Origin of the sequence: Serratia oryzae (assembly GCF_001976145.1) — a bacterium.
In the GTDB taxonomy this organism is placed as follows: Bacteria; Pseudomonadota; Gammaproteobacteria; order Enterobacterales; family Enterobacteriaceae; genus Chania; species Chania oryzae.
This window is the reverse complement of the sequence record NZ_MOXD01000001.1, coordinates 169,613-226,044: the sequence shown is the minus strand read 5'-3', so window position 1 is coordinate 226,044 and position 56,432 is coordinate 169,613. Positions and strand designations below refer to the sequence as shown.

Genomic DNA, 56,432 nt, shown 5'->3' with positions numbered 1-56,432 from the left:
CCGCTCACCGAGGTGATCCGTCTGATGCGTATCAGCACCGACGATGTGCTCGGCCAGAACTACATCAAGGCCGCCGCCACCCGTGGTCTGTCGCGCTTTACCATTATCCGCCGCCACGTCCTGCACAATGCGTTACCGCCGATCATTCCCAAACTCGGTTTACAGTTTTCCACCATGCTCACGCTGGCGATGATCACTGAAGTGGTATTCAGTTGGCCAGGGCTGGGCCGCTGGCTGATCAATGCCATCCGTCAGCAGGATTATGCCGCGATCTCCGCTGGCGTAATGGTCGTCAGTTCGCTGGTGATTACCGTCAACGTACTGGCCGATATTCTGGGTGCTGCCACCAACCCACTGAAGCATAAGGAATGGTATGCCCTTCGATAACGTCTACGGCGAAAAGAAAATGCCAAGCCCGCTGCGTTACACCTGGCGGATTTTTTACGGTGACACACTGGCGATGATTGGCTTTTACGGCGTGATTGCCCTGCTGTTGCTTTCCCTTTTCGGTAGCCTGCTGGCCCCTTACGCGTTGGATCAGCAGTTCCTCGGTTATCAGCTGTTGCCACCGTCCTGGTCACGCTACGGCAACGTGTCGTTCTTCCTCGGCACAGACGATCTGGGCCGCGATATTCTGAGCCGCCTGTTGACCGGCACCGCCGCTACCTTCGGTTCTGCACTGATCGTCACCATTGCCGCCGCCTTTTTTGGCGTGATACTCGGGGTATTTGCCGGGGTGACTCGTGGCCTGATCTCGGCGGTGCTGAACCATGTGCTCGACACCCTGCTTTCCATTCCTTCGCTGCTGCTGGCGATCATCGTAGTGGCCTTTCTTGGGCCGAAGCTGGAACACGCCATGCTGGCCGTGTGGCTGGCACTGCTGCCGCGCATGGTGCGCACCATCTACAGCGCCGTGCATGACGAACTGGAAAAAGAGTATGTGGTTGCCGCCCGCTTAGACGGTGCCTCGACGCCACAGATCCTGTGGTATGCGGTAGTGCCGAACATTGCGGCGGTGCTGGTGACCGAGTTTACCCGCGCACTGTCGATGGCGATTCTTGATATCGCCGCGCTGGGCTTTCTCGATCTTGGTGCCCAGCTTCCTTCTCCTGAATGGGGGGCGATGCTCGGTGATTCGCTGGAACTGGTGTATGTCGCGCCCTGGGCGGTGATGCTCCCCGGCGGTGCCATTCTGGTCAGCGTACTGTTGGTTAACCTGTTGGGCGATGGCATGCGCCGCGCGATTAATGCGGGAGTGGAATAATGCCGTTACTCGATATCCGCAATCTGACGATTGAATTTATGACCGCCGAAGGGCCGGTCAAGGCGGTCGATCGCGTCAGCATGACGCTGACCGAAGGCGAAGTGCGCGGCCTGGTGGGCGAGTCCGGATCGGGGAAAAGCCTGATCGCCAAAGCGATTTGCGGCGTCACCAAAGACAACTGGCGCGTTACGGCCGATCGTTTCCGCTTCGACGACATCGATCTGCTGCAACTGACGCCGCGCGAACGGCGGAAGCTAGTGGGGCATAACGTTTCGATGATCTTTCAGGAACCCCAGTCCTGTCTGGATCCGTCCGAAAGCATTGGCCGCCAGTTGGTACAGGCAATTCCCGGCTGGACCTACAAAGGCCGCTGGTGGCAAAGGTTCAACTGGCGCAAACGCCGCGCCATCGAACTGCTGCACCGCGTCGGCATTAAGGATCACGACGACATCATGGGCAGTTACCCCTACGAATTAACCGAGGGGGAATGCCAGAAAGTGATGATCGCCATTGCGCTGGCCAACCAGCCACGGCTGCTGATCGCCGATGAACCTACCAACGCCATGGAACCCACCACCCAGGCGCAGATTTTCCGCCTGCTGGCGCGCCTCAACCAGAACAACAACACCACTATCCTGCTGATCAGCCACGATTTGCAGATGATGAGCAAATGGGCAGATCGGATAAACGTGCTGTACTGCGGGCAAACGGTGGAAAGCGCCCAGTGCGAGGAGCTACTCGCCGCCCCACACCACCCTTACACCCAGGCGCTGATCCGTTCCATGCCGGATTTTGGCCGTTCGTTGCCGCATAAAAGCCGCCTGAACACGCTGCCGGGGGCGATCCCATCCTTGGAGCACCTGCCGATCGGCTGTCGTTTGGGGCCACGCTGCCCCTACGCGCAGAAGACCTGCATTGAAACCCCGCGCCTGCGCGCGGTGAAAACCCGTCTGTTTGCCTGCCACTTCCCGCTGAACATGGAGGAGCAATAACATGGAAACGCTGTTGGAAGTGCGCAATCTGGCGAAAACATACCGCTATCGCACCGGGCTGTTCCGCCGCCAGAATGTAGAGGCGGTAAAATCCGTCAGCTTTACCCTGCGTGAACGCCAGACGCTGGCGATCATCGGCGAAAACGGCTCCGGTAAATCCACCCTGGCGAAAATGCTTTCCGGCATGATCGAGCCCTCTTCCGGCGAAGTGTTGATTGATGACCATCCGCTGGAGTATGGCGATTATCGCTACCGTAGCCAGCGCATTCGCATGATTTTCCAAGATCCCAGCACCTCGCTCAATCCACGTCAGCGCATCGGCCAGTTGCTGGATGCGCCGTTGCGGCTGAATACCGATCTGGAGGCCGCAGAGCGCGAAGCGCGTATCAACCAGACTTTACGCCAGGTGGGCATGCTACCGGACCACGCCTATTATTATCCGCACATGCTCGCTTCGGGCCAGAAGCAGCGCGTTGCCCTGGCGCGCGCGCTGATCCTGCAACCTCAGGTGATTATCGCCGACGAAGCGCTAGCATCGCTGGATATGTCGATGCGTTCACAAATCATTAATCTAATGCTCGAATTGCAAGAAAAACACGGAATATCATATATTTATGTTACCCAGCATTTGGGCATGATGAAACATATCAGCGATCAGGTGATGGTGATGCATGAGGGTGAAATCGTTGAACGTGGCAGCACGGCCGAGGTGCTGGCAGCCCCGCTGCACGAGCTCACCAAACGCCTGATCGCCAGCCATTTTGGTGAAGCACTGACTGCCGATGCCTGGCGGCGTGATGGCGGCAAGTTCTAATTCCGAACAACTAAACCTAAAGGATAGCGCCATATGGGTTTTTTAACCGGCAAACGTATTCTGATCACTGGCGTTGCCAGCAAACTTTCCATTGCTTTTGGTATCGCGCAGGCTATGCAACGCGAAGGGGCCGAACTGGCCTTCACCTATCAAAATGAAAAACTCCAACCGCGCGTAGCGGAATTCGCGGCGGCATTGGGTTCCAACCTCGTTCTGGAATGCGACGTGGCGCAGGATGCAAGCATCAGCGCCATGTTTGCCCAACTGGGGCAACACTGGCCCACGTTTGATGGTTTCGTCCACTCGATCGGTTACGCCCCGGCAGATCAATTGGATGGCGATTACGTCAACGCCGTGACGCGTGAAGGCTTTGCCATCGCGCATGACATCAGTTCCTACAGCTTTGTCGCCATGGCCAAGGCGTGCCGTCCTATGCTCAACGCCGGTTCGGCGTTGCTGACGTTGTCTTACCTCGGGGCAGAGCGCGCGATTCCCAACTACAACGTGATGGGCCTGGCAAAAGCCTCGTTGGAGGCCAACGTGCGCTATATGGCCAACGCCATGGGGCCTGAAGGGGTACGCGTTAACGGCATCTCCGCCGGGCCGATCCGCACGCTGGCGGCATCCGGCATCAAGGATTTCCGCAAGATGCTGGCCCATTGCGAGGCCGTAACGCCGATTCGCCGTACCGTCACCACCGAGGACGTGGGGAACACCGCCGCCTTCCTGTGCTCCAACCTGGCGGCCGGTATTTCCGGTGAGATCGTCCACGTTGACGGCGGTTTCAGCATTGCTGCGATGAACGAATTAGAGCTGAAATAACGCGCCAGCCAATGCAACAGGGCTGAATTACTTCGGCCCTGTTTTATCTGCCCTCTGCGTTTTCCAGTACAGATTAAAAGTGACATTGTCACCCAAAACCTACTGCAATAACCACTCCTGTGCCACATCAAAGAAATGCTGTGCCAGCGGGGGCGCACGGCCAAAGTGGCGCTCACGCTCTAGATTACACAGGTAAATCAGCTGCTTAATATCCATGTATCAACCTAGGCGATAAATTCCGCGGTGAAAATATCATTTTGATGTCGCATGTCTGACAAGCTTAGCGATCGCCATTGCGCATAACGCTCCTCAATGCTCGTGGGCTGAGGCCAAAATGCTGGGTAAAGCGCGCGGCAAACCGTGATGCGCAGGCATAGCCACTGCGATAGGCGATCTCCCCGACACTGCGTTTGCTGCTTTGCAATTCATAAAGAGCCTTGTTCATGCGAACGTCCTCCAGGATGGTGCGGAAATGTTGCCCTTCAGCCGCCAGGTGTCGCCGCAGGGTTGAACTGCCCATGTGCAACCGGCTGGCAACCTCATCAACCTGCCAGTGGTGGGAAGGTTCCAGTAAAATGAGTTGCTGTATACGAGCCACCAGAGGATCCTGGCGATCTCCCAGCAGCGTTTCCGCATAACCAGCAAGCTGCAGAGCCAATAATACCCCGTTCAACTGGTGTTCCTGCAGTTGCACGGGGGCACGATCTTTTATGCTACCAAGTAACCCGCCCCACATCCGCTTGGTGTGCTCATCAAACGGAACGCAAAGCTTCGCCTGACCGGCAGACCGAGCATCGGGATTACGGGTTTTGAAGGTGCTCAGGAGCTCTTGGGGAATATAAACAATATCGGAAATATATTCCCCACGCGACGGCGTATTGGCAATGTGGATTTCTACCCCGGCAGGAAACAGAATCAGCGAGTCAACCGCAGCCACTTCAACAAGTTCTCCCCACTGCAGCGTTTTACGTCCCTGGCGCACGTGACAGATCGCAGGCGAAAACAGCCTGACACGATGTAATTCATGAGCACCGCGAGCCACCAAGACCTGCAGGGCCAGCTTTTGTTCAGTGTAATTCAGTTGCTGCATTCTCAACGCCCGTAAATCGCTTCCAATCGTGTGGTGGCCAATGCATTAGCCTTCAGCATAAAACCCACCATTGCGCCACTGCTGGTATTGTCGATCGGTAAATGTGCCGTTTTTAACGCCCAGACGGTAAATTGGTAGCGATGCGCTGGCGTCCCTTCCGGTGGACAAGCCCCACCAAACCCGGCATAGCCAAAATCATTACGCCCTTGCACCGCTCCCGGTGGCAGATTTTGATTATCCACATTACCCGCACCGGCAGGTAGAGCCCGCACATACGCAGGAATATTCACCACCGTCCAGTGCCACCAGCCACTTCCCGTGGGCGCATCGGGATCAAAAGCGGTCACGGCAAAACTCTTCGTCCCCGGTGGGACGTGAGCCCAAGCCAACTGTGGCGAAACGTTCCCCCCCTGGCAGCCAAACCCCTGGAAAACCTGTGCGCTAGCCAGCGGTTTACCCGCCTCCATATCGCTACTGCTCACGCTGAATCCCTCTGCCTCAGCCCCTAACGCGATCGCCATCAGCCCTAAACCCAATATCATCTGCTTCATGTTATCTCTCCTGTAATCCGTCAGGACAGCGTAACGAATCGTGCCGGGCAACATTATGCAGAAACGCTCTGTTTGTATGCCATAACGACCATGAGTACAAGGAGAGGAATTGCCAGCGATAAATACCCTCTATGCCATCATTACGCCATTCGATTAGACACCCCACCTGCCTGCCTCTAAACTTGTGACATAAACGCCCAAAGCACTTAAAAAATTGCTTACTTATTTGCAACAATAATCACCTGCGAAGTAAAAAATGAAATTCAAACCGTCAATCAAGCCTTATCGCGGCGCGGCAGGTGGCTGGGGCTCATTAGAAGCCACCACCCGCTATGTGTTCGACAGCAAACAACCGCTGAAAAACCTGCGCAACCTGCTGCGCGTTAATAAAGCGCGCGGTTTCGACTGCCCTGGCTGTGCCTGGGGCGATGACAACCACAGCACCTTCAGTTTCTGCGAAAACGGAGCCAAAGCCGTCAGTTGGGAAGCTACGCGTAATGCGGTTGAACCAGCCTTTTTCGCCGCGCACAGCGTTAGCAAGCTACTGCAGCAAAGCGACTATTTTCTAGAATATCAGGGGCGTCTCACTCATCCGATGCGCTATGACGCGGTCAGCGATCGTTATCACCCTATCAGTTGGCCGGCAGCTTTTGCGCTGATTGCCCAGCACATCCATCAAATGGACAACCCTAGCCAGATCGAGCTTTATACCTCTGGACGCACCAGCAACGAGGCGTCTTATGTTTATCAGCTGTTTGGTCGCATGCTGGGCACCAGCAACTTCCCCGACTGTTCCAACATGTGTCACGAAGCCAGCGGCATTGGCCTCAAACAAAGCATCGGCGTGGGTAAAGGCACCATCCGCATGCAGGACTTTGAGCAAGCCGATGCTATTTTTGTGTTTGGCCAGAATCCGGGTACCAACCACCCACGCATGTTGCACAGCCTGAAGCAGGCCGTCAGTCGTGGCGCACGCATTGTCAGTTTCAACACGCTACGCGAACGAGGATTGGAGCGTTTTACCGACCCGCAAAACCCACTGCAGATGCTGACGCCAACATCCTCCCCCATCAGTTCGGCCTATTTCCAGCCCAATCTCGGCGGCGATCTGGCTGCAGTACGCGGCATCGTGAAAGCGCTGCTGGAAACCCATCGTCAGCGGCTGGCGGAGGGGCAAGCCGGGCTGTTCGACCGGGTGTTTATTGAACAGCACTGCATCGGTGTTGAAGAATATCTGGCACAGGTGGATGCCAGCGCTTGGTCGCACATTACGCAGCAATCAGGCCTGAGCGAAAGCCAGCTACGCCAGGCGGCAGCAATCTATCAGAGCGCCAAACGCGTGATCTGCACATGGGCGATGGGGATCACCCAACATAAACATTCGGTAGCGACGGTGCGTGAAATCACCAATCTGCAACTGCTGTTTGGCCAGTTGGGTAAACCGGGGGCAGGATTGTGCCCGGTGCGCGGCCACAGCAATGTGCAAGGTAATCGCACTATGGGTATTGATGAAAAAGCACCCAAAGCGCTGCTCGATAGCCTGGCGCAGCGTTTCGGTTTCACGCCGTGCCGCGAGGCTGGGCATAACACGGTGGAAGCGCTCGAAGCCATGCTGCGCGGTGAGGTTAAAGTGCTGCTGGCTCTCGGCGGTAACCTGGCGGCAGCCGCGCCGGATACCAAGCGCACCGCACAGGCCCTGCGCAACTGCGAACTGACGGTGCACATCAGCACCAAGCTGAACCGCAGCCACCTGATCACCGGGAAAGAGGCGTTGATCTTGCCCGCTCTGGGGCGCACCGAGCTGGATCTGCAGGCCAGCGGGCCGCAGTTCATTACGGTGGAAGATTCATTCAGCATGGTGCATGCCTCGGAAGGCATCGGCAAGCCGCTATCCGAAAATCAACGTTCGGAAACCGCCATTGTCTGCGGCATTGCCGATGCGGTGCTGGGTAGCGAAACGCTGGACTGGCTGGCGCTGGCCGATGACTATTCGCTGATCCGCGATCATATTCAGGCCACCCTGCCCGGCTTTGACAACTTCAACCAGCGCTGCGAACAACCCGGCGGTTTTTATCTGGGCAATGCCGCCGCGGAACTGCGTTTCGCAACGCCAAGCGGCAAGGCACAGTTCAGCGCCGCAGCGCTGCCAGAAACGCTGCGTGCCCATCCAACTGCAGAACTGGCCCCCTTTACGCTGCAGACCCTGCGTTCACACGATCAGTACAACACCACTATTTATGGGCTGGATGACCGCTATCGGGGGGTCTATGGCCAGCGGGAAGTACTGTTTATCCATCCGCAAGATTTGGCAGAGCTTGGTCTACAGGAAGGTGAATTGGTGGAAATTGAAACCCTATGGCATGACGGCGTGGTGCGCAAAGTCAGCGGCTTCAAGCTGGTCAGCTACGCGATACCACGTGGTAACCTGGCCGCTTACTATCCCGAGACCAATCCATTAGTGCCTCTAACCAGTTTTGGTGATGGCACCGGTACGCCCACCTCCAAATCCATTCCGGTAACGATCCGCCGCTGCGCCAGCGCGCCTGCGTGGCGCATCGCCTGATATTGCTGGCAAACCTTGGCTGAAAACCAAGGTTTGCCAATGAATTATTCTTGACCGTTCCGCAACGTTCCCCCGGATGAACACAGTAAAAACGTGACGTTAGGCTTGCCCAGAGCAGGTGATTCGCGTAAAACTGTCTGCCGCAAATCTTGCCACTCACAACCCATTCACTGGACGATATGTTTCAAGATAACCCGCTGCTGGCGCAGCTTAAACAGCAACTTCACTCTCAAACCCCGCGTGTTGAAGGCGTAGTAAAAGGGACTGAGAAAGGTTTTGGCTTTTTAGAGGTCGACGGTCAGAAAAGTTACTTTATTCCACCGCCGTACATGAAAAAAGTCATGCATGGGGATCGTATCGTCGCCACTCTGCACACCGAAAAAGATCGCGAAATCGCCGAGCCAGAAACCCTGGTTGAGCCGTTTCTGTCGCGTTTTGTCGGCCGAGTGCAGAAAAAAGACGATCGCCTGTCCATCGTGCCCGATCATCCTATGCTGAAAGACGCAATTCAGTGCCGTCCAGTGCGTGAAGTAACCCGTGACTTCCAGCCCGGCGACTGGGCAGTGGCGGAAATGCGCCGCCATCCGCTGAAAGGCGATCGCGGTTTTTACGCCGATCTGACGCAGTTCATCACCGACGGCGAAGACCATTTCGCCCCTTGGTGGGTAACGCTGGCGCGCCATAATCTGGAAAAAGAAGCACCAGAGATGATCGCCATCAGCGAAGCGGATACCACCCTGCCGCGTGAAGATCTCACCGCGCTGGATTTTGTCACTATCGACAGCGCCAGCACCGAAGATATGGACGATGCGCTGTACGTGCAGGATAACGGCGACGGCACGCTGCAGTTGACCATCGCCATTGCCGATCCTACCGCTTACGTCGAGCAAGGCAGCAACCTGGATGACATCGCCCGCAAACGTGCGTTCACCAACTACCTGCCGGGCTTCAATATTCCGATGTTGCCGCGCGATCTGTCCGACAACCTGTGTTCGCTGCGCCCCAACGAGCGCCGGCCGGTGTTGGCTTGCCGTGTGACGATCGCCGCCGACGGCGCATTGGGGAACGATATTCGCTTCTTCGCCGCGGAGATCGAATCCAAGGCCAAACTGGTTTATGACGAAGTCTCGGACTGGCTGGACGGCATTGCAGGTTGGCAGCCGCCAAACGAGGTGATCGCGCAGCAGATCACCTTGCTCAAAAAGGTGTGCGATGCCCGTAGTACCTGGCGCCACCAGCACGCGCTGGTGTTTAAAGATCGCCCAGACTATCGTTTTGTGCTCGGTGAAAAAGGTGACGTGCTGGACATCGTTACCGAACAGCGCCGCACGGCCAACCGTATCGTTGAAGAGTGTATGATTGCCGCCAACGTCTGTGCCGCCCTGGTGCTGCGCGATCGCCTCGGCTTTGGCATCTACAACGTTCATAACGGTTTTGATCCGGCACTGGTTGAACAGGCGGTTAACGTGCTGCAGACCAACGCGGTGGAAGCCGAAGCGGCCAAACTGCTGACGCTGGACGGGTTCTGCGAACTGCGCCGGCATCTTGATGCACAGCCGACGCAGTTCCTTGATAGCCGCATTCGCCGTTTCCAGACGTTTGCAGAGATCAGCACCGCTCCTGGCCCGCACTTTGGCCTGGGGCTGGAAGCCTATGCCACCTGGACGTCGCCAATCCGCAAATACGGTGACATGGTCAACCATCGCCTGCTGAAAGCCATTATCAGCGAGCAAGCGGCCAGCAAACCTTCAGATGAAGTGACCACACAGTTGGCTGAACGCCGCCGTCTGAACCGCATGGCCGAACGCGACGTTGGCGACTGGCTGTATGCGCGCTTCCTGAAAGACAAAGCGGGCAGCGATGAACGCTTCACGGCAGAGATCATCGACGTGACGCGCGGCGGCCTGCGCGTGCGCCTGTTGGAGAACGGCGCGGTCGCCTTTATTCCAGCACCGTTCATTCATGCAGTGCGTGATGAACTGGTATGCAGCCAGGAAACCGGCATGGTGCAGGTGAAAGGCGAAATGGTTTATCGCCAGAGCGATACCCTGCAGGTCAACATCGCCGAAGTACGCATGGAAACCCGCAGCGTGATTGCCAAACCCGTTGCATAACTGAACCACAAAACCTCAGGGCGATACCGCGGTATCGCCCTTTTTTATGCTATCACGCTCGCCACTTCCCCTGTCACATCACCTTGTTTTTTCAATAAACGCCCGCTGAGTTCACAGTTTTCATCTGACTGACTTCTCTTCACGCTTAAAATCCCTATTTTTAACCTGCCACTCACTTTTACTTACGAAACATTACTTTTGTCTACTTCTACACAACAAGGAGTTGTGGAACATGAAAAACGTCAAGTCCGGCATTATCTGGCTTGCGGTGGCGTTACTTGGCGCCTTCGCTTTTGCCATGCTGGCACTCAGCCGTGGGGAGCACGTCAACGCTGTCTGGCTGGTGATCGCCGCCGTTGCCTGTTACAGCATTGCTTATCGCTTCTACAGCCTGTTTATTGCCAAAAACGTCTTTGAACTGGACGATCGTCGGCTGACTCCGGCGGAACGTCATAACGATGGCCTGGACTATGTCCCCACCAACAAGTGGGTTCTGTTCGGCCACCACTTTGCTGCCATTGCCGGTGCCGGCCCGCTGGTTGGGCCGATCCTGGCGGCGCAGATGGGCTTTCTGCCGGGCACCATCTGGATCCTGGTCGGCGTGATGATGGCCGGTGCGGTGCAGGATTTCCTGATCCTGTTTATCTCCACCCGCCGCGATGGGCGCTCGCTCGGCGAAATGGCCAAACAGGAACTGGGGGCCTTTGCCGGGGTGGTCACCATGCTCGGCGCGCTCGGGGTGATGATTATCATCCTGTCGGCGCTGGCTCTGGTGGTAGTGAAAGCGCTGGCGGACAGCCCGTGGGGCCTGTTCACCATTGCTGCCACCATCCCTATCGCGCTGTTTATGGGTGTTTACATGCGTTTTATCCGCCCCGGCAAAATTGCCGAGGTGTCGTTGATCGGCTTTGTGCTGATGATGGCGGCCATTATCTATGGCGGTAACGTGGCGCAGCATCCTTATTGGGGGCCGTTCTTTACCCTGCACGGCACCACCCTGACCTGGGTGCTGGTGATTTATGGCTTTATCGCTTCAGTGTTGCCAGTGTGGCTGTTGCTGGCACCGCGTGATTATCTGTCTACTTTCCTCAAGATCGGTGTGATCGTCGGGTTGGCAGTGGGCATCGTGTTCGCCATGCCAGAAATGAAAATGCCCGCGGTGTCGCGCTTTATCGACGGCAGCGGCCCGGTCTTTGCCGGCTCACTGTTCCCGTTCCTGTTTATCACCATTGCCTGCGGCGCCATTTCCGGCTTCCACGCCCTGGTTTCCAGCGGTACCACACCGAAACTGGTGGAACGTGAAAGCCATATCCGCTTTATCGGCTATGGCGCAATGCTGATGGAATCCTTTGTGGCGATCATGGCGCTTATTTGTGCCTCGGTGATCGACCCGGGCGTTTACTTTGCTATGAACTCCCCGGCGGCGCTGATCGGCACCACGGTGGAAAATGCGTCACAGGTGATCAACGGTTGGGGCTTTATGATCACCCCTGAGGCGCTGACGCAAATCGCCAAGGACGTGGGTGAAAACTCCGTGCTGTCGCGGGCTGGTGGTGCACCGACCTTCGCCGTTGGCATGGCGCATATCATCACCGAAGTGTTCAACAGCCGCACCATGATGGCTTTCTGGTATCACTTCGCCATTCTGTTTGAGGCGTTGTTTATTCTGACCGCCGTCGATGCCGGTACCCGCGCCTGCCGCTTTATGGTGCAGGATCTGGTAGGCATCGCCGTTCCACGCCTGGCTAACAACCGCTCCTGGTTCGGTAACCTGGCGGGAACCACCGTCGCGGTATCCGGCTGGGGTTTCTTCGTCTATCAAGGGGTGGTTGATCCGTTGGGCGGTATCAACACCCTATGGCCGCTGTTCGGTATCGGTAACCAGATGCTGGCTTCGATGGCGCTGATCCTCGGCACCGTGGTGCTGTTCAAAATGAAGAAGCAGCGTTACGCCTGGGTGACCATTCTGCCTACCATCTGGCTGTTTATTACCTCAATGACCGCCGGCTGGCAGAAGATCTTCCACGAAAAACCGAGCATTGGCTTCCTGGCGCAGGCGAAAAAATTCTCTGCCGGGATTGAACAAGGCACGCTGATCGCGCCGGCAAAATCGCTGAAAGACATGGAAACCATCGTGTTCAGCAACCAGATTAACGCCGCGTTGTGCGCCTTCTTCATGCTGGTTGCGGTCACCATGCTGATCTCTGCTTTCTTTGTGATCCGCCGTGCGATGAACTCAAACACGCCGACGGTGCGCGAAAGCACTATCGTTCTGCGTGAAGAGACCGGGCGTATCTGAACACGCTAGAAGAGTAAATCAAGGGCGGCTTAGTGCCGCCCATCAACCATCAGCTCAGCAAAGTGGTACCAAACGCGCCCTGCCAGTCCTGTTCAAACTTCTCTACCGCCGCCTGTACAGCCGGGGTGCCAATAAACTGTTCGGCCACGTCTACCGGTAGGGTGATCGACTGGCAGCCCGCCAGCAGGCACTCCAACGCCTGACGCGGCGTTTTGAAGCTGGCTGCCAGCACCTTGGCATGAGGAGCATGCAGATTAAGCAACTGCTGCAGTTCATGAACCATTGCAATGCCATCACCGCCCTGCGCATCCAGGCGGTTAACGTAAGGTGCGACATATTCCGCCCCCGCCAACGCCCCCAGCAATCCTTGGCCTGCACCGTAAACCGCCGTACCCAGCGTGGGGATCGACATCGCTTTAAGTTTTTTGATCGCCGCTAAACCTTCTGCCGTAACCGGGATCTTCACCACCAGCCCCGGCACCCGCTGATTCAGCAGCACGGCTTCCGCTACCATGCGCTCCGCATCGCTGGCCATCACCTGCGCAAACAGTTTGCCAGTACCGCCGAGCGCATCGCGCAAAGCGGGCAATACTTCCCAAATCGGCTTCCGCTCTTTGGCCACAATGCTCGGGTTGGTGGTCACACCGTGCAGCGGCAGCACCCGCGCCAGACGTTTCACGGCAGTGACATCGGCAGTATCAAGATAAAGTTCCATATCGGTCTCCTGATTATTTTATAAACAAATTCAGACTCTCATCATAATAAGGCAAAAAGGCCCTCGATATTTGATTAAAATCAATACAGGCTTCATTCGAAAGATATTAAATTTACGTAAGAAGATAATCTAACTTCACAGGTGAAAAATGCTTTTCAATCTGCAGCGCTATTCCACACATGATGGCCCAGGCATCCGCAGCGTGGTGTTCCTTAAAGGATGCTCTCTGGGTTGCCGCTGGTGCCAGAACCCGGAAAGCCGTTCACGCCAGCAGGAATTGCTGTTCGATGAACGCCTGTGCCTGGCTGGCTGTACCCTGTGCAGCGAACGTTGCCCGCACGCCATTACGCGCACGCCAGAAACGCTGATGATTCAGCGTACGCAGCTCACCGCCGCTGATTTTGAGGCACTGAACGGTTGTTGCCCCACCGGCGCGCTGAGCATTTGCGGCAATGCGCTCGATCTCGACGCCGTAATGGCCGAAGTGCTGCGCGATAAGCCCTTCTATCTGCGCACCGGCGGTGGCCTGACGCTTTCCGGCGGTGAACCTTTTATGCAACCGGAGATCGCCGCAGCCCTGCTCAAGCGTGGACGCGAGGCCGGTATTCATACGGCGGTAGAATCCTGCCTGCACACGCCGTGGTCATATATTGCGCCGTCACTGCCCTGGCTTGATCTGATGCTGGCCGACCTCAAGCATGTTGACGAGGTGCGCTTCAAACAATGGACCGACGGTTCCGCCAAACGGGTGATGGACAACTTCCGCCGCTTGGCGGCGGCAGGCACCGCGATCACCGTAAGGGTGCCGTTGATCCCCGAGTTCAACGCCGATCGCGCCTCGATCCGTGCCATTACCGACTTTGCCGCCGACGAGGTTGGCGTGAAAGAAATTCATTTTCTACCGTACCACACGCTGGGCATCAATAAATACCACCTGCTCGATGTGCCTTATCACGCTTCCCGTACCCCATTGGACGATCCTGAACTGCTGGCTTATGCCGAAGATTACGCCAGCGCGAAAGGCTTGACCGCCATTTTACGAGGATAACATTATGACAACGCTGGATCTGACTACCCTGACCGAACGCACCCAGGCGCATAAGAACGCGCTGATCCATATCGTTAAACCCCCGGTCTGCACCGAGCGCGCACAGCATTACACCGAAACCTACCGGCAGCATCAGGATAAACCGCTGCCGGTGCGGCGTGCACTGGCGCTGGCTAACCACTTGGCAAACCGCACTATCTGGATCAAAAACGACGAGTTGATCATCGGCAACCAGGCCAGCGAACTGCGCGCTGCGCCGATCTTCCCGGAATACACCGTCAGTTGGATCGAAAGCGAAATTGACGAATTAGCCGATCGCCCTGGCGCGGGCTTTTCCGTCAGTGAAGAGAACAAAGCGATACTGCATAAGCTGTGCCCATGGTGGCGCGGGCAAACCGTGCAGGATCGCTGCTACGGCATGTTCACCGATGAGCAGAAAGCGCTACTGGCAACCGGGATCATCAAAGCAGAAGGTAATATGACTTCTGGCGATGCCCACTTGGCGGTCAACTTCCCGCTGCTATTGGAGAAAGGCCTGGATGGCCTGCGTGACAAGGTCACCGAACGCCGTGGCCGCCTGCAGTTGACCGACTGGGACGATCTGCACAAAGAGCAGTTCCTGAAGGCTATCGATATCTCTCTGGCGGCGTTAAGTGAGCATATTCTGCGCTTCGCCCTGTTGGCCCGCGAGATGGCGCAGGAAGAGAACCGTATCTGGCGCCGCGAAGAGTTGCTGACCATGGCCGCCAACTGTGAACTGATCGCCCACCAGCCACCGCAGACCTTCTGGCAGGCGCTGCAACTGTGCTATTTCATTCAACTGATGCTGCAGATTGAATCCAACGGCCACTCGGTTTCTTTTGGTCGCCTCGATCAGTACCTCTACCCTTGGTATCGTCGCGATGTCGAACTGGAGCAAAACCTGCCGCGTGAACAAGCCATTGAGATGCTGCACAGCTGCTGGCTGAAGCTGCTGGAAGTGAACAAGATCCGTTCCGGTTCGCACTCCAAAGCCTCGGCCGGCAGCCCGCTGTATCAGAACGTGACTATCGGTGGCCAGAAACTGGTGAACGGCCAACCCGTAGATGCGGTCAACCCGCTGTCTTACACCATTCTGGAATCCTGCGGCCGCCTGCGTTCCACCCAGCCCAACCTCAGCGTGCGTTACCACGCCGGGATCAGCAATGACTTCCTCGATGCCTGCGTGCAGGTGATCCGCTGTGGGTTTGGTATGCCTGCGTTCAACAACGATGAGATCGTTATCCCCGAATTTATCAAGCTGGGGGTCGAGCCGCAGGATGCCTACGATTACGCCGCTATCGGCTGTATCGAAACCGCCGTGGGTGGTAAGTGGGGCTATCGCTGCACCGGCATGAGCTTTATCAACTTTGCCCGCGTGATGCTGGCGGCGTTGGAGCAAGGGCGCGATGCCACTTCCGGCAAAATCTTCCTGCCACAGGAACATGCGCTTTCACAGGGCAATTTCCGCCAGTTTGATCAGGTGCTGGAAGCCTGGGATACGCAAATCCGCTACTACACCCGCAAGTCGATCGAGATTGAATGCGTGGTGGATACCGTGCTGGAAGAGAATGCCCACGATATCGTCTGCTCCGCGTTGGTGGATGACTGCATTGAGCGCGGCAAGAGCATCAAACAAGGCGGCGCGAAATATGACTGGGTTTCCGGTTTGCAGGTGGGGATTGCTAACCTCGGCAACAGCCTGGCGGCAGTGCGCAAGCTGGTGTTCGAGCAAGGGATCATCGGCCAGCAGCAGCTGGCACAGGCGTTGGCCAACGACTTCGCCGGGTTGGACGGTGAACAATTGCGCCAACGGCTGATCAACGCCGCACCGAAATACGGTAACGACGTGGATGACGTTGACCAGTTGCTGGTGCGCGCTTATCAGACCTATATCGACGAATTGAAGCAGTATCACAACACGCGCTTCGGCCGTGGCCCGATTGGCGGCACTTACTATGCTGGCACATCCTCCATTTCTGCCAACGTGCCGTTTGGTGCGGCCACCATGGCGACGCCAGACGGCCGTAAAGCTCATACGCCATTGGCGGAGGGGGCCAGCCCGGCTTCAGGCACCGACCATTTGGGGCCAACGGCGGTGTTCAACTCGCTGTCCAAACTGCCGACCGCTTCGATTCTTGGCGGTGTGCTGCTCAACCAGAAGCTGAATCCGTCGACGCTGGAAAACCCGCGCGACCGCGAGAAACTGATGCTGATGCTGCGTACCTTTTTCGAGACCTATCACGGTTGGCACGTGCAGTACAATATTGTCTCGCGGGAAACGCTGCTGGCCGCGAAGCAACATCCTGACCAATATCGTGATTTAGTGGTGCGGGTGGCTGGATATTCTGCCTTCTTTACCGCATTATCCCCAGACGCACAGGATGATATTATCGCGCGCACCGAACATACTCTTTAATCAGTGAACTTGGCGGCTGCCCCTTGGCAGCCGCACATCAGGCCTCTATGAATTCAAGACAACAAACCATATTGCAGTTAGTTAACGATCGGCGGCGTATCAGCGTCAATGAGCTGGCGCGCGCCGCTGGCGTTTCTGAGGTGACGATCCGCCAAGATCTCAATCTGTTGGAAAAGCGCAGCTATCTGAAACGCGTGCATGGCTCGGCGGTGGCGTTAGAGAGTGATGACGTCGATGCCCGTATGATGTCCAATTTCCGCCTTAAGCAGAAGCTGGCGCAATATGCCGCTTCGCTGGTCAACGACGGCGAAACCATCTTTATCGAAAGCGGCAGCACCAACGCCCTGCTGGCCCGCTATCTTGCCGAACGCAAGCGCATCACGCTGATTACCGTCAGCCATTACATCTCCCATTTGCTGAAAGAGACCGAGTGCGAGGTGATCGTGCTAGGGGGTATGTATCAGAAAAAAAGCGAAACCGTGGTCGGCCCGCTGACGCGGATGTGCATCCAACAGGTGCATTTCAGTAAGGCATTTATCGGGGTTGATGGCTACCACGCCGAAACCGGCTTTACCGGCCGCGATATGATGCGCGCCGACGTGGTTAATGCCGTGCTGGCCAAAGGGGTGGAAAACATTGTGCTGACCGACTCGTCAAAATTCGGCCAGATACAACCTAACCCATTGGACCCTATGAGCCAGATTGGCCGGGTGATCACCGATTCGCGCCTGGATCCCGACTATCAGCAGGCGCTCAAACGCCAGGGTATGCGGTTGGATTTGGTAAACGAGTAAACGGGGCCTGCTGGCCCCCAGACTACTGGCCGTAATAGGCGTGTTTGCCGTGCTTGCGCAGGTAGTGTTTATCCAACAGCGTCTGCTGCATGTTGGCTAGGGCCGGTGCCAGCTGGCGCGAAAAAATCCCCATGTAGGCCACTTCCTCCAGCACCACGGCATTATGCACCGCGCTGTCGGCATCTTTGCCCCAGGCAAATGGGCCGTGGGAATGCACCAATACCGCCGGAATCGCTGCCGCATCCAAACCGCGCTCAGCGAAGGTCTCAACGATTACTCGCCCGGTTTCCCACTCGTAGCGGCCATTGATTTCCGCCTCATGCATCAAACGCGTGCAGGGAATGTCACCATAGAAATAATCTGCGTGTGTCGTTCCCCAGGCGGGAATATCCAGCCCGGCCTGCGCCCAGATGGTGGCATGGCGCGAATGGGTATGCACAATCCCGCCCGCGGCGGCAAAATTCAGATAGAGCACCCGGTGGGTATCGCTATCCGACGAGGGTTTCTTGTTGCCCTCTACTACCTTGCCGCTTTCCAACTCCACCACCACCATATCGTCGCGGGTCATGGCGTCATACTCAACGCCGGAGGGTTTGATCACCATCAGCCCCTGCTGCCGATCTACCGCACTGACGTTGCCCCAGGTAAAGGTCACCAGATGGTGGCGTGGTAGCGCCAAATTGGCTTCCAGCACCTGCTGTTTAAGTTCGTTAAGCATCGGTTTGTCCTTGTTGCTTGGCTTGCCGTTATTGTCGGCAGGCAAGCAACGGGCCGGTATGGCATAAATCGCTAAAGACCACGTAGGGTTCTGCTGGATGAGCGAGGATGTGCTGAATAACGGCCGGTACGCGGTAATATTTTCAGCTCGGTTGATAAATCAGAATAATTACCCAATACCGCCGCCCAAATTAAGACTCTTTACCTATCCCGCCAAAATAAGATATTTATACTCTCTGGCAACAATAAAACCGTTCACCGCATTAAGTTATGTGGTTTTTTACGGTTATCGCCACTTTTTATCCCAACACGATCGGGGAGTAAGTAGTCAAACCCATTTGGTGATTAATGCTTATACTAGAAGAGCGTTACGCCAGTAAGGTACTTCCGTCATCCCTTTCGACCTGCGTTTGTTAGTGCATCAGCAAGACAAGGTTTTTGGGGAATAGCCCATGCTAAGGAGAAGTTACTATGAATATTAATCAACGTGTTGCCACAGTCGCTCTGGCAATTACCCTGGCGATTTCCTTGAGTTCCTGTGCAGATATGTCCAAACGCGACCGTAATACGGCAATTGGTGCCGGTGTCGGTGCCGTAGGTGGGGCCGTGCTGACCGATGGCAGTGCGTTAGGTACCGTCGGTGGGGCTGCTGTCGGGGGGCTGATTGGTCGCCAAGTAGGCAAATAAGTTACGGTTCTTCATCACGTTACTGCTATGAGCCAGCGCTCTGGCGGCCGCTATTTTTACCCTGCCGCAGAAGCTCTTCTGCGGCAGGGTCTTCTGCTTAGCCCCCGGCCAGTTTCACCTTCATGCCCTTGGCTTCCAGCAGTTGCTTCAGCAGATCGCGCTTATCCCCCTGGATCTCAATCACGCCATCTTTCACCGCGCCGCCGCAGCCACATTTCTTTTTGAGTTCTGCCGCCAGTTTGTCCAGCGCAGTATCATCCAGATCGATCCCGCTGATCAGACAGACGCCTTTGCCTTTGCGCCCGCTGGTCTGGCGTTGGATACGCACAATTCCATCTCCTTTGGCACGCTGTGGTTTGACCTCTTCCTGTTTGATACGCCCGCTGTCGGTGGAATATACCAGGCGGCTGTTATCATCGTTCATATTCTGCTCCTTAAGCCAATGACGCACGGATCGCGCGGAGCGTCGCGGCCGGATCCGCCGATTGCGTAATCGGGCGGCCGATCACCATATAATCCACTCCAACGGCCTGTGCCTGCTGCGGCGTCATCACGCGGCGTTGATCGCCTGCCGCGCTGCCTTCTGGGCGAATCCCCGGCGTGACCAATTGAAACTGGCTGCCACAGGCGGCCTTCAGGCGCTGTGCTTCCTGCGCGGAACAGACTACGCCATCCAAGCCACAATCGCAGGTCAGGCGTGCTAAACGCTCGGCCTGCTCCGCCGGGCTGATATCAATACCGATAGCCTGCAGATCGCTGGCTTCCATGCTGGTCAGCACGGTAACCGCAATCAGCAAAGGCGCGTCCGCGCCATAAGGCTGCAATGCCTCTTTAGCTGCCGTCATCATCCGTGCGCCACCGCTGGCATGCACATTGACCATCCACACGCCCAGCTCAGCCGCCGCAGCCACCGCATGCGCCGTGGTGTTAGGAATATCGTGGAATTTTAAATCGAGGAAAACGTCGAACCCGCGCTGGTGCAGATCGCGCACAATCTCTGGCCCGAACAGGGTGAACATTTCTTTGCCCACTTTTAACCGGCAATCTTGCGGATCAATGCGATCGGCAAACGCCAGCGCGGCGTTTCTGTCGGCATAATCCAGCGCAACGATAATTGGAGATGATTTTAAGTCATTGTTATTGATATTATTTTCAGACTTCATTTCTTCTACCTTCTGTAAAATGGACATGAATTGTTAACCCACCGGCCAAAACTGACCGCCGCATTCTACATGCCAGACACTTGAAATCCCAGCCGCAACGCCGTTTACCTTCAGTAAGGTTGCCGCAGGATGCGGTCATTCTCTGTCAACCAAGGTTTCCCCCCTTAGCGCAGGGTGAGTAAATCGTCGTAAAGATGCGTAAATTGTTAATCAAATATTTTGATTAACTAACTCAGCATTATCAGATTTTAAAGCGCGGTGGTTGGTATATTATTCAATACATCGAAAGCAAAATGCTTTCAGGCCTAAAAAAATAAACTGGAGTCACCCATGAAAAACATCAAATATTTTGCAATTTCAGCCGCCATCGCACTGACCTCTTTCACCACCTTTGCCGCTGAGTCAATCGATCAGCAACAGGCCCTGCGCATGACGGAAATCGGTGTGGTTTCTGCCGGGCAGGCCAGCACGCTAAGCAGCCTGGAAGCCAAACTGGCAGCCCAAGCAGAGGCTCAAGGTGCCAGTGGTTATCGCATCATCGCTGCCACCGGTAATAATCTGCTGCACGGCACCGCGATTATCTATAAATAAGCATTAATCGCAGGGCTCGAATTCTCGGGCCCTGGTTGTTTTCCCCCCTTCCGCTAGCCCCTCAGCGTTACAAATAAAATAAATTTTCATTACAGACTGGACACATCCGCGCTGCTGACTTAGCTTGAAAGAATCTTCCCGTATAAAAGGCAGAAAAATGAGCGAGATATCGACACTTACGATAAAAATCCCTCTTGAACTTAAAGAGAAGATCAGAGCCAGCGCCCTGGAGAACGAACTTTCTCTGAGTGCAGAAGTTTGCAAGCGGCTAGAAAGCAGCTTTCAACCACCGGCCAAAACCAGTAAAAAGCATGCGGCAGTGCATCATGACGAGATTGATAGCCAAAGTACTGAAGAGGAAATTGAACAACCTCTCAGCCAGAAAGAGCTGAAGAAACTGCGTCAGCTATTGAAGGACGGCGTGAAAAGCAGCAAGAAGAAGTGATGAATTGAAAAGAAAACGGGATGATTGTTCGTCCCGTTTTTTATTGCCCGTCCAACCCACGGATCGGTTTTACCGAAGACCAGGCGCGGCATGAAGGACAGTGCCAATACATGGAATGTGCAGTAAAACCGCATTTGTGGCAGCGATAACGCGGTTTGGTGCGGATCTGCTCCCCCACCATATCGCGCAACAGCAGCAAGCTCTCTTTGGCCCGCCCATCTTCAGCATCCGCCAAATGGTAATCCATCAAGCGATAAAATACGCGCATGGTGGGATGGCGCTGCAACTGGCGGTTAATATACACCTGCACCACGTCGCGCCCTTCCTGCTGCTCAATGACCTCCGCCAGCATCAGTTCTGCCGCCGCACCGGTGTTTTCAGCGACACAGCGCTTGAGAAAATCGGCCCAGTCATTCTGCTGCTGCGGTAAATGCGGGTAGCACTCATGCAGCATCGGCAGCGCTTCGCTGATCAGCTCTTTATCCTGATCCAGCACGCGCTTCAAGACGTCCACCGCTTTGGGGTAATCCTCTTGCGCCATAAAGATGCGCCCCACCATGATCGAGACGCGAGCACACTGTTTGTCTGCCGCCGCCGCACGCTTTAGTAGCCCCATCGCCTTATCCAGATCGTCACTGCCCATCGCCTGCAGCGCCAGTTCGCAATAGAAATGGGCGATCTCAATGCGTTGTGCTTCTTTGCCCAGCTTGACCAGCTTTTCTGCCACATCAATGGCCTTCTGCCACTCACTGGTTGCCTGGTAGATCACCAGCAATTGCTGCAATGCGAAAATACGGAAATCGTCTTCGTTGACCAACTGGTTGAACATGTCCTCTGCTCGGTCATACAACCCGGCGGCCATATAGTCGCGCCCCAATTGTTGCACCGCCAGAAGACGCTGTTCGAAAGTGAGGGAAGCGCTTTCCATCAGCGCCTGATGGATGCGGATAGCGCGATCGACTTCACCACGCGAACGGAATAGGTTCCCCAGCGTCAGATGGGCTTCAACGGTGTTGCTGTCCTCTTTCAACATATCCAGGAACAGATCGACCGCTTTATCCTGCTGGTTGGAAAGCAGGAAGTTAACCCCAGCCACGTATTCCCGTGACAGGCGGTTAGCATCCTGCTGTTTATCCTGCTGAGCACTTCTGCGCCCCATGTACCAACCGTACGCGGCAGCTACAGGCAGCAACAGAAACAGCAGCTCTAACATAAAAGATTATTCCTTGCTGACAACAGGCTGAGACACCGGCTCGGCAGGCGTTTCAAGCTGCAGCTCCAACCTTTTGATTTTGCGTTCTGCACGGCCCAGCGCGATGCGCGTGCGCAGGTAAAACAGCCCGCAGATAATCCAGCCGAGCACAAAACCCGTGCCGAACAAGGTGGCCAGTAAGGTCGATACGCGATATTCACCTTGAGCAACGAGATAGTTAAAGGTCACTACCTGATCGTTATGTGCACCCAACGTGACTGAAATTACAAAGATCACCAGAATTAACAAAAAAATCAGTAAATATTTCACATTCTTTCCCACAATGCCGAGTGAATCGGATGAACTCTACCCCAGAGATTTCAAGTCGCACCAAGCGAAAACTTGAAAGATGGAAGGTATGTGCCATTAAGTGGCGTCCCTGGCACCTAAGTTAGCATTTCCCATCGTGGCAGGGAAACCCTGCAACATGATAAAAGCACATATCTGTTGGCATATTCAGCAGGAAACGAAGCTTCTGGGAGAATGAATGAGAAGACTTCTCAAAATGCTAATTTTTCTGTTCGCGTTCAGCGATCTCCTGCTGTTCCTGAAGTGGAACAGTCAGCGGGCCAAACCAGCGTTGCGCCAGGCAGCAGACGAGCGTCACCAGTAGCCAGGCAATGATGGTCGCCATAACAAGATCCTGAGGCCAGTGCATACCCAGCATCAATCGGCTCGCCATCACTCCTACCGCCCATGCCATCAGCACCGCCACGGTTTTATAATGGCGACGCGGCCACAATAAGCCAGCCGCCAACAGCGCCCAACTGGCAGCAAACACAGTATGGCCGGAAGGGAACGCAAACCCGGTTTCAAACTGCCAGTGTTTGCTCAGCCATTTCGGCACCCGTGCCTGATCCTGCAGTTGTTCTTTCACCAACGCACTGCGCTCTTTCCTGCTCAGTGAATAAAAGTACTTTTCATCAATACGATGCGCTGACTCCAGCCATTTCACAAACGGCCGCGGTTCCTGCACCCGATCTTTAATCACCGACTTAACGCCCTGCCCGATCGCAATTGATGCCAATAACAGAATAAACACACCAATTGCCGCTTTGAGACGAAAACGCAGGCACCATAAGAACCAGACAGAGAAAAGCAGACTCGTGAAGATCCCCCAAGGCGCAGTGACGGTTTCAGTCACCCAGAAGAATCCTTTCAGCAGGTTATTATTACCACCTGGTTGCCATTGCCAACCAGAAAGCCAGACTGCAAGCGGCATCAACAACAGCACAACCGCCCCACCTGTCGTACGTTTTACTATTTCCAACATCCTATTGCCCTCACTTGGGTACAGCAAAGTAGTGTAGCGATCTTGCAATCCTAACAACACTGGTAAAATTAAACAGATAGCAAACCGGTCGCAATATCGCACTATATATTGATCCGACAAAATGGGACGCTTGAGAAAAATAGCTATTGATGATGCTGAAAAGTAAGCGGTGCTGGAATGGTATTGGTGCGCAGAGGGGTGTCGCTTTCGCTAGTCAATGGAAACAAATACGGTACTGAGCTTGCTATCACCGAGTACCGTTATATACCCGCCATACTTCAAGTTGCTTGGGTGTTGGCTGCGTGACTCGGCCCATATTGGGCCTCGCCCCTTCGGGGCCGCTGCAAGCAGCGTTCAAATCGGTCAAAGACCGATTTGTCACTCAGTTGCCGCCACAAGCAACTCGAATTATTTTGGGTATAGGTAACGGAAAGCAACGACTCACGCCCAACTTCCAACCACTGTGCAGCCTCTTCTTTAGTAGTATTAAATGTGGTTAACAGCAGACGCCCATCGACAGACATGGCCAGCATAAGATTGTGGATTTCGGTATCAGCCGCAGGGGTAATAAAGTCAAACATCACCGCTTTTTGACCATTAACATCCACTTTGCTAATTTTCGGGGAAAAATTAGCCAGCATGGCTTTCATTTGTTGAGAGAAAGCATCAAGCTGATTTTCCGCAATTTTATTCGCCGTGTAGTTAAACGCAAAATTGACGGTAGTATCCGCGTTGGTGTACACCTGAGTCGGTCGGTTATTGGCAGGATACTTAACCTTCATCACATCTTTGCCCATCTCGCTGAAGGTAGTCGGCATATTCAGTGAGACTTTTTTATAATCATAATGGTTAACTTAAAACACCCCAATTTACCACACTATACTTACACTTCATTATCAGTGCAAAGGTCACTAAATAAATCCCGGGTAAACATCTTATAAAACCATGGCAATATATTATTTATGTGATTTTCGATTAAAAAATAAAGTGCAACGTTAAGGAAGAAAGTAAAAATTAGCATTATCAATTAATTGGTTAATAAATCGCGCAGCAAAATCGCCACCAAGGATGATTCTCCTATATTTTAATGACTAGTTAGGCTCATCGGCCAGCTTGCACGGGGCACGCACTGTCTGAATGTGATGCTCGACGCTTACCCCGGCAATATTAAACCGCAAAGTCATCAGCAGAAACTGCCGTGCGGGCAGGCTTGCTCCTGATACCGACAAGATAACGTAGCCGTCTTTAGGCGAAAATGCCTCTGCATCCCAATTGTGGTTAAACTGGATACCGTATTTACGCCAGTGCATCGGCGTGACATTGAACGCGCTGCGGCAATAAGACCCGGGTGGTTTTCAGGTAGCTGCAATGGCCTGCTGTAAAACATAACCTACTGTTTTATATCGAAACCATGGGTATAGCAGATAGGAAAAAGGCCGCAAAAGCGGCCTTTTTGGGGTGTTACGCAACTTATTCTTTCGGGCTCGCGTTTTCCACTCGGCTTTTTAGTTTTTGCCCCGGACGGAAAGTAACTACGCGGCGCGCCGTAATCGGAATGTCCTCACCGGTTTTCGGGTTGCGTCCTGGACGTTGGTTTTTATCACGCAAATCAAAATTACCAAATCCTGACAGTTTTACCTGCTCACCGTTCTCCAAAGCCCGACGGACCTCTTCAAAGAACAGTTCTACCAGATCTTTGGCATCCCGTTTGCTAAGCCCGAGCTTTTCAAACAGGTGTTCTGACATTTCAGCTTTAGTAAGCGCCATAGGTTCAATCCCTCAAGGATGCTTGGAATCGCTGCTTCAGAGCCTCTACGCATCTTGCAACGGTAGCGGCAATCTCCTCTTCTTCCAGTGTACGAGCGGTATCCTGCAATACAAGACTTATAGCCAGGCTCTTGTAACCCTCTGCTACGCCCTTGCCACGGTACACATCAAACAAGTTTACGCCAACTACCTGATTTGCGCCAACTTTCTTACACTCTGCCAAAATATCTTCTGCGGCGACGTTTTCAGCCACGACAACCGCGATATCACGACGGTTTGCAGGGAAGCGAGAAATTTCACGCGCTTGAGGCACGGCGCGGGTTGCGACCTTGTTCCACTCCAGTTCAAACACTACCGTGCGACCGTTAAGATCCAGTTTACGCTCAAGTTCTGGGTGAACTACACCGATGAAACCTACGCGCTCACCGTGCAAATAAATTGCCGCACTTTGTCCCGGGTGGAGGGCCGAATGGGCCTCTGCCTTGAACTGAATTTCAGATAATCTACCTGTCAGCTCAAGCACAGACTCCAGATCCCCTTTCAAATCATAGAAGTCCACGGGCTTTCTTGCCAGATCCCAGTGTTCTTCATGCGTATGCCCAGCAATCACGCCTGCCAGCATGAGATCCTGACGGATACCCAGATTCGCCGCAGTATCAGGCACAAAGCGCAGGCCGCTTTCAAACAGACGCACACGGCCTTGCTGACGATTCTGGTTATACACTACCGCAGACAGCAGGCCAGTCCATAGCGACAGGCGCATGGCAGACATCTCTACCGAGATTGGGCTAGGCAGGATCAGCGCCTCTTCACCCGGATGCAACAAGGCCTGGACTTTAGGATCGACAAAACTGTAAGTAATCGCTTCCTGGAAGCCATGATCGACCAGCATGGTTTTTACACGCTTCAGGGCCAGATCGGATTCACGATGCTTGGTCATTACCAGGTCGGCACGCACGGGGACGTCTGGAATATTGTTGTAGCCGTAAACACGGGCCACTTCTTCCACCAGATCTTCTTCGATCTCCATATCAAAGCGCCAGCTTGGCGCAACCGCCAGCCAGTTGTCGCCCTGCTCGGTCACCTGGCAACCCAAACGACGCAGAATGTCACTCACCTGCTCAGCAGGCACCACGTGACCAATCAGGCGATCCAGTTTTTCACGGCGCAGCGTGATAGACGCGCGTTTCGGTAAGACGCTTTCATCGGTAACGTCGATGATCGGCCCAGCTTGGCCGCCACAGATGTCGATCAGCAGACGTGTCGCACGCTCCATCGCTTTATATTGCAATGCCGGATCCACACCACGCTCGTAGCGGTGTGAAGCGTCAGTATGCAAGCCATGGCGACGTGCACGGCCGGTAATCGACAGTGGGCTGAAGAAGGCACACTCCAGCAGCACATCCTGGGTCTCGTCGTTCACGCCGGAGTGCTCACCACCAAAAATACCGCCCATCGCCAGCGCTTTATGGTGATCGGCAATCACTAAGGTGTCGGCGTTTAATTTAGCTTCGTTGCCGTCCAGCAGGCGCAGCGTTTCGCCCTCGGTAGCCATGCGCACCACGATCCCACCCTCAATACGGTTCAGATCGAACGCATGCATTGGCTGACCAAGCTCCATCAACACATAGTTGGTGACGTCCACCACGGCATCAATAGAGCGAATCCCGCAGCGGCGCAGTTTTTCTTGCATCCACAGTGGTGAAGGTGCTTTCACATTGATGCCCTTCACTACGCGGCCTAGATAGCGTGGGCACGCCTGTGGCGCGTCGACACGGATTGGCAGGACGTCGTTAATCGTCGCGGCTACCGGGCTCATATCCGGCTCGGTGAGCGGCAACTGGTTCAGCACGGCAACGTCACGCGCTACGCCGATAATCCCCAGGCAATCGGCCCGGTTTGGCGTCACGCTGATTTCGATCGCGTTATCATCAAGCTTCAGATATTCACGAATATCGGTGCCGATAGGCGCGTCTTCTGGCAGTTCGATAATGCCGTTATGATCGTCAGAAATCGCCAGTTCAGAAAACGAACACAGCATGCCTTCAGAAGGTTCGCCACGCAGCTTGGCGGCTTTGATTTTGAAATCACCCGGCAGTACCGCGCCAACGGTGGCGACCGCCACCTTCAGGCCAGCACGGCAGTTTGGTGCGCCACAAACGATGTCCAGCAGACGATCGCCGCCCACATTAACCTTGGTTACACGCAGTTTGTCGGCGTTAGGATGCTGACCACATTCCACTACATGGCCAATCACCACGCCGTTGAAAACACCGGCAACCGGCTCAACGCCGTCTACTTCCAGGCCAGCCATGGTGATTTGATCGGACAATGCTTCGCTGCTGATGGCCGGGTTTACCCACTCGCGCAACCAGAGTTCACTGAATTTCATGTGATATTCCCGCCTTACTTAAACTGTTTGAGGAAACGCAGATCGTTTTCGAAGAATGCGCGCAAATCGGTGACACCGTAACGTAGCATGGTCAAGCGCTCCATCCCCATGCCGAAGGCAAAGCCGGAGTAAACTTCCGGATCGATACCCACATTGCGCAGTACGTTCGGGTGCACCATGCCGCAGCCCAACACTTCCAGCCACTTACCGTTTTTACCCATCACGTCCACTTCTGCAGAAGGCTCGGTGAATGGGAAATAGGAAGGACGGAAACGAACCTGCAGGTCTTCTTCAAAGAAGTTGTTCAGGAAATCATGCAGTGTGCCCTTCAGGTTGGTAAAGCTGATGTCTTTATCAACGATCAACCCTTCCATCTGGTGGAACATCGGGGTATGCGTCTGATCGTAGTCGTTACGATAAACACGGCCCGGCGCAATGATGCGGATCGGCGGCTGCTGGGTCTTCATGGTACGGATCTGCACGCCAGAAGTCTGAGTACGCAGCAGGCGCGTAGCATCGAACCAGAAGGTGTCGTGATCGGCACGCGCTGGATGATGGTCGGGAATATTCAGAGCGTCGAAGTTGTGGTAATCGTCTTCGATTTCCGGGCCGGTTTCGACGGAGAAACCCAGTTCGCCGAAGAAAGTTTCGATACGATCGATAGTGCGGGTCACCGGATGCAGGCCGCCATTTTCCAGGCGACGGCCTGGCAATGAGACGTCGATCGTCTCACTGGCCAAACGTGCATTCAGTACGGCGGATTCCAGCATGCTCTTACGCGCATTCAGCGCATCCTGAACCTCCTGTTTCGCCTGGTTGATCACCGCACCGGCAGCCGGGCGCTCTTCCGCTGGCACTTCACGCAGTGATTGCATCTGCAAGGTGAAATGGCCTTTCTTGCCTAAATATTCGACGCGTACCAAATCTAACGCGGCAACATCCTGGGCATCTTCTACGGCTGCCTTGGCTTTGGCAACCAGCTCTGCGAGATGTGGCATTGCTTTCCTCTTCCTCTGACCGTGATGGCCCGCTAAGTGATGATGGATTATTATTCGAGCACGCCTTTGATTTTATCTTCAAAGATTTCAAGCGGTAATCAGTGGCCAACCCGTGCTCCCTCCGTCACTTACTCAAGTAAGTGATTGGAGCCTGCTGTGAGTGCAGCCAACAACGCTAACGCTTGAAAGGCGAAGACGGTGGTCAAAAACAAAAAAGCCTCCACAGGGGAGGCTCAGGCGCTACTTTTCGTTTCTCTTCTTACGCCGAAGCCCCCTGAAATCAGGCGCTAAAGTAAAAAAAGAAACGGAAAATAGCAGCGTGCATGCTTACATTACCTTGCTGATGGATTGCCGCTCAGTTTGCTAGCGGATGCCAATAAAAGTCAATATTTGTCTATGAAAAATAAAGATTAAAAGAGGGAGCAAGCTCCCTCTTCGTCTTTCTTACGCCAGAGCTGCTTTCGCTTTTTCAACCAGTGCGCCAAAGGCCACTTTGTCGAATACTGCGATGTCAGCCAGGATCTTACGGTCAATTTCAATAGAGGCTTTTTTCAGGCCGTTAATGAACTTGCTGTAAGACAGGCCGTTCTGACGAGCAGCTGCGTTAATACGTGCAATCCACAGCTGACGGAACTGACGCTTACGTTGACGACGGTCACGGTAAGCATACTGGCCTGCTTTGATTACTGCCTGGAAGGCAACACGATAGACGCGCGAACGGGCACCGTAGTAGCCTTTCGCCTGCTTCATAATTTTCTTGTGACGTGCGCGTGCAATTACACCACGTTTTACGCGAGCCATATGCTCTCTCCTAAAGTCTTATTCTTGATTCAAAAAAATATGGCTTATGCGTACGGCAGGCACGCAGTAACCAGGACCAGATCGTTCTTAGACACCATGCCTTTCGGACGCAGGTGACGTTTACGCTTGGTTGCTTTTTTGGTCAGAATATGACGCAGGTTAGCATGTTTACGCTTAAAACCACCGCTGCCGGTTTTTTTGAAGCGCTTGGCTGCACCACGTACAGTTTTAATCTTTGGCATGTTAATTAAATCCACTTCGCATTGTTAAACAACGAATCAGTGAGGCGAATAAAACCCACGCACGCTTACACGGCGCGGGTTCGATTACTTGGAAGCCTTACTGTTTCTTCTTGGGTGCGAGCACCATAATCATCTGACGGCCTTCGATCTTCGTAGGGAAGGATTCGACCACTGCCAGATCAATATCTTCACACAGATCTTTACGGACGCGGTTAAGCACTTCCATACCGATCTGCTGGTGCGCCATTTCACGCCCACGGAACCGCAGGGTGATTTTGGCTTTATCGCCATCTTCCAGAAAGCGAATCAGGTTGCGTAGTTTGACCTGATAGTCGCCATCATCGGTGCCAGGACGGAATTTGATTTCCTTGACCTGGATAACTTTTTGCTTCTTCTTCTGTTCTTTGGTCGACTTGCTCTTCTCGTAGAGGAATTTGCCGTAATCCATGATCCGGCAAACTGGCGGCTCGGCATTTGGGCTGATTTCTACTAAATCGACGCCCGCTTCCTCAGCTTTTTCAAGAGCTTCATTCAGACTGACAATACCAATCTGCTCGCCATCGACGCCGGTTAGGCGAACTTCTTGCGCGCGAATTTCTCTGTTAATGCGATTTGGACGCGCCGGTTGAACTCGTTTTCCGCCTTTAATACTTTATTCCTCCAGTTGATGAAGACTACGGCTGCGAATCTCTTTCAGCAGCTTGTCTACGACGTCACTCACGTCCAGGCTCCCCAGGTCTTTGCCACGGCGGGTACGAACAGCAACTTTGCCTGATTCGACCTCTTTATCACCGCACACCAACATGTAAGGAACTCGGCGTAGAGTATGTTCGCGAATTTTAAAGCCAATCTTCTCGTTTCTCAAGTCCGCTTTTGCCCTAATCCCTGCATCTTGCAGTTTTTTGGTCAATTGCTGGACGTAATCAGACTGGCTGTCGGTGATATTCATCACCACTACCTGCACTGGAGCAATCCAGGTTGGGTAGAAACCGGCATATTCTTCGGTAAGGATACCGATGAAGCGCTCCATGGAGCCAAGAATAGCACGGTGAATCATTACCGGAACCACGCGTTCGTTGTTTTCGCCAACATACGACGCGCCTAGACGGCCCGGTAAGAAGAAATCGAGCTGCACGGTACCACATTGCCATGCGCGATCCAAACAATCATGCAAGGTAAATTCAATTTTTGGACCGTAGAAGGCACCTTCACCCGGCTGATATTCAAACGGAATCCCGTTTTCGGTCAGCGCGGCGGCCAGATCGTCTTCAGCTCGGGTCCACATATCGTCAGTACCGATGCGCTTCTCTGGGCGGGTAGACAGTTTCACCGCGATCTTTTCAAAGCCAAAGGTGCCGTACATATCGTAGACCATCTTGATGCAGTCGTTCACTTCGGCACGCACCTGATCTTCCGTACAGAAGATATGGGCATCATCCTGGGTGAAGCCGCGAACACGCATCAGGCCATGCAGCGAACCTGAAGGTTCGTTACGGTGGCAACTGCCGAACTCGCCCATGCGCAGAGGCAGGTCGCGGTAAGACTTCAGGCCCTGATTGAAGATCTGCACGTGGCCCGGGCAGTTCATCGGCTTGATGCAGTATTCACGGTTTTCTGACGACGTGGTGAACATCGCATCTTTGTAGTTTTCCCAGTGCCCGGTTTTTTCCCACAGCACGCGGTCCATCATAAACGGCCCTTTCACTTCCTGATACTGGTACTCTTTGAGTTTCATGCGCACAAAGGCTTCCAGTTCACGGAAAATGGTCCAGCCGTCGTTGTGCCAGAACACCATGCCCGGCGCTTCTTCCTGCATATGGTACAGGTCAAGCTGTTTGCCGATCTTACGGTGGTCACGCTTGGCAGCTTCTTCCAAGCGTTGCAGATAGGCGTTCAACTGTTTCTTGTCTGCCCAGGCCGTGCCATAGATACGCTGCAGCATTTTGTTTTTGCTGTCGCCGCGCCAGTAGGCACCTGAGGTTTTCTGCAGCTTGAAATGATGGCAGAAACGCATGTTTGGCACGTGCGGGCCGCGGCACATGTCGATGTATTCTTCATGGTGATACAGGCCAGGGCGGTCGTCATGGCTAACGTTTTCATCGAGAATCGCCACTTTGTAGCTTTCGCCACGGGCAGCAAAGGTGTCGCGGGCTTCCTGCCAGCTCACTTTTTTCTTGATGACGTCGTAATCTTTGTCGGCCAACTCATGCATCCGCTTCTCCAGCAGATCCAGATCTTCCTGCGTCAGGGTATGGTCGATGTCAACGTCATAGTAGAAACCGTTGTCGATCACCGGGCCGATGGCCATTTTGGTGTCCGGCCACAGTTGTTTGATCGCATGGCCCAGCAGGTGCGCACAGGAGTGGCGCATGATTTCCAGGCCTTCGGCGTCTTTGATGGTGATGATCGCCAACTGTGCATCGGACTCGATCAGATCGCTGGCATCCACCAGGTCACCGTTAACACGGCCGGCAATACAGGCTTTGGCCAGGCCAGGGCCGATATCGCGGGCAACGTCCATAGGGGAAACGGCGTGATCATAGTGACGCTGACTTCCGTCAGGAAGAGTAATAACAGGCATTAATAATTCCTTATCTACAGTGGTGACCCACACGACAGATCACATATAGAAATACAATATCGTTTATTTACATAGTGTTACCTACGCTATTCAGCTTCACTCTGCCGAATATGTACACTCATATGTACACAATTAAAAATGTACACATGGTGTGACGCGATAACGGACTGACCATTCTAACATCATGGTTTACGCGACTTCTAGCTGTTACTTAATGAACAACTCACACCACCAGATCGTCAAACTCGGATAGCCACCATCCCGCCCGCTACACTTTGTAATTGAATACGATCGGGAGAGACGCATGCGTAAGCTAACTATCATGGAGCAAGCAATCTTCTTCATGAACGAAAACGAAGCCTACCCGTCGCCAGATATCAACGCCAGCGAATCGTTCTGCGTGTGGTTCTATGAGGAGGGACAGTATTGGCTGGATGTCTATTTTCAACGAGAGTGGCGAAGAGCTAGCCCTTACCCTTTCGCAGACTTTGAGGAAGTCTTCGAGGCGGTGAAAGCCTACGACTATGTGATACCGGTAAAGAGATGAAAATTAGTCAGCCCACCCCTCTGATTTTTTCTTCGCTTCAATTTCGGCTAACTTTTCAAAATTCTTTGCTCGCTTGAGTATAACCGCGTACTGCCTGTACCCATGATGGCTTGGCGGGTAAAACTCATTGTTGGGGATATCTCGGCCAACCACCGCGCGGTATTCGTCACAATCGGCTTTATGGGTAGCCCTGAGAGCCTCCATTGCCAAAGGAGCCAAAGCGATCTGCTCTTCGCACAAACTAATTGCTTTCTTTAAGTTATTTCCTTGGGCTCGCAATTTATAGTGCTTCTTAATTTTCTCTTGCAACCCAAAGTGCGCCTGAACAATCTTGTCATGCGAAAGATGCCGAAGGCCGTCTAACCATTCTTCTTCTGTCACACCCACCCCCATCCTTAACAGTTTGTCACATGTTAGCAGAGAGTAAGTGGGAGGCAACAAGGAGATGATGGTGCGGAATTAGTGCCGGATCGCATACTCGCTGCCGAACGCCACTAGGTCAGGCCCTCCTAATCGGTAGAACAATAGCCGGGATTTCTCCCGGCAACTGAATTGATGGTCTATTCTGGTTTTGGTGGAAACTCAGGATTAGCTACATCTACCCGGTTTAAGAGCGCGCGATATTTTTTCCACTCAATCAAGCGTGACTTTTCATTATATGTAGCGATACCAGTATCGACAGCGTCTTGTAATGGAATAATGGCAGCGCTTGCAATAGCCATGAACTGTATCTTCATCTGTTCAACCACAGCAGCGCGATCGATATCTAATTCAATAAGTGCTGGCCTACCTTTTTTATCTGGTTGTATCGCTTTCCCTGCCGCTTGACCCACAAGTAATGACTGGTATAGATCATCAGTAATCTCCAGCGCATCATCTGGCCAGCCGATGGCAGATTTCAGATAGAGATCCTTGATAGATGAATCATAAAATCCGTTGTTTTTAGCGCTATAAAAAGTCGTCATATCAATATCCTTTCGCCATCCAAAATGCACTTATTTCTGCTACACCAGCAGAGGCATAAGTAAAACCACCGTTATATGTATCCACCGCCCTTAGATTGTTTGTTGAATCAGCAAGATTAGATATTGTTGTATTTAGTGTTAAAAAAACACCAACACAACGATTGGGGAACGTAGTAGGAAAAGATACTGGGGTTACGTACCCAGTTCGTGTAATAATGCCCCATTGTTCGATCATCCCAGTCGCGGCATCTCTTGACCATCCCGTTATTCCAAGTGATGCTGTTCCGGTACTTACATTCCCTGTAATCCCATTCACACTTGTTACTGGGTATGGCGGCGGATTATTAAAACTGTAGACACGCTGACCCTTGTCAAAAATCCCTGATGATGTAGTGATATCACCTGCGGATGTTACGCCGCCCAGCGTTGTTATCTTGCCAGATGAAGAAATGCTACCATCTGAGGTTATTTCCCCTGTGGTATGTATTGTTCCACCAGTAATCATAACATTGTTTGTATTCTGGGTTGCCATCGACCCAAGCCCGAGGTTGGTTCGCGCCGTGTTTGTGTTGGGCAGATCAGACAAATTGTTTGCTTTAAGCAAAAATGCCCCTGAGTCCACCAACCCCCTTCCCGGATTCGTCATGAAGAAGCAAGACAGCTCAGATGAGAACGTTATGATGACCGGGATGCTAACGGTTATATCTCCGGCCTCGAGTGGGCTGTTAACCCCTTTCAATATCGGGTACGTGCCAACCACCCTCCCAGATACCGTGAGCTGAACAGTTACGGCCCCGGTATTGGTCTGCGTTGGCGTAACCAGTAATGGCGCTCGGAGGGCAAACGTATTCCCGCCATTCACGTAGAACGTAGAGGGGATCGACACGGTAAGCGCGTTTGCAGAGCCGCCCGCCGTTGCTGACAGATACTTGCCAGATTGCAGATCCTCAATCTGAACGAAGTTGTTTTCCGAGCCCCGTGTAGGGAAGTTTGAGACAACATCATTCAGCGACCAGCCTTTCGCCTTCGTCATCTCCTGGCCGCGAATTACGGTGAGGTTATCCCCGCTGACGCTGACCAGGTGACATATCTCGAATACCGTTTCCAGCTCGTCCGTCAGCGTGAGCTTCGAATAAAGGGTGCTGGTATATGATGGATTGACGAGAGAGGCTTCGGCCTGAAGGGTTTTGGCAAACAGCGCGCCGGTACCCGGCATAACGGCGATAACCGTCTGTGTTGAGTTAATGTCAGCGGCCAGGGCTGACCGAATGTTATTACCGAACCCAAGGATCATGGTTCCACCCCTTTCTCAATCGGATTTAGCTCTTCATCTAATTGGACACCGAATACATTGGCTACCTGCTCATAAAGGCCGTCAGACAGTTCGTCTTCGACGATAGCAGCGTCATCTATTTCGATAACACCGGCATTCTCCAACATTTTTAAATAGTCTTTAAAAACATCATTTGATTGAGTATATCCAATCAGTGATTTAAGTTGTTTTAGCGTTTTCATATTCAAGAGCCTCCGCCGCCCCATGCTTTAGGTATTTGGTTGTAGTCACTCAAACTTATAGCTTGATTGAATGTATTACTTTTCGAAGATGCTGCGGTTACGTTTGGTAATTTAGCGATAAAGTCAAGACCACTACCTTTAAGTAACTGACAGTAATTAAAAGCAAGTTCAGTTACGTATATTCCCGGATAACTAGCTAAATTAAATATTGAATTAATATTGCTGCCAATTTTGATACAAGAAATAAATGCCCTACTTAATGATGTTGCAGAAGTCCCGTTAAATAGCCCATCACCCACAAATTTTAACTGTTGACAATAAGCAAACACCTCTTTAAAGGTAGTGGCTTTAACATTGTTTTTGAAAAGTCCTCCAGGCACTGACTCAACCCCGGTCTCATAGAAAGCAGCATTAAAAGAAACCGCATTGACATTATTATCAAAGAGTCCATCAGGTATGTTAGATAAATTTTTATTCTCTCTAAACAACAGGTCAAAGTAAGCAATAAGCGTACATGTTGAGAAAATATCTTCCGGTATATCCCTGATATCACAATATGAAAAAATTCCACTGACGGCTAATAGTTTTGTGTTGTATTTAAACAGCCCTGGCGGAATAGTTGTCAGTGAGGTACACAACTGAAACGCTGAACTTAACACCGTCATACCAACACACTTATCGAAGAACCCAGCAGGAATTTCCTTTAGTGATGTACACCCGCCAAACACTCTTGATGTTGACTGTACCGAACCAGTAAACCAGTTAAGCAATGTTACCGGTAGAGACAAAAGGCTTGAACAACCATCAAACGTAGAAAGAATGCTATTTACTTTAGTGCAGCCTTCAAAAATATCACCAGACAGGGACACTACCCCCGTACAGTTACGGAATGAGCTATCAAATGTTGTAGCTGATACACAGCCTTTGAATACCCCATTAGGGACAGTTTTCAGGGCCGCACATCCCAAGAATACTCCAGAGAAGTTACTGCAAAGATCCTTACCACTAAAGGCATAAGGTGTTATTTCCTTTAACGATGAACAGTTATAGAAACAATTTATAAATGTTCCGACTTTATTACATTCGGTAAACAGAGGCATATTCAACAACTTATAACATGCATTAAATGCATATCCAAATGTTGTAGCCGACGAACATCCTAAAAAAATATCATTTCCTACCGATTCCAGTAAATCGCAGTTGCTAAATAAACTACTAAAATCAGTTGCTGATGAGCAATCTTTGAATACTGAGGTACCCACAGTTTTTAGCGACTTACACCCGTAGAAAGCATAAGAGAACGTAGTGGCCTTTTCATGTCCAGAGAACAAATCATTCGGCACTGATAACAACGCACCACAGTTGTAAAACGTACCGTAAAAATCCTTCCCTGAAACATACTTAAATAAGTCTTTCGGTATGCTCTTTATCGACCGACAAGCATTAAATGTGTACCGGAAATTTTCTGCCACAATACAATCATTAAACAGTCCATCAGGGATTTCCTGCAATAGCACCAACCCTTGGAATGCTCCGTAAAAGTCAAGGGCAGAACCACATCCAGAAAATATATTTCCAAATATTGTTTTTATCGATGCGCAGTTATTAAACGTGCCATAGAATTTTTCGGCTCTGATACTTCCAGAAAACAGATTATCAGGTATCGTAGTCAATGATGAACACTGACCAAACGTGTACTGATAATTTATTACCTTTCTCTTACCCGCGAACAATCTTGCAGGGATGTTAAGAAGTCCGGTGCAGATGTTAAACGTCTCTTGGAAGGTTGTCGCGTTAACACAGCTATCAAATAGCCCATCAGGCAGTAATGTTAACGCAGAGCACCCTCTGAATGTTCTCAGAAAAACCTCTGCATTAGGACAATTATCAAATAACCCGCTGGGTAATGTCAGTAGTGAGGTGCACATTTCAAAAGAAGAGGTGAAGTTAGTGACGTTTTTTAGATATTCGAAGGCACCATCATGAATCAAGTAAAGGCCAGAGCAATTATAAGCAAGGTAGCTAGCGTCCGTCCTGCCACCGGAAACTGATATCAGTTCACGCAGTGTGTTGAATACATAATTACTCCGCCCGTCTGCAGAAAACTTGATGGTTTCACTACGTTTAACCGTAATTTTATAATCTTCACCAACTTTTAAAGTTCTTGTTGTAAATACCCACCCATACTTCTGTGACGGACTATTTATGTCTCTCACAAAACTATAGTCGTTACTGTCTACTCCATCACCGTAATCAACGGTAAAATTTTCTGACATAAGAGCATAAAATATTGGACGCGAAACACTGTCGATACGCATGATAAATCGCGTGACGCTAACTACATTGGTTACCACTGTAGCGGTATGCCCGCCATCTTCCGCAGTTACAGTAACGTTTGTGCTTCCGAATTTCTTCCCGCCAGTAATGACTATTTGGCCGTTAGCCATGGTAATCCCTCCAGTAAAGGATTATATATATTGCTTTGGTGGTTTATTCTTCCGGTATGCTAACCGTGGCTATAGATGTGTCTGCCGATGCGGCGGTGAAGTTTTTATTTGTTGCGTCTTTTGGCAAGATAGTGACATCAATAATTCGAGTTTCACCAGGTAACAAATCGATAGTAACTTCTGACAATTTAACGCCTGTAACCGGCACGATTTTGTAAACCACAACTTCGTAGTTATACATGAATGGCAGCTTTACAAACTTCTGCTCTATGCATGCCTTGAGAGCCTGGGCAACACCATCATCGTAATCGGGTATACGAACGTAGAAGGTGCCGTTCTTTGGGATGATGCTAATATCGAATGTTTGCTGTACCGGTGGATCAATACCATCCGGCCCTTGAATAAATCTCGCTATTCGGCGCTTGAACCACGGCACGGAGAAATGGAACCCGTCACCCTTGTAAAAATTCCACGTCAGCACCCGTTTGAATAGGTCATCAGATAAATAGCTGTATTGGCCAGCGATATAGCTCGAAAGCGTGGCATAAGGGATGGAGTTATACTCAACCGAGTTGTAGTCGCCCTTCTGCGTTTGCTCTTTGACGATTTGGAGCGTTGGCCTAATCGCCCCGTATATCCCATGCGCTATCCAGTCCAGCAGGTAGCCGGTTATGTAGGGTGACGTCCAGCACGGTAACGCCAGATTATTAAACGCCGTGAGGTATTCCTGGCTCAGCTCGTTGGTAGCATCGAAGAACGCACAGACATCCTCATCATCGTTATATTGAATAAACGGGTATGCTGGAATTACCTTAGTTTCAATTTGTTCCATCATATTTTTGCACCGTTACGTGAGAGGCGTCAGTCGTGAAATATTTGTAATAATCGCCAGAAACCAAGCCGGTATTCGGATCTGGCTCAACAATGACGCCATCGATAGCTACGCGGATCCGTATCAAGGAAATTTGCTCCACACTAAGAACGGAACTCACTGCCTTTTGGAATAAGGTTTGCAGCTGGTAGATGTTTATCGGCTGGCCTACATAAACAGCATTGACGTAATCAACGATGGCGGGTACCGCAAGCACTGACACGCTGGCCGGGTCAGTGAACACCGTTCCCGTGGAATCCCACGTAAGCATTACCGTAGCCGCCTGCGACGATGGAACAACGTAAGGGATAACATAAGAGTCGGGGAAGTCGTTTAACGTGATCACTTCCTTGTGGGGTACATAGCCGCTGCCGCTTACCACGTCGGCCGTGAGCATTGAGATATCAGGAACCGATTGATAGATCGCCCTGGCCACTTCATACGGATCGCCACCACCAACGATAATGGCCCACTTACCCAGCTCCACTTGACGGAATGCGATGAGGTTAGCGTGTACACCGGCAACGTTTGCCAGTGCTGATTTCAGCTCGTCAGGCGTCCCCTGTACGGCGAACATGCCCGCCCCCATAACCTGGGCACGGTAGTCAGCGATCGTCTGTTCTTCAAGCCCTGGCGTGCCTTCTAACGTATTGGTCACAGATAGCGTTATCTTGGCCGGTATGGAGGTGATAATCTGCGTGACAGTACCGGCAGGAACCGCCCACGAACCGGATGCCGTAGCCAAGCAATACACGCTGGCGCTCTGCCCGCTGGCCGGGATAACCGCGTTATTCTGCACCGCGTATTGGTGGTTACCGTCACTGACGATAAGCCCGCGCGGAACAACGAACCCCGGCGAGCCCATGAAGACCACCAACACGGAGGTATTAGTGCCAATGCCGCGCTGTACGCCGTAGATGCTGCCCAGTTGCTGCAGTAGAGGGATATTGGCCCCGTATGGCGTCACCGAGTTGATGGTATCCACCAGCGCGTGATCGATAAGTGCAATGGCCCCGGTCGATGTACTGGCCAGATCTGTGATCAGCGCCGGGGGTAGGTTGGCTGTGTAACCAGGCACCTTGGCGGCCACACTGGTGATCAACTTGTCGTAAAGCTCTTGTGGCGGCGTAGGCTGCGCCCCCGCTTGTGTGATGACAACCGGTAAATCTGACATGATTACGGTTACTCCAGGCGTAAAAAAACCCGCTCAGTGGCGGGTTGCTCTTGTTCGACGTGCCGATTCGCGATTGGGTATATACACTAGGCAGATAGAAAAACCTATCGGGAATCGGATTTATTCAATTTTTTGTGAAAACTCTCTGGCATAACCAGCAAGGATTCTCATTCTGTCAAAGTCTCTTGCTTTCCAGTGTGCGGATGGTGTGAACACGGCGATCAGCGAATAGCTATTTTCATCTACAAGTCCTTTCGCATATACAAGAGCTGTGTCTGAAGTTCGGTACCACTGCACAACTCTAGGGTCTTCCAAATCAGCTGATACAGGAGGCTTCGAAAATTTATCTTCGCCTATAGCTAGGTGTATATGCCAAAGCCCCGAGTCTTGAATATCATCTGGCTTGTCATAAGCGGTGTCACGCCCAAAATAATCGGGAAGCAACCCAGTCTCTTTATAAGCTTTAAAATCTCTTTCAAGCGACTCTTGCAGGGTCGGGAACGTTGCGAAAACCGGAGAAAGATAATATTCATAACTTTTAGGGTTACATTCTACGGTTACGTACAATTCCCACCTCAGTGAAATCGTCCTGATGAAAATACCTCTGTGCCATGCTTAGCAAGCGCACGGAGAGCTTCCATGTCAATTGTGCTTTCAAAAGTCTTAACGGGTACTGTCATTTGTTTTATCAAATGATTCAACTTATCAGCCGATGCTCTCGCTTGTGCGGTAACAATTAAGGGAGTTTTTACTAGGTGCCGCTTATCTTCTGGGCACTCTCTAAAAACGTTTCTAATCGCCCCTTCCAACCCTCTCAATTGAAGCTCAACAAGATCGGTTTGAGTTGGGTCAAGCTTTGCAATTATATGATCACGACTTTCATCGGCGGCATTCAATAGCAAGCTATACGCCTTGTTGAGAGCTACTGTTAGTTCTCTTATTACACCCAGAGCCTCATCCATCTTAACCGATCTTGTTTGGCTCTCAGGCTCAGTGCTTCGATGGTAACTGTAAGGAGCTTCGACAAATTGACCAATTTCCGGGCAATATATAGCAGAAGCTTGCTGCATTAGCAAACCAACTGCGGCGGCTGTCTTGAAGGTGTCAAAAAATGGCATATCTCTTCTTAGTGTGTTCTGATTGTGCATAGCGCCCTCCTTGTGTTTCAGGAGTCCCACCTGACAAAACCACTTAAATATGTTGCACTTGAGTGGCTGCATATAGAGTATAACCACCGTTATCTAATACAGAGTGTATAGCCCAAGCGATAGCTATTCAACTTTTAGTTGATTTTAGCAGCCTTAAATCGTCGCCCTATCCTTCGTCAAACAACCGGAAATGAGTGCATACCTACCTACGGTAAGGATTTCGGCTTCTCAAAACGTAGCACAGAGCGTTCTGTGGCATCCAAAATCATCAGATTTTCACGCTATCTTCTAACTCTTCATCACAAATGTTATCTAGCTTATTTTCTTTAAGGTATTTTTTAAGATTTTAAATTGCCTCATTAAAGGTTGAGTCAAGCATCTCGAACCAAGTCCATGCTTCAGATCACACAGCTATCTGCTTTCTATACGTTACCCCGTTGAACATGATAACTGAAAGATCATAGGTGGGATTAGCAGCGCCTGGTACCTTCTTCACAGATAGCGAGGCAAAGTACCGGCTAAACTGCTGCTGTACCATCGTCACGTAGTAATCAGGGTACACCTGTTCAATGATGGATTGCTGAGCCGGTATGCCGTACTGGGCATAAAATGGGGATTCCCCCAGCCCAAGTTTTAACGTTTGGATTAACGTGGTGATCCAGCCGTAAGTGAAGTCTCCGCTGGCGTCTGACTCTACGGCAACCCATTTCTTTACGCCGTTTTCTTCTACTCTGCCCCATGTCCTCATTGTGGCTTCTCCGATGTTCTGGTGGCACTTCCCGGCTCAACGTTCGTCACGTTGTGCTTATGCCCTATCAGGCTGACATTGCCTGCTGTGGTGTCATTCTCTACGATCAGCGGGCCAATAAGCTTGGCAGTTGTGCCGCTTGGCATTTGGTCAGCATCCTGCACAATCTGGCCGTTCAGGTGAATGATGCCATTCAAATAAATGTGATCGGCTTTTATAGTGACCTTGCCCGGTTCGATATTTACAGACGAATCCTTACCAGTTGTCTGCAAAAGCACACCTTTAGGGCCGTATATGGTTACCTGGTCGGGATCTACTTCTTCCCAGTTGATGTTCCCCACTGGCATGAAGAATAAGGCGGTCAATGATGGTGGCGTGCTCAGGTCTGGCAGGCCAACACCTAAGCCGGTTACATTGCGGATCGATACACTCAAGGGGATTGTTACGCCCTTGTCGCCAACTTGGATCGGGTACCGGATATACTCAGGCCCGAATACGGGGATCGTGACTTCCGGCAGGTTGTAATCCCCCGGCAAGATATCGAACATTACGGTGACGATAGCGCCGTTCACCGCCGTAACGTGGCAAGGCCACCCCTTACCGTCCAGGTTGGCATTGCCATCTATTGCCGCTTGACCATGCTCGGCCAGCGATTTCATGAAGAAACTCTTTTGCCCGTTGCTCATCTGTTCACCACATCTTTTAGCCTCGGAACAGCTTCATATACGGTTACCCAGCCGTCCTCAGACACATTGTAATAATCACCAATATGCCGCACCCCCATCACCTCGTATGTCCCGGAAAAGCTTAGACGTTGCTTTTCCGAATACTGGCCCATCTGGTTTCCCACGGCGAGGATGGAGTTTTCTCCAATGGCATCAAACGGCAGCGTGATCCAGTCGCCAACCTCGATATCCGCCCGCATGCTGGTTTTTATTGAAATGCGCTGGGGTTCCAACCATGTCGGTTGCCCTATTAAATCCCTAGCCTGTATCGGCTTCGCCTGCTTTCCATCTGAGCCATCGAACACATTGATTTTGTTTTTCTGCACGGCGATGTTGACGCCGGAATAAGTCCGTTGCCCCAGCATTCCCGGCGTTACTCTTTTCAGCATCTGCGACATTTCAAAAATGCTTCTGAATATCGCTTTCCAGTCTTCATAAAGCACCAGGTTTTGGTGAATATTGACATTAATCTCCAGCTTTTGCGCACTGTTTTGATAGGTTACTTGCAGTGCTCTGAGTATGACATCGCTCAGTTTATCGCCCTGCCGTCCGTCCATCGTGATAGTGAAAGGTTTGCCCACATCATCAATTATATTGCTTGGCCACACAGGGAGATTTAGCGTTTGATGTACGCCCTGCCAGTTGCCAAATGGGCCGTATATCTGCCCCTTTAGCAATACTCCTTTCCTTGTCGGATTTGCTAACGGCAAGCCAGCAGAAAACCCGCCGTAAACCGTAATATGCGCGAGGTGAAGGTTTACCGCCTGGCGAAGCACAGACACCGGCAAGCCGAAGACTGTCAGCATTGCGCCACCAGCCAGCATATCCGATCCGAATGTTGGCGCATCAAGGGTTATGTGCAACGGGGCACCGGGTCTGGTGGACTCATTCAGTGGGTTTTTATCGCTATCCCATGGCCCGATATCATTACCCGCAGCGTCCTTGATGCTTTGCCCGTTCTCGTCCGTAATTTCTATTCGATAATAGCGCATTACGTGGCCTCAAAATTATTGGTGCTCTCGCGGTAAATCAGCGATCCAGGTGCAAAAGGCAGCGCCAGATTGATATCGCTATCCGGCGGTGAGGCGATCATAGGGACAAAGAGCACAACGCTGTTATTACCATCTGTGGCCTGGATAAAATACCGGTTTGAGTACAAGTTAAAGAGGACGGTGATAAACAGCGTTTCGCCCCCCACACTAGCTGTGAAGCGAAACGGCGCTTTATCAGATGGAATGAAGGTTGTGTAGGTTGTCATGATGGGAATAGGCTCTTTATGCTTTCGAACATGCCAGACCAATTGAGGCCACCAGGGGACGGAATGCCATCCTCGAATTTACTCATCAAATTACCCAAGGTAGCGTTTAGCTGAGACTCGTACAGCAACGGCTGCTCAAACTCAAAAGCCCACTTGTACTGCACTTGTTTCACTTGATCGCTAAACCCGGTCAGATCGACCATTGAACGAAGTAGGCACCCTGTGTAGATGAAAGACGGTGTAAGAACGGTATAGGTACCGCCTAGGTCAGTATGATTGTCCAGCGCCAGTTTCAGCGCTGTGAACATCACCGGTTTGGCTAAATACCCGCCGTTTGTTGTGGTCGCTGGCCGGGTCATATTCAAGGTGATTCGGTTGGGTCTTTTAACCACAGCGTTTGCCGCTGTTGCCTGGTTGAGAAATGGATAGGTAGCAATATCATTCACAATCAACGTGCCACCGGCTGCCGGTTCGAAGTTGGTTGTTAACGTGTCTACATTCAGGTTCGCGCCATCAAGTAGGCCATTTACAATACTCAACCCTTCAGTGAAAACGGCAATCGGCAGCACTCCGCCAGGCACATACCTTGCTATTCCATCCACCAGCAGGATCGGGGTTTTCTGGAACGAGAGAGCAAACGCACTTTCATAGATATTCACAACGCCCCCTTAGAAAGGAATGTTGATAGGTGGTGGTATATTCGAACGGAGTTGCGCGTTGATATCAGAGCCTGGAGCCTGATTCAACGCAACGTCGATCACCATGCGGCTTTGTGTGGCAACTTGGGCCTGTTGAGTTCCGCGCATTGTGATACGAGAAAGTGAATCAGCCTCTCCGATTTGTGGCAATATTTTGCGCAGATAGTTATAGGTTTCTTTTGGCAGTGACGTCAGTCCGTGCTTATCAACGTTACCCATGCCCCAGTTATAAGCGGCGATAGCTTTTGCGACATCGCCATCATAACGCTTGAACAGCATCTGGAAGTAACGCCGGGCAGCAGCCTCGGCTTTGTCTCTGTCGAACACCTCACCGCCGCGCAGGCCCATATCCTTTGCCGTTCCCGGCATAAACTGGAATGGCCCCATTGCTCCGGCTTTTGATACCGCAAAACGGTTACCACCAGACTCTACTTGCTCAACCACATTCAGTAGGTTTGATGGCAACCCATCTCCACCACGCGAACGACGTGCCGCCTGCGCATGTTGCACTGGTTCCTGAGTTGATTGGTAATTTTGCCAGCCGCCAGCCTTCCACCGCTCATCAAGGTCAGGGAGCATATTCTTCCCAATGGTGCCAACAATCCCTCCTACCGTTTGGCCTACAGCCTTAACTCCTCCCCAGAAGCCCCCGTTTCCGCTACCTTCCCTCGCCGGTACGGCCAAGGTCGTTGCGGTCGCCGATGCAGCACTGTTGAAGCTGCTGCCACTTTGGGCCCTGGCTAATTCGTCAGATCGTTCTTTTTGCTTTCTGGCTTGGTATTCTGCGTCTGACTCTCCCTCTTTTTGCTCACCTCCAGGCAACCAGCTATAAATCCACATAATCCCGCGTCCAATAGCCTTAACGATTTCAGTCACAGCTCTACTGAACTCGCCTAAGTCTTTTTGGAAACCTGGCTTGCTGATCCAGGCACTGAACGATTTAACACCATCCGCAAGGGTATCGAATACCGCCTTACCGTTCGGGCCGCTCAAGAATGAGTCCACCGCATCAGAGAATGTCTTAGAAAGCTTCTCGATAGGCTCATTCAGCGTCGCCAGTGCGGTCTTGAACGAGTTAAACATCCTATCTGTAGTGGTATCAAAGGTGGTATTGAGTGACTGATAGCTGCGCCCGGTTTTTTCAGACATTTCCAGCTGATGCGATGTGGCCTCATATCGCCTATTAATACCGGAAATAATGTCACTATTTGCGCCGTACTGATTAAGTTCGCTTTGGCTAACCATCCCTCCAAGCTTTAATGCGTTAATTCTGGAATATGCCATCCCAGAGCCATTGTCACTTGCGGCCAGATCTGAAAGTTTCTGGATTAACAAGGGCAGGTTTTTCCCTGGGCTATCCAGCGGATTTAACCCAAGGGACATAAGGCCTGGCCGGTATGGCGAACTAACATCACTATTTGCGCTATTCAATCCCTGAATCAGGTTATCAACGCCGCTGAACCGGTTGCCGTAAACATTCTTGGCTGCTTGCATCTGCCCGGTGGTCATCTTATTGCCCTGGGCTGTCATTAACTGCTGCCCGGCGTTCTTGGCGATCATGTTGTAGCCGAACGCGCTGCCGGTACCTAGTAGGGCCATTTTTAGCCCCCAGGAGATGGCCGACTCAAACAGCCCTTTCAGCTTACTGACGGTTTTATCGAGCGTCTTGTTGACCTGGTCGAAGCTTTTTTCGGCAGCATTGGCCAGCTTGTTGACGTTGTTCAGGAAGCCCTTATCTTTATTGCCTCCGCGCCTGCTGTCCCCGCAATCCCCACCAGCACCCCCGCCTACGCCACCAGGGGGGGTGCCCCCCCAACCGCGGCCAACGCCAGTATCCAGTGGTGAGCCGTATTTGCTGTTGAATTTTCCCGCCGCGGCGTTGAGTTTTTCAAACAGTGACAAGGCTTCTTTCAACTGCTCGTTATCGACGGGGATCGTAATTACCGGGATATTCTCAGACATTAGAAAATACTCTTCTTATGCTTCATCAGTTCTCTAAACTCGGCAGCAGTGCGAACCTCGAAGTTAAAGGCACGCATAAAGCTGTCGATCCCCTCATGGCATATGAAATCTAGGATGGCACTGACAACGTGCTCTCCGTCTCGCCAGAACTCTCTTTGTCGGTCAATGTCGGCAATGATGCTGCCCACTCCATAGAACTTTGCGACGTACAAACACTGTTCCAAAGTGAATTCACTTGTTCCATCAGCGCGGTCGCCTGCCCCGGTTTGTTGATCGCACAGACGCATGTAAAAAAAACGATCTCCCCCAGGACATCATCTTCATCGACCACTTCACGCGAGATCGCCACATCAAGGGGGATTTCTTCCCATCCCTTACCATCGACCGGTACGATGGCCGTGGAGTTGCGGATAATCTCCTGCAGCAGGGTATTTTTAACGCCGGTAGCCCCTTCCCAAATCCCATCATTCTTTGCCACACGCTCAAGCATGAGGTAAGCGATACGCGGCCCGGCCAGCACACCCAGCCCATGCCCGAAGATGGCGGCAAAGGCTTTACTCAATGTCAAAAAGTGCTCGCGATAGACGGCTTTGGTGATCGGCGTGGAGTGGATGTAGATATTGCCGTTCGCTGTTTCAACTGGGGTAACCAGGTTCATTTTGCGTGAAATCTCCATTACAGCTCCCACATGGCAGAGTTAACGTCATAGATGCCAAAAACAGACACCAGGAACGCAGGGTCACGGCCAGAGAAACTCACGTCACCGGCTGATCGGATAGTTGCGCTACGAATGGAGAAATCGCCCAGCGTGCTTGAGTCTGAATAAACTTTTGCGTCACCGAGCAACGTGTCCAGCTCAATCTGATTTTTGAACAGTTGCGCGATGCCCTGACTGCGCACCATGTGGATCTGCATGTTGATCATCTGGTAGGGGTTGGGGGACGATACGCCCCCCGTCATTGTCGGCAGCAAAACACCAGCATCGCCTTGGAATTGAATATCGATAGCATCCTGCGTTAAGAAAGATGCGGTGATATTCAGTTCAGGGTGCTGGACGAATTTAATCGAGGCGCGAACTTTATTCAGTACGCCTTGCGGTACTAATGGATTAGGCATGGTTTATTTTCCTGATTAAGAAAGCTGCATCGTGACGTTGACGTTAAAGATAATTTTCATGAAACCGCGCATAGGTGTGTACTGGCATGACAGCCCGGCATAGCGCCCAATCTGGTAATCGTTGGGGTTGTTTTTCACGTAAGTGCGGAACGGCACAGCCCACACAACCGGGTTACCGTTGACCAGGCCGAAGGTTACGCCAGAGTTGAACACGCCCTGGGCGCGGTTTTGCAACCGGTTAATGCCGTCCTGGTTGTAATACAGCGGGTTAATCGGGTTGTTGCTACCGTTGATAATCTCGTTGGCCAGCGCCATCTGGACGTTAATCTGGATCCAGTCCACGGAATACCAATAAGTCAGGTCGTTGCCGTCCGCTGACATGCCGTTAAAGTAAACTGTATTGCTGATCCCCCCTTCCGCGCCGGTACCGACATAGTTCACATAGTTGTTGGTCAGAAGTGTTTTGACCGAACCTTTCGCCACCAGCGCCACCACACCGATCAGGTAGCGGAATGCCATCGGCGGAACTTTGTTGATATCGGACGGTGACGCGCTGATAAACTGCCACATCGCGGCGGCGGAGTTGCAGATCGTCGGATCAGCGCTTTTCTGTGTGGCTACAAACGACTTAATAGTCTTGTAGTGATATTTGGCTGCGGTCGCATCGGTATCGATGAAGAAGTACACCATAGAGGTATTCGCGGAGTTATTGCGGCCCAGCGTCACAAGCTTGGCGTTGCCGTCCCACGCAACAGGCACCAGGTAGGTGTAGAAGCGCACGTCAGGATCGGCCATGTAGGCCGCAACTGCGTCAATACCGGCATCGACCACCGCCCCCACTTCCATGATGTAGATACCCAGGCTATTCCCCTGCGCAAAGAACGTCGTTACTGCGGAATTCACGGCGGCATAGGTTGCAGCGGTGTCGTTTGCAATGGCGGTAAATTCGGCGTAGGAGGTGAGCAGCTTTGGCGTTTTCGCCGCAAGTGTTGTCGCCCCGTTCGAAATAATCACGCCCGTTTGTTGCAGCGTGGAGGGAATAGCGCCTACAGTCTGCGAAACGTTTACCGTGACAATTCTGTAATCGTCATTACTCATTATTTGATCTCCAAAGTGATAAAAGCTTCTTTAATAAGCTGTAGGGCGATATCCCTGGCGGTGTGCTGGTAATAGTTGATGTCGAAATCGATGTGCTTTTTCTTGGCCAGCGCGTTTATTTCGACCTGGTTTAACTTGTCGTCAATAACAACCGGCGAGTTAGTGATGCCAAACTCTTCGAAGTCGAGCGCCTCGTTTACGATGTAATCGACGTAATCCAGCGCCTGCTTGTTGTTCATGCCGTACAGCGTCACGCGAACAGTGTCCTGTACGTGCTGGCTGCGAGTCAGGTAATGCGGTGCCGCCTGCAGCGGCTTAGTTTCCTTGACGTCTGCCACGATATACGGCGGCAGCATGTCCGAGGGGGAGAGATACGACGGGTAAACGGTGCCGTACTTGGTCAGGCGCATCCAGATCGGCGTACTGTTCGATAAAATCAGGTCAGTGTTGATATCCGCTGGATCGTCAATAATCTGCGTTCGCAGCGTCGGCAACACGGCCAGGCCTCGGTAGTGGAATATGCCTGCCTGCGTATACTTGCTTTCCATACGCGAGAAAGAAAACTGCACCCCGTCATAGTCGCCCAGGTACATCCATTTCGGATCCACCATGTTGAAATCGTCTATCGGCTTTAATGGGGTAAAAATGATGTAATTCATCGACTGCGACGCGGTGGTCGTCTGCTCAGACACCGCCTGCCGGTGCAAGCTTCCCTGTATCGTTACCGCCTTTTTCAGCTTATCCAGCCCGAGGCGCTCCAGTTCCGCAGGATTGACCAGATCAGCCCTCACCCAATAGATAAACCCGTCCAGCGGCAAAACCTGCTTTACGTAAAGTTTGAAGGTGATTTTCTGGCTGGATGAGATGGTATCTACTGCGGTCTGAAGGGTGTCGGCCAACTGCGTTTTGGTGCGCTTCGCTATCTCATCAAGTTTCGCCATTGTTGCTTATCCACGCTATAAAGCTGGCCTTTAGCAACCCTCCATCGATAAACGAGGGGCGGCGCGGGCCGGTTTCTTTTTTCAGGCGAGAGTTAACCCCGTGCAACGCCGACCAGGTAGGTACCCCATCGACGCCAAGCCCGGCCATTTCTTCGCGCTCCAGAAAAATATTAAAGCTGCGCACTATCTCGCCAAGGATGATCGTGTCCTGGTCGAATGGCGCGCCGTATTTGATGTGGTTTATCAGTCCGAGCCGTATCTCGTCGGATACCGCTAACAAAATGTCGTCCAGGTGTTCTTCATAGAAATGGGTAAACAGCTTGTACTGTTCTTCGAGATCAACGGCCACCTGGTGCGTGGTCTTCCCCGGCTCCGCGCCGTAGTCGTAGGGCATATCGATGACACCCAGCTCTACTTTCATGGCGTCATACCCCAGTGGCTCCCCATCTCCATCAGAACGGCCAGCGCCGCCTCACCATAGGGATCTTGCATCATCATCAGGTCAGCCAGGCTAAGATTGCTCATGGACTCCCCGATGACCGTTGAGCCAGATGTGCCTTGATCGGCTGCTGACGTCATGATGCCCGCTGCTGCGCGCCCTATGCCCAGCTTTTCGCGCATATCGGCAAAGTAGGTACTCGGCGGCGTGTCGTCGGCATAACGCAACAGGAACGACGTGCCGAGGTTGTACACGGTATTGCGATAAATAACCGGCAGGCACTCAAGGCCCAAATCTCTCGGTACCCACTCGAGCGCCGCCTCATAGACACACCGTAGCGTTTCGTCATCGTCAGAAATAGCGTCAACAGGAACCCCCACGTTATTACGAATAAAGTTGAGGAATCCGGTAAACGTCGGGGGTATCTGGATCATTATTTTGTGACCTTCACGTTTTTCTTAACCGGGGATTTATCATCCTGCTCCGGGTCGAGCGGCTCGCTATTGATGGACATTTCAAAGCCATCCTGCTGTTCCTGGCCGTGGTTAACTGCGGCGTTTTTAATGCCGTTGTTAATCACCACCGCGCTCTCTTCAATGATTTTCTCCGCTCGGTCATCCAAAAATTCAATGCGGGCCTCATAGCCGTCCTTGATTTTCGACACCTTGATCTCACGGTCAATGGAATAGCAGATGCCGGAGAAATCCTTGGGGATCTTGGTAACATCAACAAAGCCGTAACGCTCATGCTGATCAATGATCGCCGTGATGTCAGTATCTTGCACTTCGAGGGTAATCTGGTCGCCAGCGGGGATGTGACGGGCAAAAGGCTGACGGCGTTCAGGCAACTTATAATTGAACAAATGGCGCTGCGGGGAACAGTTTGCGATATGGAGTTTCATTCTTCTAAATCCTCAAAAAAAAGGCGAGGTCACCCCCGCCAATTAGGCCAATAAGGAAAACCGGGTTTGTTATGAGTAGGCAGCGGAAAGCAGCGTTACGCCCTCGGCGCGAAGGTTCCAGCCAGGCGTTGCTCGCATGGTGTAAAGCGTGGTTAACCCACCATCAGGGATCGGCGTTGAAACTTCGGTCGGCGCGGCCACATCACAGAACATCTGGTTTACCGCGCGTTGGTTAGGCGTCAGGCTCGCAAAGATGTTGGTGTTAATGCTGCTGTCGCTGGCCGGGACGTTCAGCACCACGGCGCTGATGATGATCAGATCCGTACCACCAGCCCCTTTACCGATCAGCGTGTCGTCCATGGTGAAGATGATTTCATCGCCAGCCGCATCTTTGGCGACTTTATCAACAATGTTACCAGCGGTGTCGGTACCCGCGCCTGGACGCTGATATGAGGTCAGCTCAACAATACCGGTATAGCTGATCGCGCTGTTGAAGCGCTGCGGTGCCGTGATGGTGATCAGCGCCGGTTGTCCCAGCATCAGCATGCGGGTTTTCAGGTCTGCAATGTGGCCCAGAAGGAACCGCGCCAGTTCGCCACTGTCCCACGCCGGGTAAGTCGTTTGGCCGCCACTGTCTGCCGCCAAGCTAACAGTGGTTGCTCCTGCCGTGTTGGTAATGCCTTCCCCGTTCGATGGTTTCAGCCCGTAGAGCAACATGGTACGCAGTAACTGAGCGATACCCTGGCGCGCTGAGAGCTGCAAGGCGTTGACCAGCGAATAACCCCAGTTGCTGGCCGCCTCATCATCAAACAGGCCATATTGCGAGCGCGTCGCAATGCGGTAGGTCTGCATCTGGGTGTAGCCAGGAACCACGGAGGAAGAGGCAACCTGATTAGGCAGCGACTGGCTGGCCTGTACCTGGTTGGTCATACGCAACGTTTTTTGATAGACCAGCAGGTCATTACTGCCGATCTTCGCTTCCGGTTTACCGCCAGGCAGCAGGTCGAATGCACCGGTAGCCATGCTGTATTGCATAGCGATTTCCGGCAGCATCATCGACGGGTTCAGGATTTTGAATGCGGGTGCAAAATTACTCATTGTTTAGCCTCAAATCAGATGGAGAACAGGCCCATAGGCTTATCTTCCCAGTTAACGTCTTTGGTCGTTGCGTCTTGCACCGCCGCCATATTGCCGCTTGGGGACACCTTCAGCAGCCGGATAGAAATGCCGTCAGCCGTGGCAACGTCGATCACCTGCGCCACCGGATCCCACTTGAATTGCGTACTGGTAGTTGAGGTTGTCCCGTTCGCCAGTGCGGCAACCGCTGCGCTAATCGGTAACGGAATACGCGCGCCGGTACCCAGGCGGTAATAATGCACCCCGTTACCGGCCATAAACTGTGGTACGCCGTTATTCGGAGTAACGACACCGTGGTTTGCTTGGTTCATCACCATGAAGCCGTTGCACGATGTTTCTGTCGCCTGGCGGATCACCGCGCCCAGCGTTGCTTCGCTTGATTTCGGTACAGACTCAATGATCCCCATACCGCCCCACATCGAGCCGACCACATCGTCGGCCAGGACGCCAGCGGCTAACAGTAGGCGTACCGCCGGATCGTCTTGTGCATCGCCCTGCACCAGCCCGAACGATTCGACGTTAAAGCTGTTCTTGAAGCCGGGGCCAGTTTTAAATGCGTTTTCTAAAGCCATTAGCGAGTGCTCCCACTGTTAAATTTTACCAATTTCTGAGCCGGTACTTTTACGGTGCGCAGCCAGGTATCCATATCACCTTGGTAGTGGCGCACTGGTCGGCCTGCGGCGTCGTGGCGAACCATCTCGATCAGTCGGCCAGGTGTGCTTGAAACCTTACGCTCAAACTCTTTCTTGGCTTCGTCAAAGATGGCGTCTTGCATGGTCTTCAACGTGGCCGAGTCAGCGATCGCGCGGATGTTGGCTTGAGCGAATGATGGCGCGTATTTCTGCATGATCGACAGCGTGCGCTTGATGTAGTCGGCTGACAGCTCCCCGGCGTGCGGTGATGGGGCTTTCTGGCCGATCGCGGAGAATGCAGAGTCGGCTTTGACTTGCTCACTGGCCATCGCTTCAGCGTCAGACTTTGTATCTTCTTCCGCTTTTGCTTGTGCCTCTGAATCTGCCTTGGCCTGCTCTGCGGCTGCGGCCTCAGAGTCTGCGCGGGCCTGAGCTTCTGCCGCTTCCGCATCAGCGCGCTCTTTTTCCTCCTTCGCCTTTTTCTCTTCTGCTTCAGCGTCGGCGCGTTCCTGCTCTTTCTTCTCTTTCTCTGCAGCTTCGGCATCGGCGCGGGCCTTTATGCCCTGCTCCATGCTGTCCATGCGCGTTGCCAAGGCATCAAGCTTGACGCTAAATGTGCTGGCCAGCCCGCCGATGGTCGCTTCGAGAAATTTTTTCATTTCTTCTTCATTCATTTCTAAATTACCTTTATTGGAAATATCCACCCCTGACGGGCCGTTACCTTTATCCCACACGCCATTAGTGCCGCATTCTTCGGTTACCAGAGCGATGTGATCGAGTAAAAACGGCTTACCCTCAATTAAAAGGGTCGTGCCGCTTTCTTCATTCGTTATTTCAATATTCTGTGAGTCCTCGTTGAATAATACTGATGGGCTGGTTGACACCGTGCCTTTCAATATTTCTTCAATTACCCACTCAACGTAAATACGGACAACCGCCCAAACCTCATCACCTTTGATGTAAGGCAACATGACAGAGCCGACAACGCGGTCTTTAAACTCCTCCTCGTTAAGCTTGTTGTCTTTTTTTGGATGATTTGCGATAACAGGCAGGCCATTGCAGCGCCTGAGAAACTCGTCGTTGAGATACAGGTCAGGGGAGCGCCAAACAAACTCATCATGCCCCGCCCTATATGCCGCTCCGGTTCCTGTTATTCGTAAATTAACCAGCCAGGTATTGGAGAATTTAATCGGGGATAAAACAGTGCCATCCCGGATATTCTCGGCTAACTCAAGCTCGTTCAAATTCTCGTTTCCCTTTTTCGGTTAGGAATTCATCAGGGAGTTTTTGCGGCGCATAGATGTAAATCGCCTGGCAACTGCAAAAAACCTCTTCCCCCACGGCTGTAATTTCGTCGTAATAGCCGTTTACCGGCTTAATCAGGCCTTGCTTAACCGCCCACGAATCGCGCAGCAGATAGATTTTCTCGTCGCGCTCTTTGTGATCCTCTCGGTAGTTGTATCCGGGTCGCCGCCAGGATGAGTGCCACTTAACGGCGATTGCGCCGCCCTGCTTGGCTATGATGTCCTTGATGTTGGCCGCAAGCTTATGGCCTTGGTCTATCGCTACACGCCGGTGCTCGAAGGTCTGCTCGGACAGCTTTGCGCGGATCTGCGATTTCTGCTCTACACGGTCAATCGCATTGGTACCACCAGGCGGCACGGACGACACCCAGCCCTGGAAGCGCTGTATGGTCTTCTCGATGGCGGCTTCACGGTTAAGCTTGATAAGGTTGGCACTGACGAAGATCCGGCGCTCCAATTCCTTGCGCAGATCGGGCCTGACTTTTGCCAATGTGACTTTGGTCGGGCCGCCGAACGGCTGATCCCGGATTGCGCCACCGTCAATCACCAGGTGCTTGTAAATGGCGGTCAAGTGGTTTCGGGTTGTGGTCGGGCTGACTGTTTCGCGGTTTGCCGCAGCACGCAAGCGGGCGCTCCATGACAGCAATGATTTTTCGTTATCCCAGCCATTGTCCACGTAGTAGTTAACGGCCTCGGTCAGCACCTCATAGAGCGTTTTAGGTTTCCTCGGTTTCTTCATTGCCTCCCCCCGTTGGCGGCTCAGGCGGCCTGTAGCTCTTAAGCTTATCCATGTCGAGGACTAGCGGCGCCCCCTCGTATGACTCCAACACGTTAATAACGTCTGAAAGCCATTGAGCGGCCACGGCCTGGTTATCTGGGTCTAGGCGAGGGTAAAGCGTGTCGAACACCTTGGTGGTCTGCTCCAGCAGCTTACCTTCGCTGTCCTGACGCTCCTCGGGGGATTTCTCTTGCAGCTCTGGCCATACTGCAGAGAACGACGCGCGCCACCGGAAAAACGTTGTGTAGTAGTCGTCGGTGTAGAGATCGGGGTATTCGTTTTTGAGCGAGTTATAGAAATCCTCGTTCCAGGCGATGTACTGCACGATCTCTTCGAAAAACGTTATCACCGGGTCGATCGACTGCCTGACGCTATCGATATATTGAGCGACCGCCTTCGAGTCTTCTTTGCCCTCGCCAAAGCCATTGGCGAATGCCTCGTCTTTCAAGATCGCCGCTGGCACATCGCTACCGGCTGCGATGTCGGCGATAATGTTGTTCCTGGCCGCATTCATCGCACCATCGATGTTTTGCAGGTTCAATGACTCGATCGAGTCACTCGTCCCGATGTTCATTACACCTTTATTTTTAATGGCTTTAATCATGCTCCGCTTGGCTTTGTTCACCATGCCCAGCACGCCGGATATTACAGACGAGTTCTGGGCCGTCTTGGCTACCAGCACCCCGGCCTTTTCGCTCACCAGGTCGTTAGTGATCATCGTGTTCACGTATGACCTCAGCGGGTATACACAGCGCTGAAAGACGCTACGGCCCGTAAAGCCCATGCTTGATGACTGGTACGAGAGATAAATCGGCGAACCGGTGAACACTTTTATCGTGCGCGACGGGTGCCACTTCTTGCCCTGAATGTTCAGGTATTTGTCCGGCTGCTGGAAATCACGCGCGTTCGGATCTTGGCTGGTCACCATTGAGCCAGCGGCGACGAGCGGGTCGAAGATGTTGATAAAAATATCCTCTTCCTGCAGGCCCATCTTTGTAATCGGCTTATAGCTGCTTACCGAATCCTGGCCGATGCCAATGGCCGCCGCGCCATAACAGCGAGCGTTAAAGAAAAGATTCTTTATTTTCTGCGTAACGCCCAAGCGTATCCAGGTATCGATAAAGGCGTTCACGATCCGGTCTTCTGCGTCATCGCTCACGTTATAAATGCGCGGCTTGAACATTGCCATTTCAATGGGCTTTTCGACCATCTTCCCGCCGAGAGGGTGATATTCCCAGATGATTTTGCACATCTTGTATCCGGCTTCGGAACCGGGCTGAATATCCTCACCCATGAGGAAATCTGCAAGCTGTGAGTTTAGTGCGGCGTTAATTGTTTCTTCAGCCATTAGAGTGCAGCTCCGTTACCAAATGCGATGATCAGTCCGTACATGTAGCCATCAAGAAGGTCATCGGCTCGGACGTGTGCTTTTTTGTCGGCCAGATGGAACCCGGCGACCTGTTTCCAGAGGTGGTTTGCTTCGGCTTGTTTGAATGGCACCGTTTTATTGAATGCCTCTTCGGTGATCTTGCACCGCCCCAGATAGTGATAACCGGACGCCATTACTGCCCGCTCATCCTTACCTTTACCGGTAAGCACGGAATCGATGGCTTTCA

At 52.4% G+C, this 56,432-nt stretch carries 62 protein-coding genes and 1 other annotated feature (2 of these 63 running past the window's edge); of the genes, 15 read left to right on the top strand and 47 right to left on the bottom strand.

Going from position 1 to position 56,432, the window contains the following annotated elements; genetic code table 11:
• The 5 genes in view from sapB to fabI are tightly spaced (at most 33 nt apart) and all read left to right on the top strand, a layout consistent with a single transcriptional unit that may run on beyond the window.
• A protein-coding gene (sapB, locus tag BMI79_RS01120; RefSeq protein WP_076939998.1) for a putrescine export ABC transporter permease SapB crosses the window boundary here: on the top strand, nt 1–387 show its 3' end. Its footprint begins 579 nt before the window's first position; 387 of the gene's 966 nt are visible here — the last part of the coding sequence; the start codon falls outside the window, past its left edge; the stop codon is at nt 385–387.
• Nucleotides 374–1,264, top strand: a complete 891-nt coding sequence (gene sapC, locus BMI79_RS01115) for a putrescine export ABC transporter permease SapC (RefSeq protein WP_076939997.1) — start codon at nt 374–376, stop codon at nt 1,262–1,264. The genes sapB and sapC overlap by 14 nt, the downstream gene beginning before the upstream one ends.
• Nucleotides 1,264–2,256, top strand: coding sequence for a putrescine export ABC transporter ATP-binding protein SapD (gene sapD, locus BMI79_RS01110; protein WP_076939996.1), 993 nt, complete (start codon nt 1,264–1,266; stop codon nt 2,254–2,256). Before sapC ends, sapD begins: the two co-directional genes overlap by 1 nt.
• 1 nt (nt 2,257) lies before the next feature.
• Entirely contained in the window at nt 2,258–3,070 is an 813-nt protein-coding gene (sapF, locus tag BMI79_RS01105) for a putrescine export ABC transporter ATP-binding protein SapF (RefSeq protein ID WP_076939995.1), read from the top strand.
• Nucleotides 3,071–3,103: 33 nt separating this feature from the next.
• The gene (gene fabI / locus BMI79_RS01100; protein WP_076939994.1) at nt 3,104–3,892 is read left to right on the top strand and encodes an enoyl-ACP reductase FabI; all 789 of its coding nucleotides are present in this window, start codon (nt 3,104–3,106) and stop codon (nt 3,890–3,892) included.
• Nucleotides 3,893–4,172: 280 nt separating this feature from the next.
• Here the strand turns inward: fabI and BMI79_RS01095 are convergent, their stop codons facing one another.
• Nucleotides 4,173–4,982 (bottom strand): helix-turn-helix transcriptional regulator, encoded by an 810-nt coding sequence (locus BMI79_RS01095; RefSeq protein ID WP_076939993.1) that lies wholly within the window; start codon nt 4,980–4,982, stop codon nt 4,173–4,175.
• A 2-nt stretch (nt 4,983–4,984) separates the two neighbouring features.
• A complete protein-coding gene (locus tag BMI79_RS01090; RefSeq protein ID WP_076939992.1) occupies nt 4,985–5,533 on the bottom strand; it encodes a kinase inhibitor in 549 nt (182 codons plus the stop codon).
• A gap of 256 nt (nt 5,534–5,789) precedes the next feature.
• On the opposite strand from BMI79_RS01090, the gene BMI79_RS01085 reads away from it, so the two are divergent.
• The 3 genes from BMI79_RS01085 (at nt 5,790) to BMI79_RS01075 (ending at nt 12,509) form a co-directional block, all read left to right on the top strand.
• Complete coding sequence (locus tag BMI79_RS01085) at nt 5,790–8,096, top strand: FdhF/YdeP family oxidoreductase (RefSeq protein ID WP_076939991.1); 2,307 nt, start codon at nt 5,790–5,792, stop codon at nt 8,094–8,096.
• Between the two features lie 179 nt (nt 8,097–8,275).
• Complete coding sequence (locus tag BMI79_RS01080) at nt 8,276–10,210, top strand: exoribonuclease II (protein WP_076939990.1); 1,935 nt, start codon at nt 8,276–8,278, stop codon at nt 10,208–10,210.
• Between the two features lie 232 nt (nt 10,211–10,442).
• The gene (locus BMI79_RS01075) at nt 10,443–12,509 is read left to right on the top strand and encodes a carbon starvation CstA family protein (RefSeq protein WP_076939989.1); all 2,067 of its coding nucleotides are present in this window, start codon (nt 10,443–10,445) and stop codon (nt 12,507–12,509) included.
• A 49-nt stretch (nt 12,510–12,558) separates the two neighbouring features.
• On the opposite strand, the gene fsa is transcribed toward BMI79_RS01075, so the two are convergent.
• A complete protein-coding gene (gene fsa, locus BMI79_RS01070) occupies nt 12,559–13,224 on the bottom strand; it encodes a fructose-6-phosphate aldolase (RefSeq protein ID WP_076939988.1) in 666 nt (221 codons plus the stop codon).
• Between the two features lie 148 nt (nt 13,225–13,372).
• Between fsa and BMI79_RS01065 the strand changes: the two genes are divergently transcribed.
• The 3 genes from BMI79_RS01065 to BMI79_RS01055 are packed head-to-tail and all read left to right on the top strand — an operon-like array spanning nt 13,373 to nt 17,503.
• Nucleotides 13,373–14,272: a glycyl-radical enzyme activating protein gene (locus tag BMI79_RS01065; RefSeq protein ID WP_076939987.1), complete on the top strand. Its 900-nt coding sequence runs from the start codon at nt 13,373–13,375 to the stop codon at nt 14,270–14,272.
• 4 nt (nt 14,273–14,276) lie between these two features.
• Entirely contained in the window at nt 14,277–16,709 is a 2,433-nt protein-coding gene (locus tag BMI79_RS01060; protein ID WP_076939986.1) for a formate C-acetyltransferase/glycerol dehydratase family glycyl radical enzyme, read from the top strand.
• A gap of 47 nt (nt 16,710–16,756) precedes the next feature.
• Nucleotides 16,757–17,503, top strand: a complete 747-nt coding sequence (locus BMI79_RS01055) for a DeoR/GlpR family DNA-binding transcription regulator (RefSeq protein ID WP_076939985.1) — start codon at nt 16,757–16,759, stop codon at nt 17,501–17,503.
• Between the two features lie 22 nt (nt 17,504–17,525).
• Here the strand turns inward: BMI79_RS01055 and araD are convergent, their stop codons facing one another.
• Entirely contained in the window at nt 17,526–18,221 is a 696-nt protein-coding gene (gene araD, locus BMI79_RS01050; RefSeq protein WP_076939984.1) for an L-ribulose-5-phosphate 4-epimerase, read from the bottom strand.
• Between the two features lie 470 nt (nt 18,222–18,691).
• On the opposite strand from araD, the gene osmB reads away from it, so the two are divergent.
• Nucleotides 18,692–18,907 carry an osmotically-inducible lipoprotein OsmB gene (gene osmB / locus BMI79_RS01045; protein ID WP_076939983.1) on the top strand — a complete coding sequence of 72 codons (216 nt, stop codon included), beginning with the start codon at nt 18,692–18,694 and terminating at the stop codon, nt 18,905–18,907.
• A gap of 97 nt (nt 18,908–19,004) precedes the next feature.
• On the opposite strand, the gene yciH is transcribed toward osmB, so the two are convergent.
• Together yciH and pyrF are read right to left on the bottom strand one after the other, a co-directional pair.
• On the bottom strand, nt 19,005–19,331 hold the full coding sequence (yciH, locus tag BMI79_RS01040; RefSeq protein WP_076939982.1) for a stress response translation initiation inhibitor YciH: 327 nt from the start codon (nt 19,329–19,331) through the stop codon (nt 19,005–19,007).
• Nucleotides 19,332–19,341: 10 nt separating this feature from the next.
• Nucleotides 19,342–20,070, bottom strand: coding sequence for an orotidine-5'-phosphate decarboxylase (pyrF, locus tag BMI79_RS01035; RefSeq protein WP_125828688.1), 729 nt, complete (start codon nt 20,068–20,070; stop codon nt 19,342–19,344).
• Nucleotides 20,071–20,400: 330 nt separating this feature from the next.
• Here pyrF and bhsA point away from each other — a divergent pair, with 330 nt between their 5' ends.
• Nucleotides 20,401–20,661: a multiple stress resistance protein BhsA gene (bhsA, locus tag BMI79_RS01030; protein WP_076939980.1), complete on the top strand. Its 261-nt coding sequence runs from the start codon at nt 20,401–20,403 to the stop codon at nt 20,659–20,661.
• 157 nt (nt 20,662–20,818) lie between these two features.
• Complete coding sequence (locus BMI79_RS01025; RefSeq protein WP_076939979.1) at nt 20,819–21,106, top strand: hypothetical protein; 288 nt, start codon at nt 20,819–20,821, stop codon at nt 21,104–21,106.
• Nucleotides 21,107–21,146: 40 nt separating this feature from the next.
• On the opposite strand, the gene lapB is transcribed toward BMI79_RS01025, so the two are convergent.
• The 13 genes from lapB to thrS all read right to left on the bottom strand — a co-directional run bounded on the left by lapB (nt 21,147) and on the right by thrS (nt 32,412).
• Entirely contained in the window at nt 21,147–22,319 is a 1,173-nt protein-coding gene (gene lapB / locus BMI79_RS01020; protein WP_076939978.1) for a lipopolysaccharide assembly protein LapB, read from the bottom strand.
• A gap of 6 nt (nt 22,320–22,325) precedes the next feature.
• A complete protein-coding gene (locus BMI79_RS01015; protein ID WP_076939977.1) occupies nt 22,326–22,628 on the bottom strand; it encodes a LapA family protein in 303 nt (100 codons plus the stop codon).
• Between the two features lie 238 nt (nt 22,629–22,866).
• On the bottom strand, nt 22,867–23,631 hold the full coding sequence (gene pgpB, locus BMI79_RS01010) for a phosphatidylglycerophosphatase B (RefSeq protein ID WP_076939976.1): 765 nt from the start codon (nt 23,629–23,631) through the stop codon (nt 22,867–22,869).
• Between the two features lie 278 nt (nt 23,632–23,909).
• The gene (locus BMI79_RS01005) at nt 23,910–24,449 is read right to left on the bottom strand and encodes a hypothetical protein (RefSeq protein WP_076939975.1); all 540 of its coding nucleotides are present in this window, start codon (nt 24,447–24,449) and stop codon (nt 23,910–23,912) included.
• 273 nt (nt 24,450–24,722) lie between these two features.
• Entirely contained in the window at nt 24,723–24,941 is a 219-nt protein-coding gene (locus BMI79_RS01000) for a hypothetical protein (RefSeq protein ID WP_076939974.1), read from the bottom strand.
• A gap of 160 nt (nt 24,942–25,101) precedes the next feature.
• Entirely contained in the window at nt 25,102–25,398 is a 297-nt protein-coding gene (gene ihfA / locus BMI79_RS00995) for an integration host factor subunit alpha (RefSeq protein WP_004943604.1), read from the bottom strand.
• Nucleotides 25,399–25,402: 4 nt separating this feature from the next.
• Nucleotides 25,403–27,790 (bottom strand): phenylalanine--tRNA ligase subunit beta, encoded by a 2,388-nt coding sequence (gene pheT, locus BMI79_RS00990; protein ID WP_076939973.1) that lies wholly within the window; start codon nt 27,788–27,790, stop codon nt 25,403–25,405.
• A 14-nt stretch (nt 27,791–27,804) separates the two neighbouring features.
• The gene (gene pheS, locus BMI79_RS00985; RefSeq protein ID WP_076939972.1) at nt 27,805–28,788 is read right to left on the bottom strand and encodes a phenylalanine--tRNA ligase subunit alpha; all 984 of its coding nucleotides are present in this window, start codon (nt 28,786–28,788) and stop codon (nt 27,805–27,807) included.
• 207 nt (nt 28,789–28,995) lie between these two features.
• Nucleotides 28,996–29,118 (bottom strand) — a sequence feature (Phe leader region).
• Nucleotides 29,069–29,113 (bottom strand): pheST operon leader peptide PheM, encoded by a 45-nt coding sequence (gene pheM / locus BMI79_RS23740; protein ID WP_121626058.1) that lies wholly within the window; start codon nt 29,111–29,113, stop codon nt 29,069–29,071. Its footprint overlaps the feature before it by 45 nt.
• A 114-nt stretch (nt 29,119–29,232) precedes the next feature.
• Nucleotides 29,233–29,589: a 50S ribosomal protein L20 gene (rplT, locus tag BMI79_RS00975; RefSeq protein ID WP_004931417.1), complete on the bottom strand. Its 357-nt coding sequence runs from the start codon at nt 29,587–29,589 to the stop codon at nt 29,233–29,235.
• A gap of 44 nt (nt 29,590–29,633) precedes the next feature.
• Nucleotides 29,634–29,831 carry a 50S ribosomal protein L35 gene (gene rpmI, locus BMI79_RS00970; protein WP_004931418.1) on the bottom strand — a complete coding sequence of 66 codons (198 nt, stop codon included), beginning with the start codon at nt 29,829–29,831 and terminating at the stop codon, nt 29,634–29,636.
• A gap of 97 nt (nt 29,832–29,928) precedes the next feature.
• Nucleotides 29,929–30,480 carry a translation initiation factor IF-3 gene (gene infC, locus BMI79_RS00965; protein WP_071882841.1) on the bottom strand — a complete coding sequence of 184 codons (552 nt, stop codon included), beginning with the start codon at nt 30,478–30,480 and terminating at the stop codon, nt 29,929–29,931.
• A 3-nt stretch (nt 30,481–30,483) separates the two neighbouring features.
• Nucleotides 30,484–32,412, bottom strand: a complete 1,929-nt coding sequence (gene thrS / locus BMI79_RS00960; protein WP_076939970.1) for a threonine--tRNA ligase — start codon at nt 32,410–32,412, stop codon at nt 30,484–30,486.
• A 304-nt stretch (nt 32,413–32,716) separates the two neighbouring features.
• On the opposite strand from thrS, the gene BMI79_RS00955 reads away from it, so the two are divergent.
• Nucleotides 32,717–32,959: a ribonuclease H family protein gene (locus tag BMI79_RS00955; protein ID WP_076939969.1), complete on the top strand. Its 243-nt coding sequence runs from the start codon at nt 32,717–32,719 to the stop codon at nt 32,957–32,959.
• Nucleotides 32,960–32,962: 3 nt separating this feature from the next.
• Here the strand turns inward: BMI79_RS00955 and BMI79_RS00950 are convergent, their stop codons facing one another.
• The 28 genes from BMI79_RS00950 to BMI79_RS00815 all read right to left on the bottom strand — a co-directional run.
• Nucleotides 32,963–33,340, bottom strand: coding sequence for a hypothetical protein (locus tag BMI79_RS00950; RefSeq protein ID WP_125828509.1), 378 nt, complete (start codon nt 33,338–33,340; stop codon nt 32,963–32,965).
• Between the two features lie 179 nt (nt 33,341–33,519).
• Nucleotides 33,520–33,924, bottom strand: a complete 405-nt coding sequence (locus tag BMI79_RS00945) for a tail fiber assembly protein (RefSeq protein WP_076939967.1) — start codon at nt 33,922–33,924, stop codon at nt 33,520–33,522.
• A gap of 1 nt (nt 33,925) precedes the next feature.
• Complete coding sequence (locus BMI79_RS24075; protein ID WP_076939966.1) at nt 33,926–35,218, bottom strand: gp53-like domain-containing protein; 1,293 nt, start codon at nt 35,216–35,218, stop codon at nt 33,926–33,928.
• A complete protein-coding gene (locus BMI79_RS00935; RefSeq protein ID WP_076939965.1) occupies nt 35,215–35,439 on the bottom strand; it encodes a hypothetical protein in 225 nt (74 codons plus the stop codon). The genes BMI79_RS24075 and BMI79_RS00935 overlap by 4 nt, the downstream gene beginning before the upstream one ends.
• Nucleotides 35,440–35,441: 2 nt before the next feature.
• Nucleotides 35,442–37,886: a leucine-rich repeat domain-containing protein gene (locus tag BMI79_RS23430; protein WP_125828508.1), complete on the bottom strand. Its 2,445-nt coding sequence runs from the start codon at nt 37,884–37,886 to the stop codon at nt 35,442–35,444.
• Between the two features lie 43 nt (nt 37,887–37,929).
• Nucleotides 37,930–38,721 (bottom strand): Ig-like domain-containing protein, encoded by a 792-nt coding sequence (locus BMI79_RS00925; RefSeq protein WP_076939963.1) that lies wholly within the window; start codon nt 38,719–38,721, stop codon nt 37,930–37,932.
• The gene (locus tag BMI79_RS00920) at nt 38,705–39,835 is read right to left on the bottom strand and encodes a baseplate J/gp47 family protein (RefSeq protein WP_244157299.1); all 1,131 of its coding nucleotides are present in this window, start codon (nt 39,833–39,835) and stop codon (nt 38,705–38,707) included. The genes BMI79_RS00925 and BMI79_RS00920 overlap by 17 nt, the downstream gene beginning before the upstream one ends.
• A gap of 216 nt (nt 39,836–40,051) precedes the next feature.
• A complete protein-coding gene (locus tag BMI79_RS00915) occupies nt 40,052–40,498 on the bottom strand; it encodes a type II toxin-antitoxin system YafO family toxin (protein ID WP_076939961.1) in 447 nt (148 codons plus the stop codon).
• An 8-nt stretch (nt 40,499–40,506) separates the two neighbouring features.
• Nucleotides 40,507–41,079 (bottom strand): hypothetical protein, encoded by a 573-nt coding sequence (locus BMI79_RS00910; protein ID WP_076939960.1) that lies wholly within the window; start codon nt 41,077–41,079, stop codon nt 40,507–40,509.
• A 403-nt stretch (nt 41,080–41,482) separates the two neighbouring features.
• Nucleotides 41,483–41,827 carry a hypothetical protein gene (locus tag BMI79_RS00905; RefSeq protein ID WP_076939959.1) on the bottom strand — a complete coding sequence of 115 codons (345 nt, stop codon included), beginning with the start codon at nt 41,825–41,827 and terminating at the stop codon, nt 41,483–41,485.
• Complete coding sequence (locus tag BMI79_RS00900; RefSeq protein WP_076939958.1) at nt 41,824–42,513, bottom strand: phage baseplate protein; 690 nt, start codon at nt 42,511–42,513, stop codon at nt 41,824–41,826. Before BMI79_RS00900 ends, BMI79_RS00905 begins: the two co-directional genes overlap by 4 nt.
• A complete protein-coding gene (locus BMI79_RS00895) occupies nt 42,510–43,544 on the bottom strand; it encodes a hypothetical protein (protein WP_076939957.1) in 1,035 nt (344 codons plus the stop codon). Before BMI79_RS00895 ends, BMI79_RS00900 begins: the two co-directional genes overlap by 4 nt.
• Nucleotides 43,544–43,810 carry a hypothetical protein gene (locus BMI79_RS00890; protein ID WP_076939956.1) on the bottom strand — a complete coding sequence of 89 codons (267 nt, stop codon included), beginning with the start codon at nt 43,808–43,810 and terminating at the stop codon, nt 43,544–43,546. The genes BMI79_RS00895 and BMI79_RS00890 overlap by 1 nt, the downstream gene beginning before the upstream one ends.
• Nucleotides 43,807–44,469, bottom strand: a complete 663-nt coding sequence (locus BMI79_RS00885) for a hypothetical protein (protein ID WP_076939955.1) — start codon at nt 44,467–44,469, stop codon at nt 43,807–43,809. The genes BMI79_RS00890 and BMI79_RS00885 overlap by 4 nt, the downstream gene beginning before the upstream one ends.
• A gap of 9 nt (nt 44,470–44,478) precedes the next feature.
• Entirely contained in the window at nt 44,479–46,470 is a 1,992-nt protein-coding gene (locus tag BMI79_RS00880; protein WP_076939954.1) for a lytic transglycosylase domain-containing protein, read from the bottom strand.
• Between the two features lie 109 nt (nt 46,471–46,579).
• Complete coding sequence (locus BMI79_RS00875; RefSeq protein ID WP_076939953.1) at nt 46,580–47,146, bottom strand: hypothetical protein; 567 nt, start codon at nt 47,144–47,146, stop codon at nt 46,580–46,582.
• On the bottom strand, nt 47,146–47,586 hold the full coding sequence (locus BMI79_RS00870) for a hypothetical protein (RefSeq protein ID WP_076939952.1): 441 nt from the start codon (nt 47,584–47,586) through the stop codon (nt 47,146–47,148). The genes BMI79_RS00875 and BMI79_RS00870 overlap by 1 nt, the downstream gene beginning before the upstream one ends.
• 15 nt (nt 47,587–47,601) lie before the next feature.
• On the bottom strand, nt 47,602–48,684 hold the full coding sequence (locus BMI79_RS00865; RefSeq protein ID WP_076939951.1) for a hypothetical protein: 1,083 nt from the start codon (nt 48,682–48,684) through the stop codon (nt 47,602–47,604).
• A complete protein-coding gene (locus tag BMI79_RS00860; RefSeq protein WP_076939950.1) occupies nt 48,684–49,625 on the bottom strand; it encodes a hypothetical protein in 942 nt (313 codons plus the stop codon). Before BMI79_RS00860 ends, BMI79_RS00865 begins: the two co-directional genes overlap by 1 nt.
• The gene (locus tag BMI79_RS00855) at nt 49,612–50,046 is read right to left on the bottom strand and encodes a hypothetical protein (RefSeq protein WP_076939949.1); all 435 of its coding nucleotides are present in this window, start codon (nt 50,044–50,046) and stop codon (nt 49,612–49,614) included. Before BMI79_RS00855 ends, BMI79_RS00860 begins: the two co-directional genes overlap by 14 nt.
• Entirely contained in the window at nt 50,043–50,498 is a 456-nt protein-coding gene (locus BMI79_RS00850) for a hypothetical protein (RefSeq protein WP_076939948.1), read from the bottom strand. The genes BMI79_RS00855 and BMI79_RS00850 overlap by 4 nt, the downstream gene beginning before the upstream one ends.
• Nucleotides 50,498–50,965: a hypothetical protein gene (locus BMI79_RS00845; RefSeq protein WP_076939947.1), complete on the bottom strand. Its 468-nt coding sequence runs from the start codon at nt 50,963–50,965 to the stop codon at nt 50,498–50,500. The genes BMI79_RS00850 and BMI79_RS00845 overlap by 1 nt, the downstream gene beginning before the upstream one ends.
• Before the next feature lie 69 nt (nt 50,966–51,034).
• Nucleotides 51,035–52,063 carry a hypothetical protein gene (locus BMI79_RS00840; protein WP_076939946.1) on the bottom strand — a complete coding sequence of 343 codons (1,029 nt, stop codon included), beginning with the start codon at nt 52,061–52,063 and terminating at the stop codon, nt 51,035–51,037.
• A 14-nt stretch (nt 52,064–52,077) separates the two neighbouring features.
• The gene (locus BMI79_RS00835; RefSeq protein ID WP_076939945.1) at nt 52,078–52,674 is read right to left on the bottom strand and encodes a hypothetical protein; all 597 of its coding nucleotides are present in this window, start codon (nt 52,672–52,674) and stop codon (nt 52,078–52,080) included.
• Entirely contained in the window at nt 52,674–53,978 is a 1,305-nt protein-coding gene (locus BMI79_RS00830; RefSeq protein WP_125828507.1) for a DUF2213 domain-containing protein, read from the bottom strand. The genes BMI79_RS00835 and BMI79_RS00830 overlap by 1 nt, the downstream gene beginning before the upstream one ends.
• Nucleotides 53,965–54,777 (bottom strand): hypothetical protein, encoded by an 813-nt coding sequence (locus BMI79_RS00825; protein ID WP_076939944.1) that lies wholly within the window; start codon nt 54,775–54,777, stop codon nt 53,965–53,967. The genes BMI79_RS00830 and BMI79_RS00825 overlap by 14 nt, the downstream gene beginning before the upstream one ends.
• Complete coding sequence (locus tag BMI79_RS00820; protein ID WP_076939943.1) at nt 54,755–56,164, bottom strand: anti-CBASS protein Acb1 family protein; 1,410 nt, start codon at nt 56,162–56,164, stop codon at nt 54,755–54,757. The genes BMI79_RS00825 and BMI79_RS00820 overlap by 23 nt, the downstream gene beginning before the upstream one ends.
• Nucleotides 56,164–56,432, bottom strand: the final stretch of a protein-coding gene (locus BMI79_RS00815; RefSeq protein ID WP_076939942.1) for a terminase large subunit. 1,054 nt of this gene lie beyond the right edge of the window; only the last 269 of its 1,323 coding nucleotides appear in the window; its start codon lies beyond the right edge, outside the window — the gene reads right to left on this strand; it ends in the stop codon at nt 56,164–56,166. The genes BMI79_RS00820 and BMI79_RS00815 overlap by 1 nt, the downstream gene beginning before the upstream one ends.

Excerpts from the sequence above, each read along its gene's own strand:
- sapC (WP_076939997.1), top strand. The coding sequence starts at position 374 with ATGCCCTTCGATAACGTCTACGGCGAAAAGAAAATGCCAAGCCCGCTG.
- sapD (WP_076939996.1), top strand. The coding sequence starts at position 1,264 with ATGCCGTTACTCGATATCCGCAATCTGACGATTGAATTTATGACCGCC.
- sapF (WP_076939995.1), top strand. The coding sequence starts at position 2,258 with ATGGAAACGCTGTTGGAAGTGCGCAATCTGGCGAAAACATACCGCTAT.
- fabI (WP_076939994.1), top strand. The coding sequence starts at position 3,104 with ATGGGTTTTTTAACCGGCAAACGTATTCTGATCACTGGCGTTGCCAGC.
- BMI79_RS01095 (WP_076939993.1), bottom strand. The coding sequence starts at position 4,982 with ATGCAGCAACTGAATTACACTGAACAAAAGCTGGCCCTGCAGGTCTTG.
- BMI79_RS01090 (WP_076939992.1), bottom strand. The coding sequence starts at position 5,533 with ATGAAGCAGATGATATTGGGTTTAGGGCTGATGGCGATCGCGTTAGGG.
- BMI79_RS01085 (WP_076939991.1), top strand. The coding sequence starts at position 5,790 with ATGAAATTCAAACCGTCAATCAAGCCTTATCGCGGCGCGGCAGGTGGC.
- BMI79_RS01080 (WP_076939990.1), top strand. The coding sequence starts at position 8,276 with ATGTTTCAAGATAACCCGCTGCTGGCGCAGCTTAAACAGCAACTTCAC.
- BMI79_RS01075 (WP_076939989.1), top strand. The coding sequence starts at position 10,443 with ATGAAAAACGTCAAGTCCGGCATTATCTGGCTTGCGGTGGCGTTACTT.
- fsa (WP_076939988.1), bottom strand. The coding sequence starts at position 13,224 with ATGGAACTTTATCTTGATACTGCCGATGTCACTGCCGTGAAACGTCTG.
- BMI79_RS01065 (WP_076939987.1), top strand. The coding sequence starts at position 13,373 with ATGCTTTTCAATCTGCAGCGCTATTCCACACATGATGGCCCAGGCATC.
- BMI79_RS01060 (WP_076939986.1), top strand. The coding sequence starts at position 14,277 with ATGACAACGCTGGATCTGACTACCCTGACCGAACGCACCCAGGCGCAT.
- BMI79_RS01055 (WP_076939985.1), top strand. The coding sequence starts at position 16,757 with ATGAATTCAAGACAACAAACCATATTGCAGTTAGTTAACGATCGGCGG.
- araD (WP_076939984.1), bottom strand. The coding sequence starts at position 18,221 with ATGCTTAACGAACTTAAACAGCAGGTGCTGGAAGCCAATTTGGCGCTA.
- osmB (WP_076939983.1), top strand. The coding sequence starts at position 18,692 with ATGAATATTAATCAACGTGTTGCCACAGTCGCTCTGGCAATTACCCTG.
- yciH (WP_076939982.1), bottom strand. The coding sequence starts at position 19,331 with ATGAACGATGATAACAGCCGCCTGGTATATTCCACCGACAGCGGGCGT.
- pyrF (WP_125828688.1), bottom strand. The coding sequence starts at position 20,070 with ATGAAGTCTGAAAATAATATCAATAACAATGACTTAAAATCATCTCCA.
- bhsA (WP_076939980.1), top strand. The coding sequence starts at position 20,401 with ATGAAAAACATCAAATATTTTGCAATTTCAGCCGCCATCGCACTGACC.
- BMI79_RS01025 (WP_076939979.1), top strand. The coding sequence starts at position 20,819 with ATGAGCGAGATATCGACACTTACGATAAAAATCCCTCTTGAACTTAAA.
- lapB (WP_076939978.1), bottom strand. The coding sequence starts at position 22,319 with ATGTTAGAGCTGCTGTTTCTGTTGCTGCCTGTAGCTGCCGCGTACGGT.
- pgpB (WP_076939976.1), bottom strand. The coding sequence starts at position 23,631 with ATGTTGGAAATAGTAAAACGTACGACAGGTGGGGCGGTTGTGCTGTTG.
- BMI79_RS01005 (WP_076939975.1), bottom strand. The coding sequence starts at position 24,449 with ATGCCGACTACCTTCAGCGAGATGGGCAAAGATGTGATGAAGGTTAAG.
- BMI79_RS01000 (WP_076939974.1), bottom strand. The coding sequence starts at position 24,941 with ATGCACTGGCGTAAATACGGTATCCAGTTTAACCACAATTGGGATGCA.
- ihfA (WP_004943604.1), bottom strand. The coding sequence starts at position 25,398 with ATGGCGCTTACTAAAGCTGAAATGTCAGAACACCTGTTTGAAAAGCTC.
- pheT (WP_076939973.1), bottom strand. The coding sequence starts at position 27,790 with ATGAAATTCAGTGAACTCTGGTTGCGCGAGTGGGTAAACCCGGCCATC.
- pheS (WP_076939972.1), bottom strand. The coding sequence starts at position 28,788 with ATGCCACATCTCGCAGAGCTGGTTGCCAAAGCCAAGGCAGCCGTAGAA.
- rplT (WP_004931417.1), bottom strand. The coding sequence starts at position 29,589 with ATGGCTCGCGTAAAACGTGGTGTAATTGCACGCGCACGTCACAAGAAA.
- rpmI (WP_004931418.1), bottom strand. The coding sequence starts at position 29,831 with ATGCCAAAGATTAAAACTGTACGTGGTGCAGCCAAGCGCTTCAAAAAA.
- thrS (WP_076939970.1), bottom strand. The coding sequence starts at position 32,412 with ATGCCTGTTATTACTCTTCCTGACGGAAGTCAGCGTCACTATGATCAC.
- BMI79_RS00955 (WP_076939969.1), top strand. The coding sequence starts at position 32,717 with ATGCGTAAGCTAACTATCATGGAGCAAGCAATCTTCTTCATGAACGAA.
- BMI79_RS00945 (WP_076939967.1), bottom strand. The coding sequence starts at position 33,924 with ATGACGACTTTTTATAGCGCTAAAAACAACGGATTTTATGATTCATCT.
- BMI79_RS24075 (WP_076939966.1), bottom strand. The coding sequence starts at position 35,218 with ATGATCCTTGGGTTCGGTAATAACATTCGGTCAGCCCTGGCCGCTGAC.
- BMI79_RS00935 (WP_076939965.1), bottom strand. The coding sequence starts at position 35,439 with ATGAAAACGCTAAAACAACTTAAATCACTGATTGGATATACTCAATCA.
- BMI79_RS23430 (WP_125828508.1), bottom strand. The coding sequence starts at position 37,886 with ATGGCTAACGGCCAAATAGTCATTACTGGCGGGAAGAAATTCGGAAGC.
- BMI79_RS00925 (WP_076939963.1), bottom strand. The coding sequence starts at position 38,721 with ATGATGGAACAAATTGAAACTAAGGTAATTCCAGCATACCCGTTTATT.
- BMI79_RS00910 (WP_076939960.1), bottom strand. The coding sequence starts at position 41,079 with ATGCACAATCAGAACACACTAAGAAGAGATATGCCATTTTTTGACACC.
- BMI79_RS00905 (WP_076939959.1), bottom strand. The coding sequence starts at position 41,827 with ATGAGGACATGGGGCAGAGTAGAAGAAAACGGCGTAAAGAAATGGGTT.
- BMI79_RS00900 (WP_076939958.1), bottom strand. The coding sequence starts at position 42,513 with ATGAGCAACGGGCAAAAGAGTTTCTTCATGAAATCGCTGGCCGAGCAT.
- BMI79_RS00895 (WP_076939957.1), bottom strand. The coding sequence starts at position 43,544 with ATGCGCTATTATCGAATAGAAATTACGGACGAGAACGGGCAAAGCATC.
- BMI79_RS00890 (WP_076939956.1), bottom strand. The coding sequence starts at position 43,810 with ATGACAACCTACACAACCTTCATTCCATCTGATAAAGCGCCGTTTCGC.
- BMI79_RS00880 (WP_076939954.1), bottom strand. The coding sequence starts at position 46,470 with ATGTCTGAGAATATCCCGGTAATTACGATCCCCGTCGATAACGAGCAG.
- BMI79_RS00875 (WP_076939953.1), bottom strand. The coding sequence starts at position 47,146 with ATGGAGATTTCACGCAAAATGAACCTGGTTACCCCAGTTGAAACAGCG.
- BMI79_RS00870 (WP_076939952.1), bottom strand. The coding sequence starts at position 47,586 with ATGCCTAATCCATTAGTACCGCAAGGCGTACTGAATAAAGTTCGCGCC.
- BMI79_RS00865 (WP_076939951.1), bottom strand. The coding sequence starts at position 48,684 with ATGAGTAATGACGATTACAGAATTGTCACGGTAAACGTTTCGCAGACT.
- BMI79_RS00860 (WP_076939950.1), bottom strand. The coding sequence starts at position 49,625 with ATGGCGAAACTTGATGAGATAGCGAAGCGCACCAAAACGCAGTTGGCC.
- BMI79_RS00855 (WP_076939949.1), bottom strand. The coding sequence starts at position 50,046 with ATGAAAGTAGAGCTGGGTGTCATCGATATGCCCTACGACTACGGCGCG.
- BMI79_RS00850 (WP_076939948.1), bottom strand. The coding sequence starts at position 50,498 with ATGATCCAGATACCCCCGACGTTTACCGGATTCCTCAACTTTATTCGT.
- BMI79_RS00845 (WP_076939947.1), bottom strand. The coding sequence starts at position 50,965 with ATGAAACTCCATATCGCAAACTGTTCCCCGCAGCGCCATTTGTTCAAT.
- BMI79_RS00840 (WP_076939946.1), bottom strand. The coding sequence starts at position 52,063 with ATGAGTAATTTTGCACCCGCATTCAAAATCCTGAACCCGTCGATGATG.
- BMI79_RS00835 (WP_076939945.1), bottom strand. The coding sequence starts at position 52,674 with ATGGCTTTAGAAAACGCATTTAAAACTGGCCCCGGCTTCAAGAACAGC.
- BMI79_RS00825 (WP_076939944.1), bottom strand. The coding sequence starts at position 54,777 with ATGAAGAAACCGAGGAAACCTAAAACGCTCTATGAGGTGCTGACCGAG.
- BMI79_RS00820 (WP_076939943.1), bottom strand. The coding sequence starts at position 56,164 with ATGGCTGAAGAAACAATTAACGCCGCACTAAACTCACAGCTTGCAGAT.